General features: G+C 70.7%; 54 protein-coding genes and 2 tRNA genes (2 of these 56 only partly in view). 23 read left to right on the plus strand and 33 right to left on the minus strand.

Annotation, left to right across the window (positions count from 1 at the left end; all coding sequences use genetic code 11):
* Together ORV05_RS25400 and ORV05_RS25405 are read left to right on the plus strand one after the other, a co-directional pair.
* Positions 1–978, plus strand: partial view of an alcohol dehydrogenase catalytic domain-containing protein gene (locus tag ORV05_RS25400; RefSeq protein ID WP_268754516.1) — the 3' portion only. 102 nt of this gene lie to the left of the window's left edge; only the last 978 of its 1,080 coding nucleotides appear in the window; its start codon lies beyond the left edge, outside the window; it ends in the stop codon at positions 976–978.
* 125 nt (positions 979–1,103) lie between these two features.
* Complete coding sequence (locus ORV05_RS25405) at positions 1,104–1,730, plus strand: alpha-ketoglutarate-dependent dioxygenase AlkB (protein ID WP_268754517.1); 627 nt, start codon at positions 1,104–1,106, stop codon at positions 1,728–1,730.
* A gap of 3 nt (positions 1,731–1,733) precedes the next feature.
* Here the strand turns inward: ORV05_RS25405 and ORV05_RS25410 are convergent, their stop codons facing one another.
* Positions 1,734–2,348, minus strand: coding sequence for an Rv1733c family protein (locus tag ORV05_RS25410; protein WP_268754518.1), 615 nt, complete (start codon positions 2,346–2,348; stop codon positions 1,734–1,736).
* Between the two features lie 673 nt (positions 2,349–3,021).
* Here ORV05_RS25410 and ORV05_RS25415 point away from each other — a divergent pair.
* Both ORV05_RS25415 and ORV05_RS25420 read left to right on the plus strand, forming a co-directional pair.
* Complete coding sequence (locus ORV05_RS25415) at positions 3,022–3,633, plus strand: hypothetical protein (RefSeq protein WP_268754519.1); 612 nt, start codon at positions 3,022–3,024, stop codon at positions 3,631–3,633.
* 14 nt (positions 3,634–3,647) lie between these two features.
* Positions 3,648–4,235 (plus strand): class F sortase, encoded by a 588-nt coding sequence (locus tag ORV05_RS25420; protein ID WP_268754520.1) that lies wholly within the window; start codon positions 3,648–3,650, stop codon positions 4,233–4,235.
* Here the strand turns inward: ORV05_RS25420 and ORV05_RS25425 are convergent.
* The gene (locus tag ORV05_RS25425; protein WP_268754521.1) at positions 4,217–4,891 is read right to left on the minus strand and encodes a helix-turn-helix transcriptional regulator; all 675 of its coding nucleotides are present in this window, start codon (positions 4,889–4,891) and stop codon (positions 4,217–4,219) included. The genes ORV05_RS25420 and ORV05_RS25425 overlap by 19 nt on opposite strands.
* 65 nt (positions 4,892–4,956) lie before the next feature.
* Between ORV05_RS25425 and folE the strand changes: the two genes are divergently transcribed.
* Both folE and ORV05_RS25435 read left to right on the plus strand, forming a co-directional pair.
* Entirely contained in the window at positions 4,957–5,553 is a 597-nt protein-coding gene (folE, locus tag ORV05_RS25430; protein ID WP_268754522.1) for a GTP cyclohydrolase I FolE, read from the plus strand.
* Between the two features lie 15 nt (positions 5,554–5,568).
* Positions 5,569–6,408 carry a hypothetical protein gene (locus tag ORV05_RS25435; protein ID WP_268754523.1) on the plus strand — a complete coding sequence of 280 codons (840 nt, stop codon included), beginning with the start codon at positions 5,569–5,571 and terminating at the stop codon, positions 6,406–6,408.
* A 22-nt stretch (positions 6,409–6,430) separates the two neighbouring features.
* Here the strand turns inward: ORV05_RS25435 and ORV05_RS25440 are convergent, their stop codons facing one another.
* Positions 6,431–7,549, minus strand: coding sequence for an NAD(P)/FAD-dependent oxidoreductase (locus ORV05_RS25440; RefSeq protein WP_268754524.1), 1,119 nt, complete (start codon positions 7,547–7,549; stop codon positions 6,431–6,433).
* Between the two features lie 180 nt (positions 7,550–7,729).
* Between ORV05_RS25440 and ORV05_RS25445 the strand changes: the two genes are divergently transcribed.
* The 4 genes from ORV05_RS25445 (at position 7,730) to rraA (ending at position 10,825) form a co-directional block, all read left to right on the plus strand.
* The gene (locus tag ORV05_RS25445) at positions 7,730–8,245 is read left to right on the plus strand and encodes a lytic polysaccharide monooxygenase auxiliary activity family 9 protein (protein WP_268754525.1); all 516 of its coding nucleotides are present in this window, start codon (positions 7,730–7,732) and stop codon (positions 8,243–8,245) included.
* Positions 8,246–8,356: 111 nt separating this feature from the next.
* Positions 8,357–9,175 (plus strand): sigma 54 modulation/S30EA ribosomal C-terminal domain-containing protein, encoded by an 819-nt coding sequence (locus tag ORV05_RS25450; protein ID WP_326938085.1) that lies wholly within the window; start codon positions 8,357–8,359, stop codon positions 9,173–9,175.
* A 14-nt stretch (positions 9,176–9,189) separates the two neighbouring features.
* On the plus strand, positions 9,190–10,296 hold the full coding sequence (locus ORV05_RS25455) for a cysteine--tRNA ligase (RefSeq protein WP_268754526.1): 1,107 nt from the start codon (positions 9,190–9,192) through the stop codon (positions 10,294–10,296).
* A gap of 52 nt (positions 10,297–10,348) precedes the next feature.
* Positions 10,349–10,825, plus strand: coding sequence for a ribonuclease E activity regulator RraA (gene rraA, locus ORV05_RS25460; RefSeq protein ID WP_268754527.1), 477 nt, complete (start codon positions 10,349–10,351; stop codon positions 10,823–10,825).
* A gap of 169 nt (positions 10,826–10,994) precedes the next feature.
* Here rraA and ORV05_RS25465 read toward each other — a convergent pair whose 3' ends face one another.
* Positions 10,995–11,744, minus strand: a complete 750-nt coding sequence (locus ORV05_RS25465) for an SDR family oxidoreductase (protein ID WP_268754528.1) — start codon at positions 11,742–11,744, stop codon at positions 10,995–10,997.
* A gap of 170 nt (positions 11,745–11,914) precedes the next feature.
* Between ORV05_RS25465 and ORV05_RS25470 the strand changes: the two genes are divergently transcribed.
* Both ORV05_RS25470 and ORV05_RS25475 read left to right on the plus strand, forming a co-directional pair.
* On the plus strand, positions 11,915–12,421 hold the full coding sequence (locus ORV05_RS25470; RefSeq protein WP_268754529.1) for a MarR family winged helix-turn-helix transcriptional regulator: 507 nt from the start codon (positions 11,915–11,917) through the stop codon (positions 12,419–12,421).
* 99 nt (positions 12,422–12,520) lie between these two features.
* Complete coding sequence (locus ORV05_RS25475) at positions 12,521–15,154, plus strand: LuxR C-terminal-related transcriptional regulator (protein ID WP_268754530.1); 2,634 nt, start codon at positions 12,521–12,523, stop codon at positions 15,152–15,154.
* Here ORV05_RS25475 and ORV05_RS25480 read toward each other — a convergent pair.
* Complete coding sequence (locus ORV05_RS25480) at positions 15,132–17,561, minus strand: tetratricopeptide repeat protein (RefSeq protein WP_268754531.1); 2,430 nt, start codon at positions 17,559–17,561, stop codon at positions 15,132–15,134. The genes ORV05_RS25475 and ORV05_RS25480 overlap by 23 nt on opposite strands.
* 255 nt (positions 17,562–17,816) lie before the next feature.
* On the opposite strand from ORV05_RS25480, the gene ORV05_RS25485 reads away from it, so the two are divergent.
* The gene (locus ORV05_RS25485) at positions 17,817–18,671 is read left to right on the plus strand and encodes an SAM-dependent methyltransferase (protein ID WP_268759895.1); all 855 of its coding nucleotides are present in this window, start codon (positions 17,817–17,819) and stop codon (positions 18,669–18,671) included.
* 52 nt (positions 18,672–18,723) lie between these two features.
* Here ORV05_RS25485 and ORV05_RS25490 read toward each other — a convergent pair whose 3' ends face one another.
* The 4 genes from ORV05_RS25490 to ORV05_RS25505 all read right to left on the minus strand — a co-directional run bounded on the left by ORV05_RS25490 (position 18,724) and on the right by ORV05_RS25505 (position 22,673).
* The gene (locus tag ORV05_RS25490; protein ID WP_268754532.1) at positions 18,724–19,938 is read right to left on the minus strand and encodes an FAD-dependent oxidoreductase; all 1,215 of its coding nucleotides are present in this window, start codon (positions 19,936–19,938) and stop codon (positions 18,724–18,726) included.
* A 165-nt stretch (positions 19,939–20,103) separates the two neighbouring features.
* Complete coding sequence (locus tag ORV05_RS25495; RefSeq protein ID WP_268754533.1) at positions 20,104–20,748, minus strand: PadR family transcriptional regulator; 645 nt, start codon at positions 20,746–20,748, stop codon at positions 20,104–20,106.
* Positions 20,749–20,895: 147 nt separating this feature from the next.
* The gene (locus ORV05_RS25500) at positions 20,896–21,834 is read right to left on the minus strand and encodes an anti-sigma factor RsbA family regulatory protein (protein WP_268754534.1); all 939 of its coding nucleotides are present in this window, start codon (positions 21,832–21,834) and stop codon (positions 20,896–20,898) included.
* Positions 21,831–22,673, minus strand: a complete 843-nt coding sequence (locus ORV05_RS25505; RefSeq protein ID WP_268754535.1) for an MEDS domain-containing protein — start codon at positions 22,671–22,673, stop codon at positions 21,831–21,833. The genes ORV05_RS25500 and ORV05_RS25505 overlap by 4 nt, the downstream gene beginning before the upstream one ends.
* Positions 22,674–22,774: 101 nt before the next feature.
* Between ORV05_RS25505 and ORV05_RS25510 the strand changes: the two genes are divergently transcribed.
* Complete coding sequence (locus ORV05_RS25510; protein ID WP_268754536.1) at positions 22,775–23,206, plus strand: DUF6292 family protein; 432 nt, start codon at positions 22,775–22,777, stop codon at positions 23,204–23,206.
* A gap of 48 nt (positions 23,207–23,254) precedes the next feature.
* On the opposite strand, the gene paaE is transcribed toward ORV05_RS25510, so the two are convergent.
* The 6 genes from paaE to paaZ are packed head-to-tail and all read right to left on the minus strand — an operon-like array spanning position 23,255 to position 29,038.
* Positions 23,255–24,337: a 1,2-phenylacetyl-CoA epoxidase subunit PaaE gene (gene paaE / locus ORV05_RS25515; RefSeq protein ID WP_268754537.1), complete on the minus strand. Its 1,083-nt coding sequence runs from the start codon at positions 24,335–24,337 to the stop codon at positions 23,255–23,257.
* Positions 24,338–24,778, minus strand: coding sequence for a 1,2-phenylacetyl-CoA epoxidase subunit PaaD (gene paaD, locus ORV05_RS25520; protein WP_268759896.1), 441 nt, complete (start codon positions 24,776–24,778; stop codon positions 24,338–24,340).
* A 59-nt stretch (positions 24,779–24,837) separates the two neighbouring features.
* Positions 24,838–25,728, minus strand: coding sequence for a 1,2-phenylacetyl-CoA epoxidase subunit PaaC (gene paaC / locus ORV05_RS25525; protein ID WP_268754538.1), 891 nt, complete (start codon positions 25,726–25,728; stop codon positions 24,838–24,840).
* A gap of 9 nt (positions 25,729–25,737) precedes the next feature.
* Entirely contained in the window at positions 25,738–26,034 is a 297-nt protein-coding gene (gene paaB / locus ORV05_RS25530; protein ID WP_268754539.1) for a 1,2-phenylacetyl-CoA epoxidase subunit PaaB, read from the minus strand.
* Positions 26,031–26,999 carry a 1,2-phenylacetyl-CoA epoxidase subunit PaaA gene (paaA, locus tag ORV05_RS25535; RefSeq protein ID WP_268754540.1) on the minus strand — a complete coding sequence of 323 codons (969 nt, stop codon included), beginning with the start codon at positions 26,997–26,999 and terminating at the stop codon, positions 26,031–26,033. Before paaA ends, paaB begins: the two co-directional genes overlap by 4 nt.
* Positions 26,996–29,038 (minus strand): phenylacetic acid degradation bifunctional protein PaaZ, encoded by a 2,043-nt coding sequence (paaZ, locus tag ORV05_RS25540; RefSeq protein WP_268754542.1) that lies wholly within the window; start codon positions 29,036–29,038, stop codon positions 26,996–26,998. The genes paaA and paaZ overlap by 4 nt, the downstream gene beginning before the upstream one ends.
* 234 nt (positions 29,039–29,272) lie before the next feature.
* Between paaZ and paaI the strand changes: the two genes are divergently transcribed.
* From paaI to ORV05_RS25560, 4 genes are all read left to right on the plus strand, one after another.
* A complete protein-coding gene (gene paaI, locus ORV05_RS25545) occupies positions 29,273–29,671 on the plus strand; it encodes a hydroxyphenylacetyl-CoA thioesterase PaaI (RefSeq protein WP_144587787.1) in 399 nt (132 codons plus the stop codon).
* A gap of 72 nt (positions 29,672–29,743) precedes the next feature.
* Positions 29,744–31,090, plus strand: coding sequence for a phenylacetate--CoA ligase PaaK (gene paaK, locus ORV05_RS25550; RefSeq protein ID WP_268754543.1), 1,347 nt, complete (start codon positions 29,744–29,746; stop codon positions 31,088–31,090).
* Positions 31,091–31,113: 23 nt separating this feature from the next.
* A complete protein-coding gene (locus tag ORV05_RS25555; protein ID WP_268754544.1) occupies positions 31,114–31,728 on the plus strand; it encodes a TetR/AcrR family transcriptional regulator in 615 nt (204 codons plus the stop codon).
* An 88-nt stretch (positions 31,729–31,816) separates the two neighbouring features.
* Positions 31,817–32,461: a helix-turn-helix transcriptional regulator gene (locus tag ORV05_RS25560; RefSeq protein WP_268754545.1), complete on the plus strand. Its 645-nt coding sequence runs from the start codon at positions 31,817–31,819 to the stop codon at positions 32,459–32,461.
* Between the two features lie 59 nt (positions 32,462–32,520).
* Here the strand turns inward: ORV05_RS25560 and ORV05_RS25565 are convergent, their stop codons facing one another.
* The 4 genes from ORV05_RS25565 to ORV05_RS25580 all read right to left on the minus strand — a co-directional run bounded on the left by ORV05_RS25565 (position 32,521) and on the right by ORV05_RS25580 (position 37,913).
* Positions 32,521–33,552 (minus strand): DUF7064 domain-containing protein, encoded by a 1,032-nt coding sequence (locus ORV05_RS25565; RefSeq protein WP_268754546.1) that lies wholly within the window; start codon positions 33,550–33,552, stop codon positions 32,521–32,523.
* Positions 33,552–35,162, minus strand: coding sequence for a PEP-utilizing enzyme (locus tag ORV05_RS25570; protein ID WP_268754547.1), 1,611 nt, complete (start codon positions 35,160–35,162; stop codon positions 33,552–33,554). The genes ORV05_RS25565 and ORV05_RS25570 overlap by 1 nt, the downstream gene beginning before the upstream one ends.
* A gap of 157 nt (positions 35,163–35,319) precedes the next feature.
* Positions 35,320–36,018 (minus strand): TetR/AcrR family transcriptional regulator, encoded by a 699-nt coding sequence (locus ORV05_RS25575; RefSeq protein WP_268754548.1) that lies wholly within the window; start codon positions 36,016–36,018, stop codon positions 35,320–35,322.
* Positions 36,019–36,266: 248 nt separating this feature from the next.
* On the minus strand, positions 36,267–37,913 hold the full coding sequence (locus ORV05_RS25580; RefSeq protein WP_268754549.1) for a pyruvate, phosphate dikinase: 1,647 nt from the start codon (positions 37,911–37,913) through the stop codon (positions 36,267–36,269).
* A gap of 98 nt (positions 37,914–38,011) precedes the next feature.
* On the opposite strand from ORV05_RS25580, the gene ORV05_RS25585 reads away from it, so the two are divergent.
* Entirely contained in the window at positions 38,012–38,617 is a 606-nt protein-coding gene (locus tag ORV05_RS25585; protein ID WP_268754550.1) for a helix-turn-helix domain-containing protein, read from the plus strand.
* Positions 38,618–38,641: 24 nt separating this feature from the next.
* On the opposite strand, the gene ORV05_RS25590 is transcribed toward ORV05_RS25585, so the two are convergent.
* From ORV05_RS25590 to ORV05_RS25625, 8 genes are all read right to left on the minus strand, one after another.
* Positions 38,642–39,271, minus strand: coding sequence for a TetR/AcrR family transcriptional regulator (locus ORV05_RS25590; protein WP_268754551.1), 630 nt, complete (start codon positions 39,269–39,271; stop codon positions 38,642–38,644).
* 100 nt (positions 39,272–39,371) lie between these two features.
* Positions 39,372–39,983 carry a GTP-binding protein gene (locus ORV05_RS25595; protein ID WP_268754552.1) on the minus strand — a complete coding sequence of 204 codons (612 nt, stop codon included), beginning with the start codon at positions 39,981–39,983 and terminating at the stop codon, positions 39,372–39,374.
* Positions 39,964–40,338: a DUF742 domain-containing protein gene (locus ORV05_RS25600; protein WP_268754554.1), complete on the minus strand. Its 375-nt coding sequence runs from the start codon at positions 40,336–40,338 to the stop codon at positions 39,964–39,966. The genes ORV05_RS25595 and ORV05_RS25600 overlap by 20 nt, the downstream gene beginning before the upstream one ends.
* Positions 40,335–40,775, minus strand: a complete 441-nt coding sequence (locus ORV05_RS25605) for a roadblock/LC7 domain-containing protein (protein WP_268754555.1) — start codon at positions 40,773–40,775, stop codon at positions 40,335–40,337. Before ORV05_RS25605 ends, ORV05_RS25600 begins: the two co-directional genes overlap by 4 nt.
* Before the next feature lie 20 nt (positions 40,776–40,795).
* Positions 40,796–43,210, minus strand: coding sequence for a sensor histidine kinase (locus ORV05_RS25610; RefSeq protein ID WP_268754556.1), 2,415 nt, complete (start codon positions 43,208–43,210; stop codon positions 40,796–40,798).
* Between the two features lie 1,208 nt (positions 43,211–44,418).
* Positions 44,419–44,491: transfer RNA gene (locus tag ORV05_RS25615), tRNA-Glu, on the minus strand.
* A 73-nt stretch (positions 44,492–44,564) separates the two neighbouring features.
* Positions 44,565–44,636, minus strand: a tRNA-Gln gene (locus ORV05_RS25620).
* Between the two features lie 94 nt (positions 44,637–44,730).
* Positions 44,731–45,426: an HAD family hydrolase gene (locus ORV05_RS25625; protein ID WP_268759897.1), complete on the minus strand. Its 696-nt coding sequence runs from the start codon at positions 45,424–45,426 to the stop codon at positions 44,731–44,733.
* Positions 45,427–45,868: 442 nt separating this feature from the next.
* Here ORV05_RS25625 and ORV05_RS25630 point away from each other — a divergent pair, with 442 nt between their 5' ends.
* Complete coding sequence (locus ORV05_RS25630) at positions 45,869–47,110, plus strand: FAD-dependent oxidoreductase (protein ID WP_268754558.1); 1,242 nt, start codon at positions 45,869–45,871, stop codon at positions 47,108–47,110.
* Here ORV05_RS25630 and ORV05_RS25635 read toward each other — a convergent pair.
* From ORV05_RS25635 to ORV05_RS25660, 6 genes are all read right to left on the minus strand, one after another.
* Positions 47,098–47,868, minus strand: a complete 771-nt coding sequence (locus ORV05_RS25635; RefSeq protein WP_268754559.1) for a fumarylacetoacetate hydrolase family protein — start codon at positions 47,866–47,868, stop codon at positions 47,098–47,100. The genes ORV05_RS25630 and ORV05_RS25635 overlap by 13 nt on opposite strands.
* A gap of 169 nt (positions 47,869–48,037) precedes the next feature.
* On the minus strand, positions 48,038–49,660 hold the full coding sequence (gene cimA, locus ORV05_RS25640; RefSeq protein WP_268754561.1) for a citramalate synthase: 1,623 nt from the start codon (positions 49,658–49,660) through the stop codon (positions 48,038–48,040).
* A gap of 286 nt (positions 49,661–49,946) precedes the next feature.
* Complete coding sequence (locus ORV05_RS25645; protein WP_144589363.1) at positions 49,947–50,990, minus strand: 3-isopropylmalate dehydrogenase; 1,044 nt, start codon at positions 50,988–50,990, stop codon at positions 49,947–49,949.
* 205 nt (positions 50,991–51,195) lie between these two features.
* The gene (locus ORV05_RS25650; protein WP_268754563.1) at positions 51,196–51,612 is read right to left on the minus strand and encodes a hypothetical protein; all 417 of its coding nucleotides are present in this window, start codon (positions 51,610–51,612) and stop codon (positions 51,196–51,198) included.
* A 372-nt stretch (positions 51,613–51,984) separates the two neighbouring features.
* Entirely contained in the window at positions 51,985–53,583 is a 1,599-nt protein-coding gene (gene serA / locus ORV05_RS25655) for a phosphoglycerate dehydrogenase (protein WP_268754564.1), read from the minus strand.
* Between the two features lie 81 nt (positions 53,584–53,664).
* On the minus strand, positions 53,665–54,237 hold the full coding sequence (locus ORV05_RS25660; protein WP_268754565.1) for a TetR/AcrR family transcriptional regulator: 573 nt from the start codon (positions 54,235–54,237) through the stop codon (positions 53,665–53,667).
* A 90-nt stretch (positions 54,238–54,327) separates the two neighbouring features.
* On the opposite strand from ORV05_RS25660, the gene ORV05_RS25665 reads away from it, so the two are divergent.
* The 3 genes in view from ORV05_RS25665 to ORV05_RS25675 are tightly spaced (each overlapping or abutting the next) and all read left to right on the plus strand, a layout consistent with a single transcriptional unit that may run on beyond the window.
* Positions 54,328–55,230: a TIGR03620 family F420-dependent LLM class oxidoreductase gene (locus ORV05_RS25665; protein ID WP_268754566.1), complete on the plus strand. Its 903-nt coding sequence runs from the start codon at positions 54,328–54,330 to the stop codon at positions 55,228–55,230.
* Entirely contained in the window at positions 55,224–56,111 is an 888-nt protein-coding gene (locus tag ORV05_RS25670; RefSeq protein ID WP_268754567.1) for a TIGR03620 family F420-dependent LLM class oxidoreductase, read from the plus strand. The genes ORV05_RS25665 and ORV05_RS25670 overlap by 7 nt, the downstream gene beginning before the upstream one ends.
* A protein-coding gene (locus ORV05_RS25675; RefSeq protein WP_268754568.1) for a TIGR03620 family F420-dependent LLM class oxidoreductase crosses the window boundary here: on the plus strand, positions 56,108–56,412 show its 5' end (the start). Its footprint extends 541 nt past the window's final position; only the first 305 of its 846 coding nucleotides appear in the window; the start codon lies at positions 56,108–56,110; its stop codon lies off the right edge, out of view. The genes ORV05_RS25670 and ORV05_RS25675 overlap by 4 nt, the downstream gene beginning before the upstream one ends.

A 56,412-nucleotide genomic window follows, 5' to 3' on the forward strand; every position in this document is an offset into this window, starting at 1 on the left:
GCGAGCGTGCTGCCCTACCTCGGCGAGGTCTTCAGCGGGGAACGGCAGTACCTCCTCACGCCGCCGGTGGTCCCCGGGGCAGGCTCGGTGGGGCGCGTGCGGGCCGTCGGGCCCGACGCGACCCGGCTCGCCCCCGGCGACTGGGTGCTGTGCGATCCCACGATCCGTGCCCGTGACCACGCACTGACCCCCGACATTGCCTTGCAGGGCCTGACCGCCCGGGGTGAGGGCGGACTGCGCCTGCAGCGGCACTTCGGCTCGGGCTCGTTCGCCGAGCGGCTGCTCGTGCCCACCGAGAACGTCTTCCCGCTGGGCGAGATCGACCCGGCCGAAGCGGGGCGGTGGACCGCACTCGTCGTGTGTCTCGTGCCCTACGGCGGGCTGCTGGCGGGCGGACTGCAGCCCGGGGAGACGGTTCTGGTCAGCGGCGCGACCGGGAACTTCGGCAGCGCCGGGGTCGCGGTCGCCCTCGCGATGGGAGCGGCGCGGGTGATCGCGCCGGGCCGCAACGAAGCGATGCTCGCCGAACTGGAACGCCGCTTCGGTACCCGGCTGCGGACCGTGCGCCTGACCGGGAACGAGGACGAGGACCGGGAACGGATGAAGGAGGCGGCACCGGACGGGATCGATCTCGTGCTCGACCTCCTTCCGCCCGCGGCCCCCACGACGGCGGTGCGGGCCGCCGCGATGACCGTCCGCGAGTACGGCCGCGTCGTGCTGATGGGCGGCGTCGGCATGCTGGGCGGTGACCCGCTCGCGCTGCCCTACCCGTGGCTCATGCGCAACAACGTGACCGTGCGGGGGCAGTGGTTGTGCCCGCGGGAGGCGAGCCCGCGACTCATCGAACTGGTGAAGGCGGGATTGCTGGATCTGACCGGGTTCGCGATCACGGAGTTCGCTCTCGGCCAGGCGAACGAGGCGGTGGCTCACGCGGCCGCGACCGGCGGAAGGTTCGCCCTGACCGCACTGTGCCCCTGACCCCGCGGCCCCCTGGCAGGGGACCGTGAGGGCCGTGAAGGGTCCCTTCACGGCTCGCCCCAGTCCCTCCGGCCGGGTCGCGTGGTGATCAAACAGGTGTTCGAAGTTCTGGGTAGACTGCGTCCATGACGGGAGGACTGCAAGGATCGCTGTTCGGCGCGTCCACCGAGCTCGGAGTCGGGTCCCTGCAGGGGATCCGGCGCACGCCCCTGAGCCACGGAGCGTGGATCGACGTCCTGCCCGACTGGCTCCTCGGCGCCGACGCGCTCTTCGAAAAGCTCGTCCACGAGGTGCCCTGGCACGCCGAACGGCGCCGCATGTACGACCGGGTGGTCGACGTGCCGCGGCTGCTGTGCTTCTACGGCGAGGGCGACCAGCTTCCCGATCCGGTGCTCGACGAGGCCCGCTCGGCGCTGAGCCGCCACTACGCCGCCGAACTCGGCGAGGAGTTCCGCACCGCTGGGCTGTGTTTCTACCGCGACGGCCGGGACAGCGTCGCCTGGCACGGCGACACGATCGGCCGGGGCTCGACGGAGGACACGATGGTCGCGATCGTGTCGCTGGGCGCACCGCGTTCGTTGCTGCTGCGCCCGCGCGGTGGCGGCGCGACCGTCCGCCAGTTGCTGGGCCCCGGCGATCTGATCGTGATGGGCGGTTCCTGCCAGCGCACCTGGGAGCACGCCATCCCCAAGACCGGCAGGCCGGTCGGGCCCCGCATCAGCATCCAGTTCCGGCCGCGCGGGGTCCGGTGAGGATCAGGAGCGCGCCCAGCGGTCCCCGGCGTGCGCCCATTCGCGCTCCCAGCGGGCGGCGCGCCTGCGGTCGAGCACGAGCCGGACGATCCAGTACAGGCCGATGAGTCCGAGTGCGGCCACCATCCAGGTGAAGGCGGCGGCCAGCACCCCGGTGGTCACCGCGTCCGCGGCGCTCATCGGCGCGGGCACGGGTTTGCCGGAGTCCGACAGCCAGATCGGCACCTGCGTCCCCGCGGCGGTGCCCGGATCGGCGGCGATGCTGCCGGTCTGTTCGGTGCCGTCGGCGGCCCGCCAGCGCGCGGGAACGGCGGACGAACCCGAATTGCTGCTCAGGTAGGCGCCGTCGGTGGCCGGGACGGGCGTGGGCGCGTCCTGCAGCAGCGTGGCGGTGACCAGGTGACGGGAAGCCTGCTGCCCGGCGGCGACGGCCAGCTGCCCCCGATAGGTGTTCGAGCCCAGGAGCGCGGCGAACGGAAGTGCGATCAGCAGCCCCAGCGCGACTACGGCCAGGACCGCCGCCTCGACCCGGTCCGACCGCCGGGCCAGCGGGTTTCGCCCCGGGCGGATACGGCGCCGGAATCGGGCGAAACGCCCGAACGGTCCGCTCACGGTCACCAGTCCCCCTTTCTCAGTTTCCTGCGAACACAGACCTTCGTTACCCACTTTGCCGCGAGGTACCCGAATCGGCCCGTGAACGAGACCTAGACCGCTCTGAGCCACCGGTCACAGCACAGCGGGAGTGGCGCCGCACGGTTGCCGGTTCCATGCTGACACGGATGCGGGCGGTGACAACATCGACCGAAAGCATGATGGTGACAGTCCGAAAACGGCGCACAAATGGCTCTACAAAGCCGAAATCCCCGCACGCCGCTCGTAACGGATCGTAACCGCGATCTTCCGTCCACCCCCACCGCCACCGGACGACACGAACACAAAACTCCCTCACGCCCATTCCCCCAACAATCCTCGAAAGCGCTTTCGCACAATGGCCGCGAATTGCCGCGAAGGGTCTCTTCGCAGCCATTTCGACCGTGAAGGGACCCTTCACAGCACACCCCAGACCGGGAACTTCTCACCAGATGGGCAGTTGAGCGGGTATTTTCCACCCGAGGTGGGCCTGGCCCACCCCTTAGTCTTCCTGTTATCGTTCACCGACGGGTTTCGACGGGGTTCGCCATCGCATAAACGGGCTCCGCGTTACGCATTTCGGCGATGAAGTTTCTCACGCACTAATCGCTTTACGTTCCCTTTGCCCGTCCGGCAGGATCGCTCGCATTCACCCGAAAGGGTGGTAATCACTAGGGGATCGCGTCCGGGCCGTCGTCCGACCCGCCCGGGCGCCAACATTTTTTGGAGCGCGGCCGGCACCGCGACGTCGGATTCCGCGGCCCCGACGAGCAACCCCGGCCAGACCCCGACGTCCGGGTACAGCAGCAGCAGCAGCTCGCGCCCGGCGACGAGCACCACCACCGCCACCGAGAAGCCGACCTCCAGCACCTCGCAGGAACCGACCTACGAGGACGGCAAGGGCATCGACTTCGGCAACGGCTACGGCGTGCTGGTCATCGCCTGCGCCGCGGGCCAGCCCACCGGCGTCACCTCCCCGGACTTCGACATCGTCGACGGTCCGTACCAGGAGGAGCAGGACGGCCGCTACTGGGACTACCTGGTGCAGCTGCACGACGGCAAGCTGTTCGCCGACAAGAACATCTGGGCCGACTGGAAGTGCGGTGGCGAGCAGCCGGGCGGCAGCGCCAGCGGCGGCGGTGCCCCGGTCCCGCCGGTCGCGGGTTCCGCCGACGCCAAGAACTGGCAGAAGAGCAACGGTGGCAAGGCGCAGGTCGCCTACGCGCCCAAGTCCGGTGTCGAGACCGGCTTCGGCGGCACCGCGCAGGGCTGAGCGGATTCCGGCGGATGCACATCCTCTTCCGGCGGGGTGGCCGCGCGCTCGCGGCCACCCTGCTGCTCAGCCTCGCGCTCACCGGGTGCGCCTCCGACGCCAAGGACACCCCGGCGGCCCCGGCCACCTCGGTCTCGGTGACCAAGCCGTACGACAAGCTCCGCCCCACGCAGGTGAAGATCCCCAAGATCGGGGCCGACTCCTCGCTGATCACCGTGGCGGTGAACAAGGACGGCGAGATCGCGGTGCCTTCGGTCAAGGAACCGATGCAGGCCGCCTGGTACCGGCTGTCCCCGGTCCCCGGCGAGGTCGGGCCGTCGATCATCCTCGGGCACGTGGACGGCAACCACCAGCCGGGCGTCTTCTTCAAGCTGAAGGACCTGGCCCCCGGTGACGAGATCCTCGTGACCCGCAGCGACGGCAGGGACGTCCGCTTCGTCGTCGACCGCACGACCCAGGTGCCGAAGGACAAGTTCCCGTCCGACGCGGTCTACGGCAACACGGACAAGCCGGAACTGCGGCTGATCACCTGCGGTGGCGTGTTCGACCATGCCGAGCACAGCTACCAGGACAACATCGTGGTCTACGCCAAGCTGGCCTGAGACCGCAGTTCCACGCAACACTCGCCGGCGTGCGGGCCGAACACGGCCCGCACGCCGGTGGCGTCTCCGAATCCGGTCAGCAGGGCGTGGTTGAGCCCGCACACCAGTTCCGGTGCCCGCTCGGTCAGCGGGCGGAACGGGCAGTTGTGCAGGCGCAGGCAGCCCGGCTCCGGCCGGTAGGGCTCGAAACCGTGGTCCGCGAGCACCTTCTCCGCCGCCCCGAGGGGGTCCGCGGCCCCGGCACACCGGACGGCCAGCCGGGCGCCGTGGGCTCTGGCCGCCCGCAGCGCGGCGTCACGGGAACACTCCTCTTCCCGCGCGTCGAGCACCGCGTCCAGCAGGACCGCGGTCAGCAGATCGTGGCTGCGGACCGGGATCTCGACCCGCACGTGCAGGTCGGTGCACCGGTACACCTTGGGCCTGCGGCCCACCCGGCGCACGCCGCCGAGCTGCTCGTATCCGGCCCGCAACAGCCCGACGCCGACCAGTTTGTCGAGGTGGAAGGCGGCGAGCTTGCGGCTGATCCCGGCGAAGGCGGCGGCCTCGTCCCGGGTCACCGGACGGCGGGCCGCGCGGATGTAGCCGTACATCCTGGCGCGCAGCCCGTCTTCGAGCGCGGCGATCGCCTTGATCGACCGGCTCACATTCGCTGCCACCAGCCCAGAATAACGCCTATAGTCTTTGGTGAAATTGGCGGCTTTTCAGAGACGAGGTGCCCGCGGTGTCCCTCAACACGGCTTTGCCTGTGGTCCCGGCTCCGGCGGAGATCGATCTCACCGCCGCCGAAGAAGCGGCCGGTCATTTCCTGCGCGCGCTCGGCGTGGACACCGACGGCGAGAGCCTGCGCGACACCCCGCGCCGGATGGCCAAGGCCTACGCCGACCTGTTCACCCCGCGCCCCTTCGATCTCACCACCTTCCCCAACGACGAGGGCTACGACGAACTGGTGCTCGCCCGGTCGATCCCGCTGCGGTCGGTCTGCGAACACCACCTGCTGCCCTTCACCGGCATCGCCCACGTCGGCTACCTGCCCGGTGAACGCATCCTCGGCCTGTCGAAACTCGCGCGCGTCACCGAGCACTTCGCGCGCCGCCCGCAGGTGCAGGAGCGGCTGACCAAGCAGATCGCGGACTGGCTGGACCAGCGGCTGAGCCCCAAGGGCGTCGGGGTGGTCATCGAAGCCGAGCACACCTGCATGACGCTGCGGGGTGTGCAGGCGGCGGGCTCGACCACGGTCACCTCCACCCTGCTCGGAACCCTCCGCAGCGACGCCCGGTCCCGCCAGGAGTTCTTCGCCCTGACCGGTGTCCAGCGCTGACCCATAATCGGGGAGGTGGACTTCGAGTCGGTTTCGGACGAGCTGTACGCCGCCAGGCGCGAGGAGTTCACCGCACTCCGGGAAGAACGCGCCCGGCAGGCGCGTGGAGACCGGCAACTCGCGAAGCGCATCGCGGGCCTGCGCAAACCGACCGTCGCGGCCTGGCTGGTGAACCAGGTCGCCCGCTCCTGCCCCGAGGAGATCGACCGGCTCGCGAAGCTCGGTGAGGCACTGCGCGACGCGCACCAGCGGCTTGCGGGCGCCGAACTGCGCGCGCTGTCCCAGGAGCGGCACGAACTCGCCGGCCTGCTCGTGCAGCGGGCGCACTGGCTGGCACGCAAGGCGGGTTACGGGGTCGGTGACACGACCGAACGGCAACTCGGGGAAACCTTCGAAGCGGCGGTTTCGGATTCCCACGCGGCGGACGCGGTGCGCGCGGCCAGGCTGAGCACCTCCCTCATTCCGGGATCCGCCGAGGAGTGGTTCAGCGCGGCGGTCGTCTCCGCGAAGACCGGGCCGAAGCCTGTGTCCGGAAAGACCAGACCGCAGGCGAAGCCCCGTGAGGACGCCGAACGCAAGCAGCAACGGGCTGCGCGGGACAAGGCACGGGAAAAGGCGCGCACGGAGGCGAAAGAAGCCGAACAGACGCTGGCGCAAGCCGAACGGGCGCTGCGGGAGGCCGAGCGGGACTCGGAACGGGCCGCGCAACGGGTGGCGGAGCTGACCGAGCGCCTCGCCGACGCCAAGAAGACCGCGCAGGAGAAGCGGACGGCGGTGACCCTGGCACGGAAGACGGCAGCGGCGGCGCGGCGCACGGCCGCTGCCGCCGCGCGCCGCGCCGCCGATCTCGCCTGAACCAGCCGCGCCCGGCGCCACGTCAGCCGACGGGGATGCCGGGGTGGCGCTGGAACAGGAAGGCGCTGCGCACGATGGTTTCCTTGTAGTGCGCGGCAAGCCGCCCGGTGAGCACGGCCTCGACGGGACTGTCGTCGGCACGGACGAACTGGATGAGCCCGTCGCGGCGGCCGAGGCTGATGCACTGGTTCAAGTACCGGAACCGCAACGGCTTCGGCTCGCGCCCGGCGAGCCGGTCCGCCAGCGAGCGCACCGCCCGCTGGGCGGTCGGCATCCCGGTGGCACAGGCCATCCGCAGTTCCTGCCCGTCCGGGCGGTGCAGCGCGGCGGCGTCCCCGATCCCGAGGACCTCCGGGTGCGACACCGACCGCATCGTCGCGTCCACCACCAGCCTGCCGTTGGCGTCCACCGCGAATCCCGCCTCGCGGGCGATGCCCGGCACGGTGAACCCCGCGGTCCACACCACGGTGTCGGCGGCGACGTGCTCGCCCCCGTCCAGCACGAGCCCGTCGGCCCGCACCTCGGCGACCCGCGCGTTTTCCCGCACGTCGATCCCGAGGCGCCGCAGGGCCCGCGCGAGATAGCGCCGCCCCCGTTCGGACAACCCCGAGCCCAGCGTTCCGCCGGTCAGCAGCCGCACCTTGAGCTCCGGACGGGCCTCGGCCAGCTCCGCCGCCGCCTCGATCCCGGTGAGCCCGCCCCCGGCCACCGCGACGACCCGGCTCTCGCCCAGCCGCTCGGCCAGTTCCAGTGCCTGGTCGAGATCGGCGACCGTGAAGGCGTGCTCGGCGGCCCCGGGCACCGAGTCCAGGTCGGCCTGGCTGCCGAGGGCGTAGATGAGATGGTCGTAGGCGAGGTCGTGTCCTCCCTCGGTGCGCACCGTGCGCGCCCCGGCGTCGATCCGCGTGACCCGGTCGACGACCAGCCGGACACCGGTGCCTTCGAGCAGCCCGGTCAGCGGGCGGTCCCGCAGCGGCTGACCGGTGGCGAGCTGGTGCAGCCGGACGCGTTCGACGAACCGGTCGTACCGGTTGACCAGGGTCACTTCCGCGCCGGTCCAGCGTGCGGCGAGCTTCGCCGCGGCGAGCCCGGTGTATCCGGCGCCGAGGACCACGATCCGCTCTTGCGTTGTAGGGGCCATCTCCCCGTCCTTTCGTCTCGTTCCCCCGCAGGGGGCGCGGACAAGACGAGACAGCGGCGGAACTTGTGACAGTCCGGGCGTGCGACCCCGCTCACCTGGCCCCTTGACCCTCCCCTCACCCCGGGCGAATATGGTCTAGACCACTACCTCCGGTCTCCCGGTCGCGGGAAAGGAGCCGACATGGCCACCAAGCCCCGGATCCGCACCTTCGCCGCAGGCGCCGCCCTCGCTCCCCTGCTCGTCCTGGCCGCGCCGGGCGTCGCCAGCGCCCACGGCTACATCGACTCCCCGCCCAGTCGTCAGGCGCAGTGCGCGCAGGGCATCGTCGACTGCGGCGAAATCAAGTACGAGCCGCAGAGCGTCGAAGGCCCCAAGGGCCTGACCAGTTGCAGCGGCGGCAACGCGCGGTTCGCCGAACTCGACGACGACGCCAAGGGCTGGCGGGTCACCACCGTGGGCACCAGGGTCACCTTCACCTGGACCTTCACCGCCCGGCACCGCACCAGCAACTGGGAGTACTACGTGGGCGGCACTCGCGTCGCCGTCGTCGACGGCGGCGGTCAGCAGCCCGCCGAGACCGTCTCGCACACGGTCGACCTCGGCGGGTTTGTCGGGCAGCAGAAACTGCTGGCCGTGTGGAACATCGCCGACACGGCCAACGCGTTCTACTCCTGCGTCGACCTCGCGGTGGGCTGAAATCCGGCGCGGCAAGGGACTCCGGCCCCGGATGCCACCGGGACCGAGGGCGGGACAGGGAGGGCACTAAGGCCCTGTCCCTCCCTCGTACCACGGGCGTACCAAGAGGGGGTGAAGAAGACCTTGCCGCCCTTGAGCGAAACCCAGCAACCGGAAGTCCGGGTCAGCCTCCACGGTTACATGCCCGGTATCGACGACTACGTGCGGGACAAGATCGGGAGCCTGCTCCGGCTCGCGCACCGGCCCGTGCTCGCGGCCCGGGTGCGGCTGACCAGGCACGGCGACCCGGCGGTGGAACGGCCCGTGGTCGCGCAGGCCAACCTCGACGTGAGCGGCCGGATCGTGCGGGCACAGGCCGAGGCGGTCAACCCGCGGGAAGCGGTCGACCGTCTCGAGGAGCGGCTGCGCCGCCGCCTCGAGAAGATCGCGCAGCACTGGGAGGCCCGCCGCGGCCACGCCCCCTCGGCCGAGCCCCACGAATGGCGGCACGAATCCGAGCCGCGGGCCTGGCGCGCCTACTTCCCGCGCCCCGAGGACGAGCGGGAGATCGTCCGGCACAAGGTCTACGAGCCGACGAGCCTGACCGTGGACGAAGCCGCGCACGAGATGGGCCTGCTCGACTACGACTTCTTCCTGTTCACGGAGGCGGGCACGCGGCAGGACAGCGTGCTCTACCGTGCCGGCGAGACGGGCTACCGGCTCGCGCAGCTCACCCCGCCCCACGACCACGAACTCGCCCCGTTCACCCTGCCCCTGACGATCAGCAGGCAGCCCGCACCCCAGCTGTCCACGGCCGAGGGGGTGGACCGGCTCAACCTGCTCGGCCTGCCGTTCCTGTTCTTCCTCGACGTCGAACGACGCCGCGGTGCCCTGCTGTACCACCGCTATGACGGGCACTACGGCCTCATCGCCCCGTCGGAAGAGCAGTGACCGTGCCGCCATCGGTGCCTCTGCCGCTGACCCTGGCGGGGCGCCGGATCGCCCTGCTGGACCGTGCCCGGATCTACGCGTGCGGCATCACGCCGTACGACGTCACGCATCTCGGGCACGCGGCCACCTTCGTCTGGGTCGACACACTGGGCCGGGTGCTGCGCACCCTCGGCGTGGAGCCGATCGTGTGCCGCAACGTCACCGACGTCGACGACGTGCTGGTCGAGGCGGCCCGCCGCAGCGGGAGCCGGTACGACGATCTCGCCGCGTTCCAGGAATTCCAGTTCGAGGGCGACATGGCCGCGCTGAACGTGCGGGCCCCCGACTACCAACCCCGGGCGCACCGGTACGTCGAACCCGTGATCCGGCTGGCCCAGGCGCTGCTCGACGCCGATGCCGCCTACGAGCGCGGCGGAAGCGTGTACTTCCGCGGCGAGGGCGTGGCCCGTTCCGTCGGCCTGGACACGGAAACGGCGCTGCGCCTCGCCGCCGAATACGGGGGACGGCCCGACGATCCGGCCAAGGAGCATCCGCTCGACGTCGCGGTCTGGCAGGCCAGCGAGGAGGGCTACCCGGCGTGGGACTCCCCCTGGGCGCCCGGCCGTCCCGGCTGGCACGCGGAATGCGTCGCGATGGCGTTGTCGGTGTTCGGGATCGGGGTGGACTTCCACGCCGGCGGAGCCGACCTCCGCTATCCGCACCACGCCTACCACGCCGCGATGGCGGAGAAGTTCACCGGCACCGCGCCGTACGCCCGGGCCTGGTTCCAGATCGGGAAGGTGACCGTGGACGGGGCGAAAATGGCCAAGTCCGCAGGCAACCTGGTGATGCTGGAGCCGTTGCTGGCCGCCCACCCCGCGGCCGTGATCCGGCTGATGATCCTGGACCGGCCGTGGGCCCGCGACTGGGACTACACGCCGGACTTGCTGGCGCCCGCGGCGGAGCGACTGGACAAACTGCACACCGCCGCGGGACGGGGAATCCACACCCCGGACGAGGACCTGGCGCAGATCCGGCGCCTGCTCGCCGAAGACCTCGACGTACCCGCGGCGCTGGACGCCGGGATCGCGCTCGGCGGCGGGGCGGCGCGCCTGCTGGTCACCACGCTCGGCCTGGCCTGAGTGTGAGCGAGATCCGCCCGGGAAGGGCTTCGGCGTGGGGCATGATGGGGCCGTGACAGCGACCTTCAGCACCGCGGATCTGGTGGACGAGCACGGCGACCGGCTCCAGGTGTGCGACACGCAGTTCCGCCAGTTCGGCGGGCACCGCAGTTTCTCCGGGCCCATCCGGACGGTGAGCTGCCACGAGGACAACGGCCTGCTGCGCGAACTGCTGCGCACCCCGGGCGCGGGCGCGGTGCTGGTCGTCGACGGCGGCGGGTCGCTGCACACCGCGCTCACCGGGGACGTGATCGCCGCCGCGGCGGTGGAGCACGGCTGGGCCGGGCTGGTGATCAACGGAGCGGTGCGCGACAGCGCCCTGCTGGCCGGACTTCCGCTGGGGATCAAGGCGCTCGGCACCAACCCGCGCAAGAGCAGCAAGGCCGGGGCGGGCGCGGTGGACGTCGTGGTCGGCTTCGGTGGCGTCACCTTCCGCCCTGGCGACACGCTCTACGCCGACGACGACGGCGTGGCCGTTCTCCCCGCCTGAGGGCTCCCAAGCGTGCCGTGAGGAGCCCCCTCACGGCCGTTTCGTCCAAGGCCCCGGCAAAGTCCGGACGGCTCGGCAGTGCACGACCCGTCCGCCGGACTCGGCTGGAACGGGCCGACTTTGCCGGGGCCCTTACGGGAGCGCGAAGGTCGGGCCGATTGGCGTGGCGTCACACCTGGTTCGCGCCGCCATCGACGAACATTTCGATGCCCGTGACGAAGGTGCTCTGGCCGGAAGCGAGGAACAGGGCGACATCGGCGACCTCTTCGGGCCGCCCTATCCGTCCCAACGGGACGGTGCTGACGAACATCCGCTTGAGTTCGACGGCTTCCTCGTCGTCGGCAGCAAGGCCGGTGACACCCGGGGTGTCGATCGGCCCGGGGCTGACGGTGTTCACCCGGATCCCGCGGCCGCGCAACTCGTTGGCCCAGGTGCGGGCGAACGAGCGAATGGCCGCCTTCGACGCACCGTAGACGCCGAAGGCTTCGATGCCCACGGTCGCGGCCGTCGATCCGGTGAGGATCACCGACGCGCCGTCGTTGAGCAGCGGAAGTGCCTTCTGGACGGTGAACAGCGTGCCCCGCACGTTGGTGCCGAACGTGTCGTCGAAGTGCTGCTCGGTGACCTGCTCCAGGGTGGCGAAGGAGCCGCCGCCCGCATTGGCCCACAGCACGTCGATCCGCAGCCCCTGCTGCCTGATCGTGCCGTAGAGGCGGTCGAGGCCGGCGAGGTCGGCGCTGTCGACCTGGACACCGGTGACCGTGCCGTCGATCCCGGCGACCGCGTCGTCGAGCGCGTCCTTGCGGCGCCCGGTAATGAACACCCGTGCCCCCTCCGCCGCGAAGCGCCGCGCCCCGGCGAGCCCGATACCGCTGGTACCGCCGGTGATGACCGCGGTCTTGCCTTCCAGTGCTTTCATCGTTGCTTCCTGTCGGTCGATGGCGCGGGCAGGCCTGCTCGGGGGGAAGGCACTGGAGCCGCACGGTCAGTAGGGCGATCGGCGGGGCGGGGAGCGCGCCATTGCGCCGACCGGTACGGGAAGATTCCCGTACCGCGACACCGTTCAGCCACGACGACAGGTTACGAGACATGTCACGTAATGGCAAGGAGCCTTCGCCGCCCGCCGGCTGGCTCACCCCGGACCAGCAACGCGCCTGGCTTGCCTACATCCGGGTGCAGCTGCGGCTGCGCTACGAGATGAACCGGCAGCTCCAGTCCGACAGCGGCATCTCCCTCTCCGACTACGACGTCCTGACCGCGCTCAGCGTGGCGCCGGAAGGGCACCTGCAGATGACCGCGCTGGCCAACCAGATCGGCTGGGAGCGCACCCGCGCCTCCCACCACGCACGTCGGATGGAGGCCCGCGGGCTGCTCGTGCTGCGCCCTTCGAAGGCGGACCGCCGCGCGACCGAAGTCAGCCTGAGCGACGAGGGGCGAGACCTGCTCGCGCAGGCCGCTCCCGGACACGTCGGCCTGGTGCAGAACCTGTTCTTCGCCGGCCTGCCGGACGAACTCCTGCCGGCGCTGACCGAAGCAATGGAGACCATCTACGAGAACATTCTGGCCAACGGCACGCTGCCGCCCCCACCGCTGTAGCCGTTGTCCCGACCTCACGGAGCCGACGGCCCTCGCGACGCCCCGGCGACTGGGACGGACCGTGGCGGGTCGGGGACGGAGCGTGGCTATAGTTCCTGGGTGCGTAGCGATTCCGGCGGCAGGAGGCCCTACCGGCTCCGACGGGCCGGGCGGGCCGGAGCGGGCGAGTGGATCGCCGCCCTCGCCGCCCCGGCCGCGGGCCCGCGGCTGGTCGTGCTGACCGGGGCCGCCGGTCTGGGCCGCAGCACCGTGCTCGCCGACGCCGAAGCCCGTCTGGCGGAGCGGGGCGTTCCGACGGTTCGGGTGAGCATCACCCGCACCGACCGCCAGTACCCCGGTTCGGTGGCCTCACGGCTACGCGCCGCACTGGCCGAGCGGCGGCACGCGGTCGTGTTCCTCGACGACGTGCAGTGGATCGACGACGCATCGCTCGCGGAACTCGCCCAGGACCCGCCCACGACCGTCGTCTGCGCATGCCGGACTCCGCTGCCCGAAGCGGCGGAGGGCCTGCGCTCGGCGTTCGCCGCGCTGCGCGGGGAAAGAACGGTCGAGGTCCTCGCCCTGCGGCCCGCCGATCGCGCCGAGACGGCGGTGCTGCTCACCGGTCTGCTGCGGGCCCGGCCCGCCGGGGAACTGGCGGAGACACTGCGCCGCGCGACCCGGGGCGTTCCCGCTCTGCTGGAGGCCGCGATCGCCGGCTACCGCGAGGCCGGTTCGCTGCGGGTGGTCGACCGGCACGCCTACCTGCTCCCGCCCGAACAGCTTCCCCGCCTGCCCGCGGAACACGCCGCGCTCGCCGGGATCCGGACACTCGGCGACACCGTGTGGCCGGTGGCGAAGGCGATCGCCATCCTGGCGCCGCTGCTGTCCGGCGGGGGCGTCCCGCTCGTCGCCGAGGCGACCGGGCTGGCCGAAGACCAGGTGCGGGCGGCACTGCACGCACTGTGGTCCGAGGGACTGATCCACCGGGTGAGCCTGCGGTTCCGGTTACCGGTGCTCGCCTGGCTGCTGCAGTCTTCCGCCGACCCGTCCGAGCGACGGCGGATCGCCCAGGTCGCGATCGACGCGGTGTGGGAGGGCGGAATCGTCGGCAGCGATCCCCGATTCCTCCCCGAACAGCTGGTACAGGCCGGTCGTCCGGCCGATCCCGAGCGGGCGGGCGCGGAACTGCTGGCACGCGGCCGTGAAGCCATGCTCGGCGACGCCTACTACGCCGCGCGGTGGCTGCGGGCCGCCGCTGAACTGCTCACCGATCCCGGGCGGCAGGCCGAGGCGATGTTCCTGCACGCCGCCGCGTGCAACCTCGCCCTGCAGTCCGAACCGTCGGCCCGCGCGGCCGCCACGGCGCTGAGCGCCGCGGACCGGTTCACTCCCGAACTGCTGCTGGAACTGGAGGTCACCCGCCTGGCCGGGCTCCGCGGCATGGGTGACGTGCGCACCATGGACCGGATCGCGGGCGAGGACTGGCGGAGCGTGCCGGGCGGGCCCGCGAACCAGGTGGTGACCAGGGCAGCCGCGCTGGTCCTGACCGACCGCTGGCCGGAGGCGGCCGATTTCCTCGACGAGACAAGGGACATCTGGCTGGAGGGCAATGCCGCGTCCGTCGCGTTCGGACTCCTGTTCGGCCCGGCAGCCCGCGCGCTCCAGGGAGACCTTGCCGGCTGGGAACGCTCCCTGGCGCGGCCGGAACTGCGGCCCATGCTGGCCGGTGAGCGGAACCGGGTCCCCCATGTCCAGGCCCGGGCCCGGATCCTCCTGCTGTTCGGCGAACTGGGCCGCGCCGACGCCCTGCTGGCCGCGCACGGCCAGTCCGCGCGGGAACTGCCGCCCTCGGACCTCGCGCTGCACGCGGCGCTGTCCGGTGACTGGGATCGCGCGCTCGATCTGGCCCGCCTCACCCTGGCCACCGGTGCGGCACTGGCCTTCCCGCCCGCGCACACGGGAATCTGCCGGATGATGGCGCACCTGCTCACGGCCAGGGGACGGTTCACGCGGGCCCGGGAGATCCTCGCCAACGGGCGGCTGGATCAGCCGGTGCAGACCCAGTTGCTCGACATCGCCGAGGCGGCGGTGGAGTACCTGCTCGGCGCCGTGGGCCGGGCACGGCGGCTGCTGGTCGCCGGGCTCGCGCACGCCGCCGAACAGGATGTCGTGCTGGGCACCGAAGATCTGTGGCTGTGGCTGCTGGAATGGGAGCTGATCCATGGCTCGGCCGGGGAAGCGGCCCGGTGCACGGCCGAACTCGGCAGGCTCACGACCCAGCTGGACAACGGGCGGGCGCGGCACAACCACCTGCTCGCCCGTGCCGTCACCGAAGGCGACGCCTCGGCCGCGGCCGAGGCGGTGGGAGTGGCGCGGGACCGGGGCCAGCCCAGCGAAATCGCCGACACGCTGTTCATGCTCGCCCGCCACGGGCACGGCGACGCGAAGCAACTGGCCGAGGCCTACGACCTGTTCGGACAGCTGGACGCGCTGGTGCCCCGCGCACGGCTGCGCGTGATCATGCAGGCGCGCGGCGTTTCCGTTCCCGACGACCGGGTGACGGCGGCAGAGCAAGAGCGGCTGCTCGCGTCGCTGGTGAGCGAGGGGCTGACCAACCGGGAAGTGGCGACCGTGCTGCGGGTCTCGGAGAACGGCGTGGAAGGCAGGCTGAACCGGCTGTTCCAGCGCACGGGCTACCGCTCCCGGGTGGAACTCGCGACCGCCATCCTCACCGGCGACTATCCGGCCTGAGCCCGGGCGGATCCGTGGCACTCTCGAGTTCGGCGGCCAGCCGCCGCGCGGCCGGTGTGCCGAGCCGCCGGCACAGGTGAAGCGCGGTGCGCCGGTGCTCGGCGGCCGCCCCGGCCTGCCCGGTCAGCTCCAGGGTTTTCGCCAGCTCCACCAGTGTCCGCGCCCGGGACCACCGCGCGGCGGGTTCGGTGAACTCGGCCAGTGCCGAGCGCAGGCAGTCCGCGGCGGCCGCGTGGTCCCCGGCCTCACGCCAGGCGACGCCTTCCTGCACGGCCGCTTCCGCCTCCTCGACCGTGTTGCGGCCTTCGCGGAACAGCTCGCGCGCGGCCCGGTACCGGCGCGCCGCGCGCGGCCAGTCCGCCAGCTCCGCCAGGTCCGCGCCGATCATCTGCAGGGTCCGGGAACGGAAGAAACGGTAGGTGTCCGCGGTGGCGCCACCCCGGTAAAGCTCCATATAGGACAGTACGGAACGGTGGACGGACAACGCTTCCCGCGGTTTCCCGGCCGCCCGCAGGATCTCGCCGAGTGTGTTGAGCACGGTGCCCTGCCCGGTCCAGAACCCCAGCCGCCTGGCCCCGGCCACCGCGCGGCGCACGTGTGCCAGCGCCTCGTCGGTGCGGCCCATCCGCAGCAGGACCACCGCCAGATGCCGCAGCGCCTTGGCCCGTTCCTCGACCTCGCCCGCCTCCTCGGCCACCGCCAGCGCCCTCTGGTGTGTGGCGAGCGCAGCCGCGTCGTCGGCCAGGCAGTGGTAGCGCACCCAGCCGAGCAGGTTCAGCATCTTCGCCTCCCCGGCCCGGGCGGCGAGTTCCCGCGCGGCCTCGAGCCCCCGTTCGAAGACCTCTTCCCAGGGCAGTTGCCGGGACCGCACCTCCGCGTACCAGTACAGCGCGTCGGCCAGGGCGAGCACCTCCCGATGCCGTCCGGCGTGCGCGGCGAGACGGTGCGCGGCCGCCCAGCACGCGGTCTCCCGGTCCAGCCACCGTTCCGCCTCCTCCCGGGATGCGAACCGGCCGCCGGCCCCGGCCGCCTCCGGATGGAACCACCGGGCGGCTTCGGTCGCCCTGCCCAGCAGGTGATCCACCGCCGCGTCCACCACTGTGGACACTCCCGGCGCACCGGACGTCTCCTCCTCGAACCGTTCCCGGGCGAACAACCGCAGAAGGTCGTGGTAGGAGTACCGGCCGTCCTCCGGCGAGGCGAGGATCAGGTTCGCGTCGGCCAGTTCGTCGAGATGGACCCGCATCTGGGGGACGGGCAGTCCGGTGGCCACCGCGGCCACCTCCACCCCGAAATCCGGGCCGGGCAGGAAGGCGAGCCTGCCGAACACCTCGCGCGCCGGCCCGGACAGCCTGCGATAGGACATCTCGAACGCCGACCGCACCCGTAGGTCCCCGGCTGAAAGCGCCACCAGGCGCGTGTTTTCGTTGCGCAGCAACGAGACGAGATAGGACACCGACCACTGTGGACGGCTGGCCAGCCGGTTCCCCGCGATGCGCATCGCCAGCGGCAGGTTGCCGCACAGTTCCGCCAGCTCCGCCGCGGCCTCCGGTTCCGCGGCGATGCGTTCCTCGCCCGCGATCGAGGCGACGAGCGCGACCGCGTCGGCCGGGCTGAGCGGGTCGAGCCAGATCCACCGCCCCGACTCCAGCCCGGCCAGTGCACGGCGGCAGGTGATCAGGGTGAGGGTGCCGGGCACGCGCGCCAGCAGGGGCCGGACCTGGGTCTCGTCGGCCGCGTTGTCCAGGAGGAACAGCACGCGGCGGCCGGCCAGCAGTGACCGGAACTCCCGTTCCTGCTGCGGCACCGTGGCCGGGGCCTGCGGCGAGGGCACCCCCAGCGCACGAAGCAGCGCGTCCAGTGCGGCACGCGGGGTGACCGGCTCGTCGTCCATGCCCCGGAGGTCGAGGGCGAAGACCCCGTCGGGAAAGCTGGGGCGCAGCAGGTGCGCCGCCGCGGCCGCGAGCGCCGTCTTGCCCACGCCGGGGTGGCCGACGAGGGAGACGACCACCCCGCCCTCGGCCTCGCGGGCGGCGGCCGCCGCCTGCCGCAACTGGTTGAGCTCGGCGGACCGGCCCACCAGCCGGGACACCACCGGCGGCAGCGCGAGCGGCGCACCGGACGCCCGGACGGCGGTACCGGCCCGCTGCCGCCCCTGCCGCGCCGCTTCCAGGAAGAAGGCCCGGTCTTCACCGGTGAGGGCCAGCGCGTCGGCCAGCGCCCGGGCGGAGCGGCGCTGCGCGGCCCGGGACCGGCCGCGCTCCAGATCGCTCAGTGCCCGGATGCTCAGGCCCGCCGCCCCGGCCAGTGCGGCCTGGGTCAGCCCGGCGGCCCGCCGGTGCCGCAGCACGAGTTCGCCGAACGTGGAATTTCCCCCGGTTGCCGTCTCTGCCAGTGTCGCGTTCACCGTCCTCCATTAAACCGTCCGCGCCGCGGACCCCGTCCCGGGATACGGACGGTGAAACCCACTGCGCGGAAACCCCCGGCAGGTTCGATGTGGAACCCCACGGGACGCCGGTCCCGGGCGCACTCGGTGACCGACGGGCGGTCCTGGCCGCCGGGCTGGGCTGAACCGGTGTAGCCCCGCGTGTGGCGTTTACCACTGGAACGCGGGGCACTACTCTGAGTGGGTCAACCGCTCGACCACCCCCGCGAGGCAGCGATGTCCGGTGCGCCCGAACGCCGTCCCCCCAGCCGGTTCCCGGCGGTGCTGGACGCGTCGAGACCGAGCATCGCTCGCGTCTACGACGGTTTCCTCGGCGGCAAGGAGCACTACGAGGCCGACCGCGAGGTGATGCGCCACGTCCTCGGCGCGGTGCCCGACGCGGCCGAGCTGGTGTGCGCGAACCGCGCGTTCCTCACCCGCGCGTGCCGGTTCCTCGCCACCGAAACCAAGATCGAGCAGTACCTCGACTGCGGGGCCGGGCTGCCCACTGAGGAGAACACGCACCAGATCGTCCAGCGGGCCAATCCGGACGCCCGGGTGATCTACGTGGACGATGATCCGGTGGTGCTCGCCCAGGGACGGGCGCTGCTGGAAGAGAACGAGAACGTGCACGTGATCGAGGCGGACATCTTCACCCCGTCCGCCGTGCTGCGGCACGAAGTGGTGCTCCGGCACCTGGATTTCGGCGAACCCGTCGCGTTGCTGCACGTCGGCACCCTGCCCCAGCTCGCGGGCGACGGTGGCCCCGAGATCATGCGGGAGTACCTCGACGCGCTGGCACCGGGGTCCTATGTGGTGCTTTCGCACTTCTACGACCCGGAGGTCCCGGAGCTCACCGAGGTCGCGAGACGTTTCGAAAACGCGCTGGTCTCCGGACCGCTGGGGGCGGGCTGGTTCCGCACCCGCGACGAGATCACGGCACTGGTGCGGGGCCTGGAGATCGTCCGTCCCAACGCGACGAGCGAACCGGACCTGGTGCCCTGCGACGAGTGGTGGCCCGACGGGCCGCGGCTCGCCCCGCCGGGCAAGGCGGCCCGCTGCGTCGCCGGGCTCGTCGCCCGTAAGCCGTAGCGCCTGGCGGAATTCCTTTCCCGCCAGGCGCATCCCGCCCGTCGAACAGCCGCTAGGCGGCTGGTGTTGCCTCGACGGGGGCCTCCCAGTCGATGCGGTAGTCCACCTGCCAGGCCATCTTCTCCGGTTTGGACAGCAGTTTCATCGCGGGCGGCAGGAGGAGGTCGCGCACCACCCTGGCCACGGGACCGGCCGCCTTCTGCTGGTTGCCGCGCGCGGCCGCGGCGATGACGCGTTCCACCCGCTCGCGGCGCAACGCCTCGTACGCGGCGAACGCGGCCGGATGCCCTGGCGCGTCCCGCAGGCAGCGGGCGAGTTGCACCGCGCTTTCGACGGCGAGCGAAGCGCCCTGACCGGAGGTCGGGGATGCGGCGTGTGCGGCGTCCCCGACCAGCACCATGCGCCCGCGGCTCCACACGGGCACCCTCGGCAGGTCCTCCAGCGCTCCGGTGATCACCAGTTCGTCCGGCTCGCACTGCCGCAGCAACCGGACCGCCGGAACGCGGTCACCGGCGAACACCTCCTCCAGCAGCCGCAGCCACTCGCGCGCGCCGACCGCCTTCGCCTCGGCGGCGGTCATCGGAACCTGCCGCGGCAGGTTCACGAACCAGCCCGCGCGACCGTCCGGATCGACGAAGTACGCGAAGAACGCGCGCTTGCCGTAGACCATGTACATCGAACCGCCGGTGTCCGGAAGACCGGCGGGGCGGTCGGGGCGGGCGCCGAAGCCGAGGAGCCCGCTGTAGCGGGCCCCGGGCGCCGCCGGGTCGATCAGGGACCGGACGGTCGACCGGATCCCGTCGGCGCCGATGAGCAGATCGGCGCTTGCTCGCGTGCCGTCGGCGAACTCGGCGGTGACCCCGTCGCCGTGGTCCACCGCGTTCACCAGCCGCTTGCCGTGTTCGATGGCGATGCCGCGCGCCCTCGCCTCGTCGTAGAGCGCACGGTAGAGGTCCGCGCGCCAGATGGCGTGGAAAACGGGTACCCCGTCTCCGCCCCCGAATTCGGCGAGCCGTTTACCGGTCCAGCTCTGGATCATCATCGACGCCACGGGCTGACCGAGATCGCCGATCACGTGGCCGGCACCGACCAGATCGAGGGCGGCGAGACCGTTGGGTGCCAGGCCGAGCATGCCGCCGACACCGTCGGCGGCATGCTCGTAGGCTTCGTACACTGTCGCTTCGATACCGGCGCGGCGCAGGGCCAGTGCCATGACGGGACCGGCGATACCGCCGCCGATGACCAGTGCGGTGCGTGCTCTGTTCACAGATGTTCTCCCCACTATGGATGCGGTGCTGTGCCCGGACCTGCGTGGGAAGGGAAAACCCGGCTATTGTTGCGGTTGCCACCTCGTGGCCGGGGTCGCCCCTGTGCGGGTCCGGTGCGGGCGTGAGGACCTCGGCGTCGTGTTGCAGCACGCCGCCGGGGTCCGTTATCCGGGCTCGCTCCCCCTTTCCGCGATCTCGGCGAATTCGGGCGGGATGTCCCCGCTCCGGTGGAACGCGCGCCAGGCCGCAAGGTCCGGAAAGGACCCTTCGCTCAGTTCCTTGTGCAGCGCGCGGATCCAGGCCACCTCCGCTTCGCGGACGGCGAGGTCGTATTCGTCTTCGAGCAGGAAAAGCCGCGGCAGCTGGCCGCGGTGGTGCTCCAGTGCGGCGCGTTGTGCGTCGAGTTGCTCCGACAGACGGGACAGGCGCAGTTCCAGCAGCGCCGCCACCTCGTCCGGCGGCAACGCACCCAGCACGGAAAGCCCCGCCACGAACCGCGGATGCTCCCGCTCGGGACTGGACAGCAGTTCGCGCGTCCAGTCGAGGAGTTCTTCGCGGCCCGCACCGGTGATCCGGTACACCGTGCGTTCGGGCCTGCCCCCCTGCCGCCCGCTTTCCGCGGCCTCGATCATCCCGTGCTTTTCCAGGTTGCCCACGACGGTGTAGAGGGAGCCCCACTTGATCTTCATGTCCTGGTCCTTGCCCCGTTCCCGCAGCACGGACGCGATCTCGTAGGGATGCATGGGCCGTTGGACGACGGTGGCCAGCACGGCCAGCGCCAGCAGGTTGCCCACCTTGCGCCGTTTCACGGTGCACCTCCTCGTCCACGAATACTCGCAGACGAGCATACACGGCTTCGGCTCCCCAGGGCAGCACAAATTCACGGGTGCTGCCGTGAGTCGTGCACTTGTGTGGCCGTGAGGGGTCCCCTCACGGCCCTTGGGCTGGGAAGCCGCTCAGCATTCGAGGCGGACTGCGAAACCCTCGTCATCGGCATACAGGGCGACGTGGCGGCACACCTGGTGCGCGATCCACAGACCGAGACCCGCGGTCAGGCTTCCCTCGGTGGGCACCAGGCCCACGAAGGGGTCGGCCGGGCCGGTGCCGCCGTCGGTCACGGTGGCCACCAGCCGGTCGCCGTGGTTCCAGATGCGGAGGCGCACCGGCGGCCCGCCGTGCACCCCGCCGTTGGTGACGACCTCGCTCACCGCCATCAGGAAGTCCTCGCCGGGCTCACGCTCCACACGGGACTCAGCGAGCGCGAGGCGCACCGCCTGCCGGGCCTCCGCCGCGGTCGGGCCCAGGAGGTCCAGAAAGGGCGGGCCGCTTTCGGGCGCCGGGCGCGGCGCCTGCCGCCAGGTGGGCAGGAACTCGCCCGGCGACAGGTAGTCCCGGTTGTGGTGGTGGCCGCCCGGCTCCGCCAGGAACGGATGGGTGCGGCGCACGTCCGCGAGGACCTCGTCGGGGGTGATGCGCGCGTCGTAGGAACACAGGCCCCACAACGGAAATTCGTCGTAGAGCTCGTTGATCGCGGACTCGTACCGGGACCACCAGTCCCAGTGGTGCCCGGTACCGGGGTGGGGCACCTGCCCCGAGACCCGGATCTGCTCCGCGCCCTTGGCGGTCAGCTCCGCCAGCTTCTGCCGGTACTGGCGGATCGCCACGGCCGGCCTGCGGTACTGCTCCGACATCGGCACGACGGTCACCGTGGAGGTGTCCATCGCGCTGTGCAGCAGCCGGAGGCGCTCGGCGTCGAACGCGACGATGGTCGGCTCCCCCGCGTCGATCCCTTCCTCAAGGAACGGAACCGTCACGGCCAGGAACTCCTCGTCGGAGGAGTAGACCGATACTTCGTGAAAATAGCCGGTATGGCCGAGGGCCGCACCACTTCTCATGCCTTGCACTCCACGCTGATCCCCCGCACGTTCAACAGTTCGATCAGCCGGCCCACCGCCTGGTTGCCGGTGCGGACGAGTACGGTCACTTCCTTTCTCGCCGCCAGAGCGGCCAGGGTGGACAGGTTGCGGTGGTCGAGGAAGGTCAGTCCCCGGGCGTCGACCACGAGTTCACCGGACGGCACGGCCGTTTCGGCCCACCGTAACGCCAGCGCGAAGGCCACGGCGGCCTCGCCGTCGAGTTCGCCGCTGACGGCGAGGACTCCTTCTTCGTTGGTGTAGAAGTGGAACGGCGCCGCACCCGGGCTGGCCACCGGATGCAGGCTCGCGATCTGCTCGAGGGATTCCGGCGGGACCTCCGCGCGCCGGAGCCCGCAGAGCGCGGACAGCGGGTGGCTAGCCATGTAGCGGTCCACGCGATGTTCGTAGCGGGCCAAGGGCTCGATCTGCTCGGGAATCCGGCCGACGGCGGTGGCCTCGGCGATCACGCGGAGCCCGGCGAACCCCTCCGCCAGTGCCGCTTCGGTCGCGGCGATGTAGCGGCGCACCTGGTTCATCGGATCGGCACACCACCCCGCCGGGTACATCCGCGCGGCGGGCACCCAGTGGATCGCCGGGTCGTCCAGGGAACCGGAAAGCCCCGCGTCCGCCGCGAAGGCATCGCGAAGAGAAGCGCCGTCACCGTTGGTGACGACGCACACCCGAAGGCCTTGATCGAGTCCGCTGCGGCAGAACTCCGCAGCGCGCGCGTAAAACTCCGCTGTGTCGTCGTACGCGCAGCAGAGATGGTCATGGATACCGAAGTTCGCGGCGGTTTCGAACGCTCCCGACGTGCGCATAACGACCAGCGTACGGACTGCGTTCGAATCACGCTGCGTCCCGCGGGGAGGGTTGGTTCGCCGGAAGCGGGGGTACCCACAGGCGGCATGAGGAACGGAAAGTGAGTGTGATCGTGGACATCTATGGTTGGGACGCGGCCGAGTCGGCACTGCGCGCCTACGTCGGCGCGATCGCGGAGGCCGTGGGCGTGGCCGCAGAATCCACCTGCTGCACCGTGAGCCGGTCGGCCACCGCCTACATCGCCCTCGACGAGCACCTGCCCGGCTTCCCCGATCGGGATCTCGCACTGATCTGGGACGATTCCCACGGCTGGGCCGCGGCGATCGAGACCCACTGTGGCGAGGATCTCATCGTCGTGGCCTATCTCGGGGAGGATCTGGTTCCTCCTCCCCGAAAGGTTGTCGCGTTCCGCGACGGACTGGTCGCCGACCGCCAGCCGGGACAGCTCGAACCACCGGAGTTCGAGCCGCCCGAGGACCTGGCTGAACGGCTGGGCAGGCGGGTACACGTGCCGGCACAGAGAGTTCCCTGAGTCCACAACCGACTTGTCCGGCGGCCGCGGGGTTCTTCCCCGCGGCCGTCACTGGTCGTAGTCGACGGTGACCGACGAGGAGACCGGATAGGACTGGCAGGTCAGCACGAAACCGGCGTCGAGTTCGGACTCATCGAGCGCGAAGTTGCGGCGCAGGTCCACCTCGCCGTCGGTCACCTTGGCCCGGCAGGTCCCGCACACCCCGCCCTTGCACGCGAACGGCAGATCCGGGCGGACCCGCTGTGCCGCGTCCAGGACGGTGGTGTCCCGGGGCAGCGCGGCCGTGGTGGACCGCCCGTCGAGCACGATCGTCACCTCGCTGGTGCTGCCCGCCACCGCGGCTTCCTCGTGCCGGACCGGAGCGGGCGGCACATCGTCCACATAGAACAGTTCCTGGTGGACGATCCCGCCGGGCACCCCGGCGTCGAGGAGCAGTTTCCTGGCGTCGGTGACCATCCCGAACGGCCCGCACAGCCACCAGTGCGCCACCGAGGCCAGGTCCGGCACCAGGGCGAGCAGCCCTTCGATCTTGCCCGCGTCCAGGCGACCGGTGAACAGTTCCGCTTCACGGGGCTCGCGGGACAACACGTGCACCAGTTCGAGCCGATCCGGATAGCGGTCCTTGAGGTCGGCCAGTTCGTCGGCGAACATCACGGTGCCGGTACGGCGGTTGCCGTAGAAGACGGTGACCGTCGCGCCCGGCTCGCGCAGCACCGTCGCGGCGATCGACAGCACCGGCGTGATCCCCGAACCGGCCGCGATCAGCACATGGTGGCCGGGGGTGGCGGGATCGGGGGTGAAGGTGCCGGTGGGGGTGGCGACCTCGATCTCGTCCCCCGGCGCGACTTCGTGCACCAGCCAGGTGGAGAACAGCCCGTCCGGCACCTCCCGCACGCCGATGCGCGGCGCTTCGCCCTCCGGAGCGCAGATCGAGTAGGACCGCCGTTCCTCGCGGCCGTCCACGGTGCGCCGCAGTGTGAGCGACTGCCCCGCGCGGAACGCGTAGGCCTCGGCGAGCTCGGGCGGGACGGCGAAGGTGACGGCGACCGCGTCCTCGCAGAGCCGGGTCACCTCGGCCACGGTGAGCCGGTGGAACTCACCCCGCAACCGGGGTTTCGTGCTGGCGGTCACTCAGATCTCCTTGACGTGCTCGAACGGTTCGGCGCACGCGCGGCAACGGCGCAACGCCTTGCACGCGGTCGCCCCGAACTCCGAAACTCCTTCGGTGTCGGCCGAACCGCAGTGGGGGCAGGCCACCCGGCGCGCCGGGGGCCCGAGGGTCAGCGGTACCGGCCCGGTGGTGCGCCGCGGGGCGGGCCCGGGCGGGGCGATGCCCGCTTCGGCGAGCTTGCGGCGCCCCTCCTCGGTGATCCAGTCGCTGGACCAGCCGGGCCGCAGCACGGTGCGGACCTCCACCTCGGGGTAGCCGGCCCGGTGCAGCGCGTGCACCAGGTCGTCGCGCATGGTGTCCATCGCCGGGCAGCCGGTGTAGGTGGGGGTGATCGACACCACCACCTTGCCGTCCACTTCGGACACCTCGCGCAGCACGCCGAGATCGGCCAGGGTGAGCATCGGCAGTTCCGGGTCCGTCACCGTCGCGGCGACGGCCCGCGCGTCGAGTGCGGTGGTGGTCACCACGTCGCCTCCGGGTAGGTCCTTGCGACGCTCTGCAGTTCGGCGAGCAGGTAACCCATCGCCTCGGTGTGCCTGCCGTCCCGCCCGGCCCGGCCGCCGAGGGCGGCCTTCGGCGCCACCCCGGGCACGGTCAGCGTCGCCGCCGCCAGCACCTGCGCGAGCACGGTGTCGAACTCCTCCCGCACGGTCGACGGGTCGACGCCGATTCCCTGCGCCGCCATCGCCAGTTCGGTTTCGTGCGGGTCGAACAGCTCCGCCACGTAGGGCCAGACCGCGTCCAGCCCCGCCTGCATCCGCTCGTGCGAATACGCGGTGCCGTCCCCGAGCCGGACCGCCCATCCCGCCGCGTAGTCGCGGTGGTAGGTGACCTCCTTGACGCCCTTGGCCGCGATCGCCGCGAGCACCGGGTCGACCGAGGAACGCAGCTGGTTCAGCAGCGCGAGCCGGAACGTGGAGAACACCAGCAGGACCGCGACCAGCTGCCCGAAGTCGCCACGCTCCAGTTCCGCCAGCCGGACGTTGAGGAACTCGTGTTCCGGGCGGAAGTAGGCGTAGTGGTCCTCGCCGCGATCGCTGCCATCGGCCTTGCCCGCCCTGGTCAGCAGCAGCCGGGCCTGCCCGAGCAGGTCGAGGGCGATGTTGGCCAGCGCCATCTCGTCCTCCAGCTCGGGCGCGTTGGTGCACCACTGCTGCAGCCGGTGGGAGAACACGAGCGCGTCGTCGGCCAGCATCAGGCAGTAGCGGGCCAGCACGGCTCCGTCCACCCCGGACGGCACGGTGGTGTCCACTCCGGACAGCGGGTCGGCGAACCCGGTGCCGAAGGCCCACCGCGAGTCGTCGGTGCCTTCGGCCTCTGCGAAGGCGTCGAAGGCGGTGTCGTTGTTCATCGACGGTCCTTACATGTGGGGGACGGTGTCCGGGATGTCGTAGAAGGTCGGGTGCCGGTACACCTTGTCCGCGGAGGGAGCGAAGAACGGGTCCTTCTCGTCCGGGCTGGACGCGGTGATGTCCACCGAGCGGACCACCCAGATGCTCACTCCCTCGTTGCGCCGCGTGTACAGGTCGCGGGCGTTCCGCAGGGCCATGTCGGGGTCCGGTGCCCGCAGCGATCCGACGTGCACGTGGTTCAGACCGCGCTTGCCCCGGACGAACACCTCGAACAGCGGCCATCCGCTCCGTTGCGTGTCACTCATGCCGCCTCTGCTTCCTTCCTCTGCTTCGCGGCGTGTGCCGCGGCTGCCTCGCGCACCCAGGCGCCCTCGGAATGGGTCCGCGCGCGGTGCGCCACGCGTTCGGCGTTGCACGGACCGTCGCCGGAGACGACCCGTTTGAACTCCGCCCAGTCGATCTCGCCGAAGTCGTAGTGCCCGCGATCGGGATTCCACTTCAGCTCCGGATCGGGCAATTCGACGCCCAGCGCCTCCGCCTGCGGAACCGTCATGTCGACAAAGCGCTGCCGCAGCTCGTCGTTGGTGTGCCGCTTGATCTTCCAGGCCATCGACCGCGCGGTGTTGGGCGAATCCGCGTCCGGCGGGCCGAACATCATCAGCGACGGCCACCACCAGCGGTTCACCGCGTCCTGCACCAGCTCCCGCTGCTCGGCGGTGCCCTTCATCATGGTCATCAGCAGTTCGTAGCCCTGCCGCTGGTGGAAGGACTCCTCCTTGCAGATCCGGATCATCGCCCGTGCGTAGGGCCCGTAGGAGCTGCGGCACAGGGGAACCTGGTTGCAGATGGCCGCGCCGTCCACCAGCCACCCGATCACCCCGACATCGGCGAAGGACAGCGTCGGGTAGTTGAAGATCGACGAGTACTTCTGCCGTCCGGTGATCAGGCGCTCGGTGAGGTCGGTCCGGTCCGCGCCGAGGGTTTCCGCCGCCGAGTACAGGTACAGCCCGTGCCCCGCCTCGTCCTGCACCTTCGCCAGCAGGATCGCCTTGCGCCGCAACGAGGGCGCCCGCGTGATCCAGTTGCCCTCCGGCTGCATGCCGATGATCTCCGAATGCGCGTGCTGCGCGATCTGGCGGATCATCGTGTTGCGGTAGCCCTCGGGCATCCAGTCCCGCGGTTCGATCCGCTGGTCCCTGGCGATGACCTGCTCGAAATGCCGTTCCAGGTCCTCTTCGGACAACGCGTCCGCGATCTCTGCCGTAGTCATCGGTCCTCCTTGGCCACCAGGGTCAGCACGTCGTACTTGGCAACGGACTCACCGGCGGCATTGGTCACGTCGGCATCCCAGCGAACCTCGCCGTAGTCGGCGTTTTCGCGCGGCGTGATCTGCTTCGCGGTGAGCGTCACGGTGAGTTCGTCCCCCGGCTTGACGGGGGTGAGGAAGCGCAGGTTCTCCAGGCCGTAGTTGGCCAGCACCGGCCCGGGTTCGGGGGAGACGAACAGCCCGGCCGCGAACGACACCACCAGGTAGCCGTGCGCGACGATCCCGCCGAAGAGCGGGTTCGCCTCGGCGGCGGCCTGGTCGGTGTGGGCGTAGAAGGTGTCGCCGGTGAACTCGGCGAAGTGGTCGATGTCGGCCTGCGTGACGGGGCGCGGGCCCGCCACCACGGAGTCGCCGATCTTCAGCTCCGCCAGCGACTTCCGGAACGGGTGCACGCCCTGGGTGCGCGGTGCGCCCGGCACCCAGCGCCCGGTGATCTCGGCCAGCACCTTCGGGCTGCCCTGTACCGCGGTGCGCTGCAGGTGGTGCAGCACCCCGCGGATGCCGCCCATCTCCTCGCCGCCGCCCGCCCGGCCCGGGCCGCCGTGCACGAGCGCGGGCATCGGCGAACCGTGCCCGGTCGATTCCTTTGCGTCGTCGCGATCCAGCACGAGAAGCCTGCCGTGGAAGGGCGCCACCCCGAGCACGACCTCGCGGGCGAATCCGGCGTCCGCGGTCACGACGGAACCGGCGAGGCTGCCCTCACCGCGCGCGGCGAGGGCGATGACCTCTTCGGTGGAGGTGTAGGGCATCAGCGTGGACACCGGGCCGAACGCCTCCACCGCGTGCGGCTCGGCGCGCGTGGGGTCGTCGGCGCGCAACAGCACCGGGGACAGGAACGCGCCGCGCCCGGCGTCGGCGTCGAGCGCCTCGACCCGTTCCGGATCGCCGTACACGATGCCCGCCACGTCCAGCAGTGCCTTGAGCGAGCGCCGGACCTCCTCCCGCTGTTCGAGACTGGCGAGCGCGCCCATGCGCACGTCGGGGTTCGCCGGGTTGCCGACGGTGACCTTCGCCAGCCGCGCCGCGGCGGCCTCGGCCACCTCGCCGAGCCGGTCGGCGGGCACGAAGGCGCGCCGGATCGCGGTGCACTTCTGGCCCGCCTTGACCGTCATCTCGGTGACCAGCTGCTTCACGAACAGGTCGAACTCGGGGGTTCCGGACACCGCGTCGGGACCGAGGATCGAGCAGTTCAGCGAGTCGGCCTCGGCGTTGAACCGAACGGAGTGGCGCACGATCGCCGGGTGGGCCCGCAGCTTCTGCGCGGTGGAGGCGGATCCGGTGAAGGAAACCAGGTCCTGGCCGGTGAGGTGGTCGAGCAGATCGCCCGCGCTGCCGCAGACCAGCTGCAGCGAACCCTCCGGCAGCAGGCCCGAGCCGATCATCAGCTCGACCAGTTTCTCCGTCAGGTACGCGGTCTGGCTGGCCGGCTTGACCAGGCTCGGCACCCCGGCCAGGAACGCGGGGGCGAACTTCTCCAGCGGTCCCCACACCGGGAAGTTGAAGGCGTTGATCTGTACGGCCACGCCCCGCAGCGGGGTCGCGATGTGCTGGCCGAGGAAGGTGCCGCCCTTGCTGAGCGGCTCCACCGCGCCGTCGATGTAGACCGTGTCGTTGGGCAGTTCCCGCTTGCCCTTGCTCGCGTAGGTGAACAGCACCCCGATGCCGCCGTCGACGTCGAACTTCGAGTCGCCGAGCGTGGCCCCGGTCCGGGCCGACAGCGCGTACAGCTCGTCGCGGTGTTCGCGGAGGTGGGAGGCCAGTGCCTTGAGCAGCGCCGCGCGCTGGTGGAAGGTCAGCTCGCGCAGGGCGGGGCCACCGGTGCGGCGGCCGTGCTCCAGCGCGGCGGCCATGTCCACCCCGGCCGAGGAGATCCGTGCGACCTCCTCCCCGGTCACGGCATCGTGCAGCGGCGTGCCCTCGCCGTCACCGGCCTGCCACCGGCCGCCGACATAGCTGCGCAGTGCCGTCGAATGCTCCGCCATTGAGCCCGACCTCCCGATCCGTAATTACCAACCGAACGTTCAGGAAGTCATGGTAGCCGCAAGGCGGCGGACAGGGAAGCGTCGGCCCACGGTCGTCGTTGACTGGCCGCCGGGAGAAGCCGATCCTTGACAGGGAGCCGGAAACTGCCTTTACTCTGGGTTGCATTTTCAACCGTCCATTCGGTCAGTAAGCAAGGCGGTGAGCCCGTGTCGCAGTCCGCGGCAGCACAGGCGATGTTCGACGACGACGTCGCTTCCCGTTCCCTGGGCATAGAACTGCTCGAGGCGGGTGACGGCCGCGCGGCGGCCCGCATGGTGGTGACCCCGCAGATGGTCAACGGGCACGACATCGCCCACGGCGGCTACCTGTTCCTGCTCGCCGACACCACCTTCGCCTGCGCCTGCAACAGTCACGGCCCGGTCACGGTGGCCGCGGGCGCGGAGATCTCCTTCGTCGCCAGCGCCCGCCTCGGCGACCGGCTCGTGGCCACCGCCACGGAACGCACGCGCTACGGGCGCAACGGCATCTACGACGTCACCGTGCACCGGGAACGGGACGGGCAGGCCCCCGAGGTCATCGCCGAATTCCGCGGCCGCAGCCGCACCATCGAACGCCCGAAGAACCAAGGCTGATCTTGGCGGCGGAGCCGCTCGCACCACGCCGCCCACCGGCACCGGAACAGACCACAAAGGGAGTCCCCCGAGATGACCACCACGCACAGCGACGTGCCACTGGCGAAGCGAGTCGGCGACGCCCCCGCGCCCGGCGAACTGAGCGCGGCGGAACGGATGAGCATCGACGAGCTGCGGGCACGGCAGCTCGAGCGTCTGCAGTGGACGCTCCGCCACGCCTACACCAACGTCCCGTTCTACCGGCGCAAGTTCGACGAAGCCGGCGTGCATCCCGACGACTGCCGCGAACTGGCGGACCTGGCCAAGTTCCCCTGCACCACCAAGCACGACCTTCGGGACAACTACCCGTTCGGCATGTTCGCCGTGCCGCAGGACCAGGTGCGGCGCATCCACGCCTCCAGCGGCACCACCGGCAAGCCCACCGTCGTCGGCTACACCGCCGAGGACATCGACACCTGGGCGACCGTGATGGCGCGCTCGATCTTCGCCGCGGGCGGGCGGCCCGGCCACAAGGTGCACGTCGCCTACGGCTACGGCCTGTTCACCGGCGGGCTCGGCGCTCACTACGGGGTCGAAAAACTCGGCGCGACGGTGATCCCGGCCTCCGGGGGCATGACCGCGCGGCAGGTGCAGATCATCACCGACTTCCGGCCCGAGGTCATCATGGTCACGCCCACCTACATGCTCACGCTGCTCGACGAATTCGAGCGCCAGGGCATCGACCCGCGGAGCAGCTCGCTCCGGGTCGGCATCTTCGGGGCCGAGCCGTGGACCGAGCAGATGCGGGCCGAGCTGGAAGAGCGCATGGACCTGCACGCCGTGGACATCTACGGCCTGTCCGAGGTGATGGGGCCGGGGGTGGCGCAGGAATGCGTGGAAACCAAGGACGGGCTGCACATCTGGGAGGACCACTTCTACCCCGAGGTGATCGACCCGGTCGAGGGCACCGTCCTGCCCGACGGGGAGACCGGGGAGCTGCTGTTCACGTCGCTGACCAAGCAGGCCATGCCCGTCATCCGGTACCGCACCCGCGATCTGACCGCGCTGCGGCCCGGCACCGCGCGCCCGGCCTTCCGGCGGATGGACAAGGTCACCGGGCGCAGCGATGACATGATCATCCTGCGCGGGGTGAACGTGTTCCCGACCCAGATCGAGGAGATCGTGCTCGCCACCGAGGGACTCGCCCCGCACTTCCAGATCCGGCTGACCCGCAAGGAGCGGATGGACCACCTGACCGTGCTGTGCGAGGCCCGCCCCGAAACCCCGGACCACCGGCGCGGCCCGGCCGCCGCCGAGATCGCCCAGCGGGTCAAGGACGGCGTCGGCATCAGCGTCGGCGTGGAGATCCTCGACCCCGACAGCCTCGAGCGCTCCCTGGGCAAGCTGCGGCGTGTCCTCGACCAGCGGCCACCCGCCTGAAATCCACTTGGGATACTCGGAGTATGACGACGGCACCACCGGCGCGCCCCGCCCGGCGGGGCAGGCCAGGCTATGACCTGGAGTCCTTGCTGGCGGTCGCGGTCAAGCTGTTCAACGAGCGCGGGTACGACGGCACCAGCATGGAGGATCTCTCGCGGAAGCTGGGGATCACCAAGTCGGCCATCTACCACCACGTGCCCAGCAAGCAGGAACTGCTGCGGCTGGCGGTCAACCGCGCCCTCGACGGACTGTTCGCCGAGGTGGACAAGCTGGACGGGGCCGGGGGGCGGGCGGTGGACCGGCTCGAACAACTCGTGCGCGGCAGCGTGCGGGTGCTGGCCGAGCGGCTGCCGTTCGTCACGCTGCTGCTGCGCGTGCGCGGGAACACGAAAGTGGAACGGGACGCGCTGGCGCGGCGCCGGGAGTTCGACCACATCGTCACCGAACTGGTCACCGAGGCGGTGGCCGAGGGGGACCTGCGGCCCGACATCGATCCGGCGACCACGGCCCGGCTGCTCTTCGGCATGATCAACTCGCTGATCGAGTGGTATCGCCCGCGAGGCGGCACCGACGGCGGCGAACTCGCCGACTCGGTGGTCGCCGTGGCCTTCGACGGCCTGCGCGTGCGCCCCACCTGAGGCCCGCCTCGGCCGGGGCGTGCCGCGCGAGCCAGCCGAAGCCGGACAAAGTGTCCAGGGGTTGACTGGTTCGTCTACGCTACCGGGCGTGGAGACAGCGGACGCCATCCTCGACGCCCTCGAACAGATCATCCCCGGCCTTGCCGCCACCTTCGGCCGGTCCTGCGAAATCGTCCTGCACGACTACCGGCGGGGTGAACAATCCGTGGTGGCGGTGGCAGGACAGGTCACCGGGCGCCGGATCGGCGGCGTCACCAGCGAGATCGGGCTGCGGATGCTGGCGCAGGGCGACGACGCCCGCGACGACCTCAACTACGTGACGCGCACGAACTCGGGCCGCACCGTCAAGTCCTCCACGCTGCCGCTGCGCGACGCCGAGGGCCGCGTGTTCGGCGCCCTGTGCGTCAACGTGGACGTCACGGCGCTCCGGCAGGTCGCCGACCTGCTCGGCGACCTCGCCGGGGTGGCGCCGGCGGCGCCGCCCACCACGACGTTCACCGACGACTTCGACGAGGTGCTGGAGGCGGTGATCCGGGCCGAGGAACTGGCGCTCGCCAAGCCGGTGGACAGCCTGACCCGGCAGGAACGCCTGCCCCTGCTCAGGGCCTTGGACGAGCGCGGCCTGTTCACGGTGCGGGGCGCGGCTCCGCGGGTCGCCGCCCGCCTCGGCATCTCGCGCGCCTCGCTCTACACCGACCTCGCCGCCTGCCGCGCAGACGCCCTGAAGCCGTGAAGGGTCCCTTCACAGTCGTTTCGACTGTGAAGGGACCCTTCACGGCACAGCCGGGCGCCCTACTCCTCCAGGGCCGACAGGGCGTGGACGAAATCGGTCCAGGCTCCGATCTGCGAGTCGCCCCAGCCGGTCCGGCCCTCGTGGTCGTCCCAGCGGGCGAGGCTGATCCCGAAGAAGGCGTTGGACCACGCGCTCCAGTTGTTCGACGCGGTGATCTCCCCGCTCAGCCGGTACTCCCGCCCGGCGGAGTCGGTCATCCGCACCTCGTGCGCCAGGGGGTAGCCGGTCGAGACGTCCCAGCGCGTGCGGACGGAGGCCTTTTCGACACTCCGCAGTTCCCCGCCGACCCACACCCAGCCCCGGTTGGTGGCCTCGGCCATCGCGTCGTCCACCGGGTAGACGTCCCGCCAGACCGGGTCCGAGCTGGGGTGTTCGATGCCCATCATGTGGAAGGCGAAGTCGTCGCCGAACACCCCGGTGAGCCAGTGCACCGGCGGCGCCATGCGCGGTTCCTCGGTCCGGTTCTCACCCCACGAGCGGTCACGGACCGTGTACCCGTTCACGTCGTAGCTCTTGCCGCGCAACAACAGTTTGCCCTCGGCGCGCATGGCCTGGTCGAGGTGGCGGCCACTGGGCAGCACGGCCGGGGGCATGATCGCGGTCAGGGTGACGTCGAAGGCGTTGCCGCGGGCCGGATCGTCGTAGGTCATCCGGAACTTTTCCAGCGGCTTGAGGCATTCCACGCGGTACCCGCTGGGCAGCCGCAGATCGGTGAAATCCCCGTCCTCGAACGGCGTGAAGTCCATGTACTGCCGCATGTCGAACAACTCGCTCGCCAGCGCGGTGCGTTTGACGCCCTGCCACGCCCACACGCCGCCGGTGATGGTCCGCAGCGTCGGGTGCGCCCAGGCGTAGCACAGCGAATGGATCCGGGCCTCGGGCACGCTGAAGCCGAGGAACTGCGTCTCGGTGAGCGCGGGATCGGTCAGGGTGCGGTTCAGCTCGCGGTGCAGCTTCTCGTCCTCCTCGCCGCAGGTGCCGAACCCGGCGGCCTGCGCGTTCATGAAGAACGAAGTGTTCGTTTCGGTCATCAGGCGCTCTCCAGCACTTCGACGATGCCGCGGTCGCCGTCGACCCGGATGCGCTGCCCGTCCCGGATGCGGGCACTGCCCGTTTCGGTGCCGCAGACGCAGGGCAGGCCGAGTTCGCGCGCCACGATGGGACCGTGGCTGAGCATGCCGCCGTAGTCGGTGACGACCGCGGCGGCCACCAGGAACAGCGGCACCCAGCTGGGATCGGTGGTCTCGCAGACGAGGATGTCGCCGTCTTCGAGCTCCACGGTCGCGGGATCGCGCACCACGCGGGCCCGCCCCTCGGCCACCCCGCCGCTGGCGGCGACCCCGGTGACCTGGGTGCCCGCCGGGGCGTCGGTCTCCGCGTCGGCGGCGACCGGGATCAGTTCCGGAATGCCTTCCCACGCCTGGGGAAGCTGGTACCGGCACCGCTCTTCGTACTGGGCGAGGCGATGCTTGACCAGGGCGCGCCGATCACTGCTGACGCCGCCGGCGAGGTCGTCGTAGGTGAGGTGGAACACGTCCGAGGGCTCGTCCAGCACATCGCGGTCGACGAGGAGCGCGCCGAGCCGCCGGGCCGCGGCCTTGGCCACGTCGAAGGTCAAAAGGTAACCGGCCTTGCCCTGCTCCCGCAGGGCGAGGAACCGCGCGGCGAGGCCGGTCAGCTTGCCGATGGCCAGCCGCTTCAGCGGCGACACGGTGGCGGCCAGTTCGGCGGCGGCCTCCTGCCGGAGGCGGGCCTGTTCGGCGCTGCGGTTGGCGGGAGCGCGCGGGCTGTCGGCGGGGATGTCGCGGTAGTCGCCGAGGCGGGCGAGGATGGGTCCGGGATCCTCGCGCCAGGTGACGCTGTGCAGCTGCCCTTCGTTCGGCCCGTGGTAGCCGTGCCGGTCGAGGAAGGTGGCGAGGTCGATCTCCTGGCGGGCGAGCCGCCACAGGTCCAGCGCGACCTCGTTCTCGTCGGAGCCCACCCCGGACAGCAGGCGGGCTTCGAGGCCGGGCAGGTTCGCGTCGGTCACCATCGCCGACAGCTGGTCGGCCAGGCCGGAGCTGACGAAGGCCACGACCAGGTGCAGGACCATGATCTCGTGGAACCGGTCACGGGCGTCGGCGAGCACGGCGAGACAGCCCTGGGCGTCGAGCCCGCCGATCTTCGGCAGGGTCTCCAGCCGCCACCGCCGCAGTTCCGCGAACATCGCGTCGTGCCGTTTCGGGAGCCGGATCACCGTCTTCGGCGCCTTCACCATGATCACTGGGTAGCGGCGGGCCGAGTTGTCGTCCACGGTGCCGGGCCGGACGTAACCGAACAGCTGCTGCTCGATCGCGGTGGCCGAGGTTCCCGGGGTGACCCGGGCGACCTTGCGGAACATCGAGATGTTGGCCGCGGCGCGGCCGGCGAACGCCGTCCAGAACTGGTCCTCGATCCGCTCGGGAACCGGCAGGTCGGCCTTGGTGAACACGCCGAGGCTGAGGAACATGTGGCGGAACGCGCGTTCCATCGGCAGGTGGATGAAGGTGAACCCGAGAGCCGTGGACACTCCGGGGAACGCCTCGGCGACGTTTCCGGTGGTCCAAGCCACGTCCGGATCACAGACCTTGTTGTCCAGTGGATCCGGTTCTGCTTCGGTCATCAGCGGCTCCCGGTGAGAGGGCGGCAAGCGGCAGCGCGAGCCAATCATCGTTGCATTACAGGGAGCGTCAGCGTAGCGAACTCGTTCGGTTACCGGTAGCAGCCTCCCACTTTCAGCCAAACGATGTTTGGTTTACGGGCTCCTTCGGGGACCGCGCTCAGGACTTCCCGCTCGCCCGCCTGCCGCCGTGCCGCCGGGACGAGGTGTCGCGCGAGGATTTCCGCGGCGGCATCCAGCGCTCCTGACGCTGTTTCACCGCTTCGTCGATCCCTTCCACGATGCTGGCGGTGACCAGGTCGAAGACCTCGTCGGCGGACAGTCCCCGCTCGGCCATGGCCTTGGCCAGCGCCGGGTACCGCTCGTCGGCCACCTCCGCGGGTTCCCCGGCGCCGTCACGCTGGATCTCGTGCAGCGCACTGCCGATGGTGAACAGTTCGAGGCCGTCCAGCAGTGGCATCACCGCGGCACTCGGCACTCCCTCGTCCATCAGGCGGGCCGCCGCCTCGTCGAGCGCCCGCACACCGGCGCCGAGCGCGGGCCGCCCGGCGACCACCGGCAGCAGCGCCGGATGGGCCAGCAGCGCCCGGCGCAGGGCACGGGCGTTTTTCGGCAGCCAGTGCCGCCAGTCACCGCCGTCCGGTTCTCCTATCCGCACCTCGGCGAGTGCGAGTTCCGCGACTCCGGTGAGAATCTCGTCCTTGTTCCGAAAATGGTGGTACAGGGAAGCGCCGTTCACCCCGAGCGCTTCGGCGAGCCGCCGGATACTCAACCCTTCCAGACCGTGTTCGTCGATGATCCGCAGCGCGGTTTCCAGCGCTTTTCGGCGGGAAATCAGCGGGACCTTGGGCCTTGCCACCTAGGACCGCCTCCCCGTCGCGAATCCCGCCACACCGTCGAACACGTTTGACAGCATAGCGAATAATGAAGCTCGCCAGCCGCCGAACACGCGCCCGGACCGAACTCCGGAAGGCTTTTCAATTTACCTTTGTGTCAATTATTTGGGCCGGAATCCCCCATTGAGCCCGCATTTCCCGTACGCGCGGCAAGGCCGTCGTCATGGTGGCGCACCGCGACGACGGCCTTCAGGATACGGAGAGAGCTAACCTATTGCCGTTTGGCTGACCCGCGCGGGTGAGCGAGCGCGGCCAGCAGCACCGGCAGCGGATGCTCGGTGACGACGGCGGTCACGCCGTCGGCCAACGCCGCGGCGACCCCCTGATCGGTGGAGAGATCGAGGTCGGGCCGGGGCAGCACCCCGGCCGGGGCCTCCTCCGGGCGCCAGGCGGCGAGCGGCGAGAACCGCCGCGCCCAGCCGGTGAGCGCGCGCAGGTCCGGGTCGCTGCCCTCGGACACCCGCGTCAGCACCAACGCCCCCTTCAGGACCTCGCCGGTGTCGCCGCACACCGTGACCGTCTCCCCGGCATGGCCGAGCAGCGCGCCCTCACCGCACCCGACCACACACGGCACGCCGAGCTCCCGGCCGACGACGGCGGCATGCGAGGTCGCACCGCCGATTTCGGTCACGATCGCGACCGCGGCCATCATGCCCGCCAGATCGTGGGGACTGGTGGTCCGGCGGGCCAGCACCACCGATTCCCCTTCCGCGGCCCGGGATTCGGCCTCCTCCGGATCGGTCACGACCACTCCGGAGGCCACCCCGGGACAGGCGGGCAGGCCCCGGGCGAGCAGGACGGCGGCCGCGCGCTGCTCCGGGTCGAGCCCGGGGCGCACCAGCGCCCGCACCTGCTCGGCCGTCACCATCCGCACCGCGGTCTCCTCGTCGACGAGACCCTCCCTCCCCAGAGCGGCGGCGAACCGGACCGCGGCACGGGGCGCACGTTTCGCCGAACGGGTCTGCAGCAGCCACAACCGGCCGCTTTCCACGGTGAACTCGATGTCCTGCACGTCGCGGTGGTGGCGTTCCAGGAACCGCGCGTGCTCGAGCAGGCGCGCGTGGACGTCCGGCATCAGCTCGGCCAGCGCGGAAAGCGGTTGCGGTTCCCGGGTTCCGGACACCACGTCCTCGCCCTGCGCCCGCGTCATCCACTCGCCGAACGGCTCCGGCGCACCGGTGGAGGGGTTGCGGGTGAACAGGACTCCGGTACCCGAACGCTCGTCGGCGTTGCCGAACACCATCGCCTGCACGGTGACCGCCGTGCCCGCCGTGTCGTCGAGCCCGTGCCGCTTGCGGTACACCACGGCGCGCGGCGAAAGCCAGGACCGGAAGACCGCCTCGACGGCGAGCCGCAGCTGCCGCCAGGGATCGTCCGGGATCGCCGCCTGGTCGTCCCGCAGCACCACGTCGCGGAACAGCTGGGCGAAGCGCTCCTGGGTGTCCCGGGCATACGTTTCACCCATCGAAATGGAGAGTGCATTCCTCACAGCGGTGGTCATGCCCAGGTTGAGCACGGTGTCCATCATTCCGGGCATGCTGGTCGGCGCCCCGCTGCGGACCGACACGAGCAGCGGCGCGGCCGGGTCCCCGAACCGCCTGCCGGTGGCCGACTCCAGATGGGCCATGCCCTGCCGCATTTCACCCCACAGTGCGTCGAGCACACCGCCGCCTTCGGTGAGGAACCGGCGGCAAACCCCCGTGGTGAGCACGAAGGCGGGGGGAACCGGCAGCCCGGCGGCCGTCATACCGGCGATCCCGGCCGCCTTTCCGCCGGCCAGTTCCGCCGGCGGCGTCACGCTGCCGTCCAGGATCAGCAAGTCGGCCGGGTCGGGCGCACCGACGGGAACTGCCGCCACTTTCGATCTCCTCGTCTGCCGGAGCACTGCTTTCCGCAGTGACCAATCAATGTTAGGTTAACCGCCATTCGCCCCTGCCCTTCAAGGAGGAACAACGCATGCCGGTCGGTACCGCCGAGGCCATCCTGCACATCCTGCGGATCAAGTCCCGGGCGACCGTGGACTATCTGGCCGGGGCTCTGGACCTTCCCCCGTCGGAGATCGCCACCGCGCTCACCGCGCTGGCCAGGCAAGGCCTGACCGCCGACAGCGGGAAACCGCGGTTCGGCTGGGGAATCACCCCGCCCGGCAAGGAAACCGCCGAGCTCCGCATCACCGCCACGAACGGGACCCGTGAACTGCTCGACCGGCACTACGCGACCTTCCGCGGCCTCAACGACGCGCTCAAGCAGCTGTGCGCCGACTGGCAGCAGCGCGACCAGGCGAACGAGGGAACGGCGCGCCTCGCGGTGCGGTTCGCGGCCAGGCTCGCGCCGATCGACGACGGAATCCAGGCGATCCTCGCCGCGATCGTGCCGTCGGCACCGGCCTTCGGCCTTTACGCGCCACGGCTGTCCCGGGCGAGGGCGAAGTTCGCCGCCGGCGACGACCGGTTCCTCACCGGAATTCTCGTGGACTCCTACCACAACGTCTGGTTCGAATGCCACGAATGCTTCTTCCTTGCCCTTGGCCGCTCCCGCCAGGAGGAGGAAGCCGCGCGGTGAAACGAGCGGCGTTTCCCGCCCCGCTCAGAACAGAGTGCCTTCCAAAAGCTGGGAAAACTGCGCCACGACGGACTCCAGCTGATCATGGGTGCCCACGAAGCCCGCGTAGAGTCCCATTCCCCACAGCACCGCGATGAGCATCTCCGTCACGGCCGGGATGTCGAGATCCGCGCGGATCTCCCCGGCCGCGACCGCGGCCCGCAGTGCCTCGTCGACGAACCGGCGCACATCGTCGAGCTGGCTCCGCGCACTGTCGCGCAGTTCGGGATGGCGGAATCCGTCGAGCACGGAGGAGGCCATGAACCGGGCGAACGAGCGGTCCTGCGAGTCGATCTGCGCGGCGGTGTGGAGGAAGGCCGAAATCCGCGCGGGCAGGGTTTCGGCCGACATCGCTTCGGCCGCCCCGGAACCGATCACCACGTTCCTGCTGGAATCGAAAAGCGCCCGGTAGAGCGATTCCTTGTTGTGGAAGTAGTGGTTCACCGCCGGCCGGGTCACCCCGGCCCGCTCGGCGATCTCCTTGAAGGTGGTCCGCGCGAAACCCCGTTCGCTGAACACCTCGCGAGCGGTCTGCAGGATCTGGTCCCGGGTACTGGGCCCCTCGGACAGCGGCGGCCTGCCCCGACGCCGCTTTTCCCCCGACCCGCCGCTCACGCCTCTCCCGCCTTCACTCTCGTCCGGTGATCCGGACGAGCCTAACAAGGCACGGTGCCGGGCCGCCGATTCCTCGGCGGCCCGGCAGGCGAAGCGGACGTCAGCGGGGGCCCGCGACGAACTCCGCGGTCGCCGTGGCCATGAGATGTTCCAGCAGGCCGATCAGCACCCGCTTGGCAGACTCGCGGTTGCGCACGTCGCACAACTGGATCGGCACGTGCGGGCCGATGTCGAGCGCCGAACGGACCTCCTCCGGGGTGTAGACGTCCGAACCCTCGAAGCAGTTCACCCCGACGATGAACGGGATGCCCCGCGATTCGAAGAAGTCGACCGCGCTGAAACACCCCTCGAGCCGCCGGGTGTCGGCGAGCACGACCGCGCCGAGCGTCCCGACGGACAGTTCCTTCCACATGAACCAGAACCGGTCCTGGCCCGGCGTGCCGAACAGGTACAACACCACTTCCGGGCTGATCGTGATGCGCCCGAAGTCCAGCGCGACCGTGGTGGTGGTCTTGCCCTCGACCCCGGACAGATCATCCACCCCGGCACCGATCTCGGACAGGCGTTCCTCGGTCCGCAGTGGCTTGATCTCACTGACCGAGCCCACCATGGTCGTCTTGCCGACCCCGAAACCACCCGCGATCAGGAGTTTGACCGCCTGTACTCCTTGCAGCTCAGAAGAGCCGCCACGATCAGAGCTTACGAACGCCATCGAGTACCGCCTGCAACAGTTTGATGTCCGGCCGTCCCGCGGGCGGCGGAGGTGAGCGGAAGATGAGATGCCCTGAGTCGATCAGGTCGCTGACCAGAACCTTCACCGCGGCCAGCAGTAGGTTCAACTCGGCCGCGATCTCGGCGATCGACAGCGGCCTCCGTTGACACATGCGCAATATTTCTCCGTATTCCCGGTCCAGCGCCGCGACCTCGGACTCGGGCCGGACCGCTACGACCAGTGTGATGATGTCGAGGTTGTGAAGGTCCTTCCCGGCCCGGCCACGGGTTACCGCGAACGGCCGAACCAGAGGCCCGGGGTCGTCGTCGAACCAGGAGTCGCCTTCGTAGTTCATGACGTGTGCGGAATCCTCAGATCGGTGTGCAGGGACCGGGGTGCGGCGGTGAGGTTGGCGCCCACCTGCTGCACGACCACGTTCATCTCGTAGGCCACCATGCCCAGATCCGCCCCGGCCCCGGCCAGCAGCGCGAGGCAGGCGCCCTCACCGGCTTCGGTCACCACGAGATAGCCGAGTTCGAGTTCGACCACCGTCTGCTGGACCTCACCCTTGTCGAAGGTGGTGCCCACCCCGCGGGCCAGGCTGCGGAACGCCGACGCCATGGCCGCCAGGTGCTCGCCGTCCTCCCGCTGCAGGCCGGCCGAGCGGCCCAGCAGCAGGCCGTCCGCGGACAACACCACCGCCTGCTCGGCCCCGGCCAGTCGTTTGACCAGGTCGTCGAGCAACCAGTCCAGCCCGCTTCCCTTGGCCTTGACTACCAGATCGTTGTTCATTCCCTGACCATCCGTGTTCATCACTTGTGCTGACCCGAGGCATCGTCACGTCCTTGACGTGTTCCTCGTTGGAAGGAAGCCAAGCTGCTGCGCGCCTGCTCGGGGCTCCGCAGCTGGCGTGAGGTCGACGTCCCGGGCGAGGTTGCCTGCCCTGACGGGGTGTCGACCTGCAGTTGCGGGGCGAGGTTCGCCTGCCGGACGCGACGCGGCAATGGCGCCCGCTTCCGTCCCGGCGAAGGCCTTGGCGGGGTTGCCGCCGACGGCGGTTCTCCGGCCGGGGACGCGTTTTCGGCACTGTGCCACGCCGGAGGCAAAGACATGCCGGCCACATCGGACATTTCCGGCGCCCGCGGGGCCGGTGTGAGCTCCACCGGCTCTTCCAGCGGCCACTGGTTCAACGACTCCAGCTGATCGAAGGGATCGAAGGGATCCTTCTTCTCCTCGCGGACCGGCATCCTGGGCACCGGGTCCCGCGCCGGCTCCGGCACGTAGCTCGGGCGCTTCGCCGGCGTACGGCGCGGCTTCGGCTCTTCCTCGGGCTCGTCGTCGCTCTTCTTCACCGTCTCCGCTTCGATCACCTTCGTCGGAATCAGCACGATCGCCTTGACACCGCCGTAGGCCGAGTCGAGCAGGCTGACCGCGATGCCGTGCCGCTTGGCCAGCTGCCCGATCACGAACAGGCCGAGCTGCCGCTGCCCCGCCAGCGCCATCTCCTGGAAGTCCGGCGGGTTCCGCAGCCTCTCGTTGTACCGCTCGCGTTCCTCGAACTCGATGCCGAGGCCCTGGTCCTCGACCTCCACGACCACGCCCTTGCCGACCAGGTTGCCGCGCACGGAGACGGGCGAGTCGGGCGGGGAGAAGGAGGTCGCGTTGTCGACCAGTTCGGCGAGCAGGTGGATGAGGTCGGCGACCACGCTGCCCAGCACCTTCACCTCGGGCAGCCGCACCGCGCTCACCCGCGCGAAGTCCTCGGTCTCGGAGATCGCGCTGCGCACGATCTCCTCCAGTGCCACGGGCCTGCGCCATTTGCGACCCGGCTGTCCCCCGCCGAGGATCAGCAGGTTCTCCGCGTTGCGGCGGGCGTGCGTGGCCAGGTGGTCGAGCTGGAACAGCAGTTCCAGGTGTTCCGGATCGCCCTGCTTCGCCTCCGCGATGTCGAGCACCTCGAGCTGGCGGTGCACCACGACCTGGCTGCGGTGCGCGATGTCGAGGAAGACCCGGCTGATCCCGCCACGGGTCTTCGCCTCGGCGACCGCGGCCTCGATGGCCGTGCGCTGCGCGGTGTTGAACGCCTCGGCCACCTGGCCGATCTCGTCGCCGCTGCCCGTCTCCAGCGCGCCGACTTCGGCTTCGAGGTCGACCGCTTCGCCGTCGTGCAGCCGCTGCACGATCGAGGGCAGCTTGACGTCGGCCAGGTCCAGGGTGCGGCTCCGCAGGTTCCGCAGCCGCCGGACGAGCGCGTTGGCCAGGCGGACCGCCACCAGGAACGCGGTGACGGTCACGACGAGCACCGCCGAGGCGGCGATGATCGCCTGCGTCAGCGACGTTCCCGCGCTGTCCTTGGCGAGGGATTCGGAGTAACGGAAGTGGTCGCCCCACAGTCCGCGCAACTCGTCGGTCACCTTCGCGGTGGCGCCGAGCCAGTCGGCGATGCCGACCTGGAGTGTGCCGCGCTGGACGACGGAGTCCTCGCCCGCGGTCGCCACCCGCCACTCGTTGCTCGCCACCAGTGCGTCGTAGCGGGCGCGCTCGGCGGGGTTCAGCCGCGAGACCTGAGCGTCGAGCTGATGCCGGTAACCGCCCACCATCTGCCCGAAGACGGCCCGGTCGGCCTGGTTCATCGGCCCGCGCACCACCGCGCCCGCCGCCATACCGGTGGCCCGGGACTGCCAGTCGGCCACGTAGAACAGGTCGGTGGCGGTGATCTCCTCGGCGGCGGCATGCGGGTCGGGGGTGGTCTTGGAGACCCCCTGCAGGCCGACGATCACCACGGCACCGAGCTGGGTGTAGAAGGAGTCCACGTCGGCGGCGCTGGCCTGGCCGAGGTCCACGCCCTGCCGGATCACCGGCATCTGCGTCGACAGCTGGGCGAACTGGGCGTTCGACGCCGCCACCGCGTCCGGGTTGAGCTTGGCGACCACCTGGGCCAGCGAGGCGATCTGGGCCAGGGTGGTGTTGGTGGTGTTCCGCTGCGCCTGCATGTCGGCCTGCGCCTGCTTGTCACCGCCGACGGCGCGCAGGCTCAGCGTGCGCTCCTGCTGGACCACCGTCTCGAACTTGACCAGCGGGTCGACCGCGCTGCCGAGATAGTCGGAGAAGTCCCGCGCCGAAACGGCATCCGAGATCAGCAGGCCGCTCACGGTCGAGCCGGTCACCAGCAGTGCCGCACTCGGGATGAGCACGATGGCCAGCACCCGGGTTCTGATGCTCGGCATCGAGCGGCGTCTGAGCCGGCTCCACCACGAGCCGGGCCGGTGCTGCTCTGATCTTGATTCGCGCAAGTTACCGCCCTGTCCTGGCTTGGTCGGAAGGAGGCGGCGACGACGGGAAGACGACTTTCCCGGCCGGAGCCGCCGTCTGGCAGCCGCGGGGAGAACCGGCCCGGGACATGACCGCGCGCATGCCGTCCGGGCGGACTCTCCTGTCGCGTTTCACTGCTCTACTTCGCTACCGTTCAATGTTTGGTTACTGGGCGGGCTCAAGTGACCGTGGAAGACACCTGAACCGCCGGGAAAATCAGCCCGTTCGAGCGCCCTGAGCACGCCTGGCCTGGGTGCCACTTCGTGCGCGGCCTCGTCAGGCACCTCCAGAATCCGGCTTCGTGTTCCTGGGCCGGCCGCGGGTTCGCGGGCAGCGAGCCGAACTCGCGATGGCAGGCACCCACGCCGATGACCATCAGTCGGGTTCGGGCTTCGGGCCCCCACTCTATCCGTTGTGTCAAGAAGCGATCACGGGGGCTGGTTTGGCTTTCCCATAAGGGAAAACCGGCACCCAGTGGACCGGCGCGTGCAAGGTTGGCGAACCGTCGCCACGCAATGTCGATCTTCCACTGCAAGGGCGGCGACCTGCGCGCAGGGCGACCGGCCGCCACCACCGCGGCGGTCCGAGCGGATCGAGAAGGCGCTTTCCGCCGCTGCGGAGAACGTCATTCCCCCTCGGCGGATTCCATTCCGGAATCGGCGCGAAACAATTCCCCGCAGACTGCGGCGCGCCTTTCATCGGCCACTCACGCGGCGACGGCGAAGCTCCCGGAAAACCAACACTGTCCGGCGGGGAAAAACCAACATCGTCCGGTGCCCGGGAGGTTCCTGGCCTCGTCGCACCGGGTCCGGACGCGGCCCAACGCATCCGCAGGAGGGATCGGCAAGGGGGATCGGCGGGAGGCATCGAATGGCTTCACCGAAACCCGGGGAAGGTCCCTCGCCCTTTCCCGCGCCCCTTTCCGGGAATACCTCGCCGCCACTGCCCCTCACGACTCACGTGGCTCCCCGCGCCGTGAGGGGTCCCCTCACGGTCGTATCGACTGTGAGGGGACCCCTCACGGGAATAGACGGGACAGCGGGAGCGGGCGCAGCGAAGCGAGCAAGTGGGCGCAGAAAGCACGAGAGCCACCAACCGGATGGTTGGTGGCTCTCGTGGTACGTACCCCCGATGGGATTCGAACCCACGCTACCGGCGTGAGAGGCCGGCGTCCTAGGCCGCTAGACGACGGGGGCCTAGCTGTTTGGCTTGCCTTCCGGCTTGCCGTTGCGAGAGGAACCTTATCAGACCAAGATTTCCGCTTCGCAGCTGGGGTACCAGGACTCGAACCTAGACTAACTGAACCAGAATCAGTCGTGCTGCCGATTACACCATACCCCAACGGTTTGGCTGTTCCGTTCGCGATCCGGATCAGCACCGCCGAGGAGAAATAGTAGACCATCGTCCGGCAGGCCCCGAAACCGGGGGCCGGTGATCAGCGCTGCGCGGGCACGCCGATCCGGGCGAACTCGCTGACCAGCAGCTGAGGCAGCTCGTCGAGGCTGCCGATGACGTGCACCCCGGCCGGGACGGCCACCCCGGCGCTGTCGTGGCGGTCGAGCCACACACCGGCCAGCCCCGCGTCACGGGCGCCGACGGCGTCGGTGCTCAACTTGTCCCCGACGTGGGCGGCCTCGGCCGGATCGCAGCCGAGGGTGTCGCAGACCGAGTGGAACATCACAGGATCGGGCTTGGCCACGCCCACCTCCCCCGCGATCGCCACGTGGTCGAAGAACCGGGAGAGGCCGAGGTCGGCCAGTTTGGCGCGCTGGTGGGCACCGGAGGCGTTGGTGATCGCGGCGAGCAGCACATCGGCGGCCCGCAGCCAGTCGAGGCAAGGCAGCACGTCGTCGAAAAGCCGCCAGGAGCGGCGCAGGAGCTCTTTCCGCCGCGCCTCGAACCGTCTCGCGTCCTCGTCGTCGGCCACCATCCCCAGCTCCCTCAGGAAGCACTGACTGCGTTTCCAGTGCATCGAGGCGTAGTCGAGCTCGCCGGCGACCACGAGCGCGACATGGCGATCGGTGATCCGCTCCCAGAGCGGCCAGCGGTCGACGGGGCCGATCAGGGCGATCAGCGCCCGGCGGCCCGCGGCCGTGAAATCGATCAAAGTGTCGTCTATGTCCAGACACACCAGACGAAGGCTCCGCGGCGTCCAGGGGTCGACCGGAGCGCCCAGCGCGGCGTCGGGGGCAGTCGTACGGGTGCGCGCAAAATCCACCCAGCGAGGCTAGGGGACTCAGCGCCCGAGCGACTCGGCCGACAAGGTGATAAGCGGTCTCGTTTCCCACCGGACCGCCTCTACTGTGAGTTGCCCGACACCGCACTCCTGGGCCGTTCGATCGAAATCGTTGGCCCGACCAGTGCCCTCCGCCACGATCACACGCCCGCCTCACCCCTTACGCCGGCGACGGCGGGCGCTGAACTTCTCGTTCCATAGTTGACTGTCGGTCGTCCTACTGTCGCTTTTGGACACTTCGTCGCCTCACCCGTCCGGCCCAGCCGCTTGACGGGGCGGTCCGTGAGGGTTCATGCTGACATTATTCAACACACGATGAAAAATTTGGGGGTCACCGATGAACGAGCGGACCACCTGCCTGATCGCCGGGGGCGGCCCCGCCGGCATGATCCTGGGCCTGCTGCTGGCCAGGGCCGGCGTCGAGGTCACCGTGCTGGAGAAGCACGCGGACTTCCTGCGGGACTTCCGCGGCGACACGGTGCACCCGTCCACCCTGACACTGCTCGACGAACTCGGCCTTGGTGAGAAGTTCGCCGCGCTGCCGCACAACAAGCTGTCCCAGGTCGCGATTCCCGGGAGGGACGGGCAGAACCTGGTCTTCGCCGATCTGAGCACGCTCCGCGTGCCGCATCCCTATGTCGCGATGGTCCCGCAGTGGGACCTGCTCGACCTGCTCGCCGAGGCGGGCCGCGCCGAGCCCCGGTTCCACCTGAGGATGAACACCGAGGTCGTGGGCCTGCTCCGGGAACACGGCCGGGTCACCGGCGTGCGGTACCGCACCGTGGAGGGGCTCGGCGGCGAGATCCGCGCCACGCTCACCGTGGGCTGCGACGGACGGTGGTCGGTGGTCCGCCGGGAGGCCGGACTGCGGCCCCGGGAATTCCCCGTGCCGATCGACACGTGGTGGTTCCGGCTGCCCCGGGAAGGCGGGGAGCGCCCCACGCTCATCCCCGGCATGCGCCGCGGCCACTTCGCGGTCGTCATCCCGCGCGAGGAGTACTTCCAGATCGCCTATCTCGCGAAGAAGGGCCTCGACGCCCAGCTGCGCGCCGAGGGCCTGGACGCCTTCCGCGCGCGGATCGCCACGGTCCTGCCGGAGCTGTCCGGCCGGTTGGCCCGCCTCACGTCGATGGACGACGTCAAGCATCTGGACGTGCGGCTCGACCTGCTGCGCCGCTGGCACGTCGACGGGGCGCTGTGCATCGGCGACGCCGCGCACGCCATGTCACCGGTCGGCGGGGTGGGCATCAACCTCGCCGTCCAGGACGCGGTGGCCACCGCCCGGCTGCTGGCGGGCCCCCTGCTGACCGGACGCGTCGGCAGGCGCGAGCTGGCCCGGGTGCACCGGCGCCGCCTCCTGCCCACGGTGGTGGTGCAGCTGATCCAGCGGATCATGCACCGGACGGTGATCCGCCCGGTGATCGAGGGCCACCGTGAGGGGCCACCGAAGTCCGTTCTGCGGGTACTGAACCTGTTCCCGCCGCTGCGCCGCGTTCCGGCCCGCCTGATCGGGGTCGGCCTGCTGCCGGAGCACGCCCCGGCTTTCGCCCGCCGCCCCCCGGACCGTCAGGCCGCCTGAGCGGGGTTGGTGAGGGTGCCGATCCCTTCGATGGTGATGGAGACCTGCTGCCCGGCCGTCATCGGGCCCACGCCCTCCGGCGTGCCGGTGAGGATGACGTCCCCGGGCAGCAGGGTCATCACGCCGGAGACGAATTCGACCAGCTCGGGGATCTTGTGGACCAGCAGTGAGGTGCGGGAATCCTGCTTCACCACGCCGTCCAGCTCGGTGCGCAGCGCGAGATCCGACGGGTCGATCGCGGTCTCGATCCACGGTCCCAGCGGGCAGAAGGTGTCGAAACCCTTCGCCCGGCCCCACTGCCCGTCGGACTTCTGCAGATCGCGGGCACTCACGTCGTTGGCGATCGTGTAGCCGAGGATCACGCTCGCCGCGCGTGAGGCGGGAACGTTCCTGACCGGCTGGCCGATCACCACGGCGAGTTCGCCCTCGAAGTCGACCCGCTGCGAGGCGGCGGGCAGCTTGATCGCCGCGTTGGGGCCGATCACGCTGGTCGAGGGTTTGATGAAGATCATCGGGTCGCTGGGCACCTCGTTGCCGAACTCCGCGGCGTGCGCCGCGTAGTTCCGCCCGACCGCGATCACCTTGCTCGGCAGGATCGGCGCGAGCAGGCGCACGTCGGCCAGCGGCCAGCGCTTACCCGTGAAATTGGGCTTGCCGAACGGGTGTTCGGCGATTTCGAGGACCTGGGCGTCGCCGCCCTCCCCTTCGATGGACGCGAACGCGACTCCGCCGGGATGAGCAATTCGAGCTAACCGCACGTCCGCCGAGTCTAGTCCCTCCCCGCTCCGCGCGTGATCGCGTACCGCCCCGGCGCCGTCCGGTGTGGACGCTCAGCCGCGGACAGGGCCGTGAGGGGCCCTCACGGTCGTATTTGCTGTGAGGGATCCCCTCACGGCAGCGCCCGGCGGGCTTTTCCGCCAGGCCCGGTCAGAGGAGGGTGCGCAGGTGCTTGTGCACGAGCGCGTCGCACAGGGCCAGCCAGCTCGCCTCGACGATGTTCGGGTGCACGCCGACGGTGGTCCACTCCTGCTCGCCGTCGCTGGACTGCACGAGCACCCGGGTGGTGGCGTCGGTGCCGGGGTGGCCGGCCAGGATGCGCACCTTGTAGTCGGCGAGCTCGACAGTGTCCAGCCACGGCAGATGGCCGACGAGGGCCTTGCGCAGCGCCGCGTCGAGGGCGTGCACCGGGCCGTTGCCCTCCGCGGTGGCGATCACCCGCTCGCCCTGGACGTGCACCTTGACGGTGGCCTCCGAGATCACCTCGCCGTCGTCGCGGTGGTCGAGCACCACCCGGTAGGACTCCAGCGTGAACGGCGGCTCGTCGAGCGGCTCGCCCTGCGGCCCGCCGACCTCCTTGCGCAGCAACAGTTCCAGCGAGGCGTCGGCCGCTTCGAAGGACCAGCCCTGTGCCTCCAGCCGCTTGACCTTGTTGACCGCGTTCGTCACCGCCTCGGGCCGGCCGGCCAGATCGACCCCGAGCTCACGTCCCTTGAGCTCGAGACTGGCCCGGCCTGCCATCTCGGTGACCAGAACCCGCATGTCATTGCCGACGAGAGAGGGATCGATGTGGTTGTACAGCAACGGATCCACCTTGATCGCGCTCGCGTGCAGCCCCGCCTTGTGGGCGAAGGCCGAGGCCCCGACGTAGGCCTGGTGGGCGTCGGGGGCGATGTTCGCGACTTCGGCAAGGGCATGGGAGACGCGGGTCAACTCGGCGGCCCCTCCGGTGGGGAGGACCTCCATGCCGAGCTTGGTCACCAGGTTTCCCGCCACCGCGAACAGATCGGCGTTGCCCGCCCGCTCGCCGTACCCGTTCGCGGTGCACTGCACGTGCGTCGCGCCGGCCTGGACCGCCGCGATGCTGTTGGCCACCGCGCAGGAGGTGTCGTCCTGGCAGTGGATGCCGAGCCGGAAACCCGTGCGCCCGGCGACCTCGCGCACGGTTTCGGCGAGTCCCAGCGGCAACTGGCCGCCGTTGGTGTCGCACAGCACGACCACGTCGGCACCGGCACCGGCGGCGGCGTCGAGGACGCGCAGCGCGGTGTCGGGGTCGTAGGCGTAGCCGTCGAAGAAGTGTTCGGCGTCGACGAAGACGCGGCGGCCCTCCCGTACCAGGAACGACACGGTGTCGGTGACCATCGCGCACGCTTCGGCGACGTCCACGCGCAGGGCGCGCTCGATGTGGCGGCGGTCGGACTTGGCGACCAGCGTCACCACCGGGGCCTGGGCGTCGAGCAGGGCCCGCACCTGCGCGTCCTTCTCCGCGGTGGTGCCCGCCTTGCGGGTGGAGCCGAAGGCCACCAGCACGGCGTGCTTGAGGATCAGTTCACCGGCCGCCGCCCGCGCGAAGAACTCGGTGTCCTTCGGCAGCGCGCCGGGCCAGCCGCCTTCGATGAACCCGACTCCCAGTTCGTCGAGCAGCCGTGCCACCGCCAGCTTGTCCGTGACCGAATACGCGATCCCCTCGCGCTGGGCCCCGTCGCGCAAAGTGGTGTCGTAGAGGTGGAAATCGTCACCGAACGGGGTTCCAGCGGGCTCCGTGCGGGTCACGGTCGTCTCCTTGCTGTGCGGTTCAGGGCTTGCGGGCAAAGAAAAAACCTCCCGCGGATGCGAGAGGTCTGCGCGCCGGTGTCCACATGGAACACTACCCGGCGCGCCTGCCGATAATGATGACGGCGGAAGAAGCCATAACCGCATCATGCCACAGCACCAGGACCCGGCCAAGGTGGCCGTTCCCACTCCGGCTCATGCCCCCACCGAAGCCGTGAAGGGTCCCTTCACAGTCGTTTCGACCGTGAAGGGACCCTTCACAGGAACTCCGTCCGGGGGTGGCCTGTCAGGCCACGGGGCGGGTGTTCGAGGACACGAGCGCGGCGAGGCGGTCGCCGATCGCGTGCGTCGAACCCGGGTTCGCCTGGTCCCGGGTGGCCAGGTCGAAGGCGACCGAGGCCTCGATCCGCCGGGCCGCTTCGCGCTGGCCGAGGTGGTCCAGCAGCAGCGAGACGGACAGCACGGCCGCGGTCGGGTCGGCCCGTCCCTGGCCCGCGATGTCCGGGGCGCTGCCGTGCACCGGCTCGAACATGCTCGGGTTGCGGCGGGTGATGTCGAGGTTCCCGCTGGCGGCCAGTCCGATGCCACCGGTCACGGCGGCGGCGAGGTCGGTGATGATGTCGCCGAAGAGGTTGTCGGTGACGATCACGTCGAACCGGCCGGGGTCGGTGACCAGGTGGATGGTCGCGGCGTCCACGTGCGAGTAGGCGACGGTGACGTCGGGGTGCTCGAGCGAGACCTCCTCGACGATGCGCGACCACAGCGAACCCGCGTGCAGCAGCACGTTCGTCTTGTGCACCAGGGTCAGGTGCTTGCGCGGGCGCTGCTCGGCGCGGTTGAACGCGTCGGCGACGACCCGGCGGATGCCGAAGGCGGTGTTGAGGCTCACCTCGGTGGCGATCTCGTGCTCGGTGTCCTTGCGCAGCAGACCGCCGTTGCCCGCGTACGGGCCCTCGGTGCCCTCGCGGACCACGATCATGTCGATTTCGGCGTTGGTGTCGGCGAGCGGACCGCGCACACCGGGGTAGAGCCGGGCGGGCCGCAGGTTGACGTGGTGGTCGAGTTCGAAACGCAGGCGCAGCAGCAGGCCGCGTTCCAGGATGCCGCTGGGCACGGTGGGGTCGCCGACGGCGCCGAGCAGGATCGCGTCGTGCTGCCGGAGCTCGCTGAGCACCGATTCCGGGAGGAGCTCCCCGGTCGCGTGCCAGCGGGCCGCGCCGAGGTCGTAGTGGGTGGTCTCCACCGAGGGCGCGACCTCGTTGAGGACCTTGAGCGCCTCGGTGATCACTTCGGGCCCAATCCCATCTCCTGGGATCACCGCGAGCCGCATCCAGACACCTCCGTCGACAGTGCAACCGGGCTCCGCTCGCCCGATCGCACGAAAGAACCAGCGACGGCAGGTTACCGGCTGTCGTCAACAACCCGAAGCAGCACCACCCTTATGACGGATTTTCCCACTGTTCGGGACATCCGTCCGGGTAGCACCCGAAGGAGTGAGGACCGGCCGCGCGGCGGTCCGCGCGGCCGGTCCCCGATCAGCTCGGACGCCCGCCGGAGTGGAGCCTGACCACCGTGTCCCGGGTGCCGGCACCGTTGTGCAGGTCGAGCACCAGCAGGCCCCCGACGGTGTCCTGCGCGGCCGAAGCGGCGTGGCGGGTGACGAGCAGGCCCGCCCCCGGTTGCGCCCGGTACAGCGGCCCTGAGCCCCCTCCAGCCCCCTGAACGGAGTAGCCGGGCGCCAGCGGGTCGAACGACAGCGGGGTGTCGATGCTGTCGATCAGTCCGGTGGAGCTGCCGGAGGCTCGGTCGGTCCGCCTGCCGTCTGTTCCGCCCCCGCGGTGCCGGGCAGGGCCACCGCGAGCGCCGCGGTGGTGGCGACGCCGGTGAGCATGGCGAAAGCGGCCGCACGGGACCGCCGGGCCCAGGTTCTCATCAAGTCCACTCCTGATCATGGTGAGGAGGCGAACCTGACGGAGAACAAGCGGGTCAGAATGGGCGAACCGGAGAATCCGACTTTCGTCGGGGCAGCGAAAAGGGCCGCGAGGCGATCCTCGCGGCCCTTTTCGGGGGGTGGTCTCCGGCTAAGGCGTGTATCGAAGTCGGCCGCACTGATTGACGCGAGTGAGGTTTCGCGTTTCGAAGCGGCGGAGCCGCTTGCGGTGGGCCGTCAGCTTGCACCGCCGCGGGTTCTCAGGCGGTTCCTGGCAGGAACAGCACTGCCAGCGCTTCGTGAATTGGCATTCATGAGGAGGAGATCCCACAGCCAGGGACCGCCTGAGGTTCCGCCACCCGCACCGCCACGCAAACTCTGACAGTAAGGCGGATCAGGCGAAGGTGACGGCGCGGATGGTGCGGGCGCCCACGGTCACCGCGATCGGCTCGAGCAGGTGGGAGTCGACCTCACGGTCCACGCGGAGCAGCATGATCGCGTCCGTCCCGTCGGTGGTCTGGCTGATCTGCGCCGACTCGATGTTGATCGAAGCCTCGCCGAGCAGGGTGCCGACCCGGCCCATGATGCCGGGGCGGTCCGGGTACTCCAGCAGCAGCAGGTGCCCTTCGGTGCGGAAGTCGAAGTGACGGCCGTTGACGGCGACCAGCTTCGGCACCTCGCCCTTGCCGGTGACCGAACCCGAGACGGTGCTGGCGGTGCCGTCGGCGTGCACCGCGCGGATGGTGACCAGGCTGCGCCAGTTCGGGCTCTCCGACTCCTTGACCAGCTCGACCTGCACGCCCAGTTCCTCGGCCAGCCGCGGCGCGTTGACGAAGGTCACCTGGTCCTCGACGACCCCGGAGAACACGCCGCGCAGCGCGGCCAGCTCCAGCACGCTGACGTCCTCATTGGACAGTTCACCGCTGACGGTGACGGTGATCGAGGCGGGCGCCTTCTGGCTCAGCGCCGACACCACGGTGCCGATCTTCTGGGTGAGCGCGAGGTAGGGGCGGACCTCCTCGCCGACCGGGCCGCCACCGGCCACGTTCACCGCGTCCGGGACGAAGTCGCCGCGCAGCGCCAGCAGCACCGAGCGGGCCACGTCGGTGCCCGCGCGGTCCTGCGCCTCGGCGGTCGAGGCGCCCAGGTGCGGGGTGACCACGACGTTGGGCAGCTCGAACAGCGGGCTGGAGGTGGTGGGCTCGGACACGAACACGTCGATACCGGCCCCGCCCACGTGACCGCTGCGCAGCGCGTCGGCGAGCGCGGCCTCGTCGATCAGGCCGCCGCGGGCGGCGTTGACGATGATGACACCGGGCTTGGTCTTCTTCAGGGCCTCGGCGTCGATGAGTCCCTTGGTCTCGGGCGTCTTGGGCAGGTGGATCGAGATCGCGTCGGCGCGGGCGAGCAGCTCGTCCAGGCTCAGCAGTTCGATGCCCAGCTGCGCGGCGCGGGCGCTGGAGACGTACGGGTCGTAGGCGACGATCGTGGTGCCGAAGGCGGCCATGCGCTGGGCGAACAGCTGCCCGATCTTGCCGAGGCCCACCACGCCGACGGTCTTGCCGTTGAGCTCGACCCCGGTGAAGGCGCTGCGCTTCCACTCGCCGCCCCGCAGGCTCTGGTCGGCGGCGGGAACGCGGCGGGCCACCGCGAGCAGCAGCGCGATGGCGTGCTCGGCGGCGGAGACGATGTTGGACGTGGGCGCGTTGACCACCAGGACACCGCGCGCCGTGGCCGCGGGCACCTCGACGTTGTCCAGGCCCACCCCGGCGCGGGCGACGACCTTGAGCCGGCTCGTGGCGGCCAGCACCTCGGCGTCGACCTTCGTGGCGGACCGCACCAGCAGGGCGTCCGCACCCTTCACCGCCTCCAGCAGGGCGGGGCGGTCGGTGCCGTCCACATGCTGGACTTCCACCTCGTCACCGAACACGCTCAGCACGGAGGGGGCGAGCTTTTCGGCGATGAGGACGACGGGCTTGCCGGGGTTGGTCACGATGAGGCTCCCAAGTAGAACGCTGAAAACGCAGCTCGCGGTCTGATGAGGACGAGTCTAGTCGTGCTGCCCCGCACTGCGTTAACGGGCGCGCAACCCCATGAAAACAAGATCGACAAGCCGGGCCAGCGAAGGAGTGCCGTCCGGCGCCCGTTCGGCGGCCCAGACCGAGGAATTGACCAGCAGCAGAACTTCGATCGCGGTGACGTCCGCCCGCAGTTGTCCCGCCTCGCGGGCGCGGGCGACCAGGCGGGACGCCGAGTCCCGCATCGCGTGGCACGAGCGGTACAGCTGCGAACTCTCGTCGGCGAGCGCCGCGGCCGTCGCCTCCACCAGCCCCCGGTAGCTCATGGACATTTCCGCGAGCCGGAGTGCCCACATTCTGAGACCGTCGATCGGCGAGGGGTGCGCCATGAGCTCGTCGGCGGCCGCCGCCTGCGCATCGAACCGCTCGCTCAACAGCGCTTCGAGGAGCGCTTCGCGGGTCGGGAAATGCCGGTAGAGCGTGCCGATGCCCACCCCGGCCCGGCGGGCGATCTCCTCCAGCGAAGCGTCGACCCCCTGCTCCGCGAACGCGCGCTTCGCCTCGCCGAGCAGCCGCTCGTAGTTGCGGCGGGCATCGGCGCGCATCGCGCGAGCAGGGACCTCGGTCATCGGGTCCACCCTAGCCCGCGACAGACGGAGGCAGCCTCCGCTATAGTCGGGGGAAGTTAACCGGAGGCTGCCTCACATTAAGGGGGAAGAGTGCTGGACCTGGGAACCGTGGGCGTCCGGCTGCTGGGCGACACGGGCGGGGGCCGACCCGGCGAACGGGACCTGCTCCGCGGCATCGAACGGTTGGGCTACGGCTCGGCGTGGTTTCCCGAGGGCATCGGCGGACACGACGTCTTCGCCCGGAGCGGGATCGCGCTGGCCGCCACCGAACGGCTCGCCGTGGGCACCGGGATCGCCAACCTCTGGGCGCGGCCCGCGCCCACGGCCCAGGCCGGCGGACGGGCGCTCGCCGAGGGCTACCCGCGCCGGTTCGTGCTCGGCATCGGCGTCGGGCACCCGTTCCAGGCCGCCCAGGTCGGCGAGAAGTTCACCACACCGTTGACCCGCCTGCGGAACTATCTGTCGCGAATGGACGAAGAAGCCGCCGTCAACCCGCCCGCAGCGCCGTTCCCCCGGGTGATCGCCGCGCTCGGCCCGAGAATGCTGGAACTGGCACGCGAGGCCGCCGACGGCGCACATACGTTCTTCGCTCCGCCGGAACACACCGCGTTCGCCCGCGAAATCCTCGGCCCGGACAAGCTCCTCGTCGTCCACCAGCCCGTGCTCCTCGATTCCGATCCCTCCGGCGCCCGTGCGACGGCCCGGGAAATGGTGGCGCTGGTACTCGGGAACGGCCCCTACGCACGGCCGTGGCGGGATTTCGGCCACGACCCCGGCCGCCTTGACGACCGGCTGGTCGACGCGGCCGTCGCCTGGGGGGACGAAGAAGCCATCGCCCGCCGCGTACGGCGGCAACTCGACGCGGGGGCGGACCACGTCCTGATCTCCCCGCTCACCCAGGAGCCCGCGCACGCCGCGCGGGATCTGGCACGACTCGCCCCGGCACTCACCGGTGGCGCACGGGAAACCCCAGTCAAGGAGAAGACATGCTGAATCTCGGACCGGTCGGAGTATGGCTGTTCGGCGGCACACCCGCCCCCGTGCCGGTGGAACGCGAACAGCTCCGCCGCATCGAACGGCTGGGTTACGGCTCGGTGTGGTCCGGCGAGACCGTCGGCAACCGTGACGCCTTCGCCCGGAGCGCGATCGCGCTGGCCGCCACCGAACGGCTCGCCGTGGGCACCGGGATCGCCAACCTCTGGGCGCGGCCCGCCCCGACCATGCAGGCCGGCGGACGGGCGCTGGCCGAGGGCTACCCGGATCGCTTCGTGCTCGGCATCGGCATCGGGCACCCGTTCCAGGCCGCCCAGGTCGGCGAGAAGTTCACCACACCACTGACCCGCATGCGGAACTATCTGTCGCGAATGGACGAAGAAGCCGCGGTCAACCCGCCCGCCGCCCCCTTCCCCCGGGTGCTGGCCGCGATCGGCCCGAAGATGCTGGAACTGGCCCGCGAGGCCGCCGACGGCGCGCACCCGTTCTTCATGCCCTTGGCCCACACCGCCTTCGCCCGGCAGATCCTCGGCCCCGGCAAGCTGCTCGTCCCTCACCAGCCCGTGCTGCTGGAACCGGACGCCGGCCGGGCAAGGGCCCACGCCCGGGAAACCGTCCGCATGGTCCTCACCCAGGGGGCGGCCGCCTACGGCCGCGCGTGGCGCGACTTCGGCTACGCCGATGATCTGGCCGGGGTCACCGACCGGCTCGTGGACGCGGCCGTGGCCTGGGGCGACGAGGAGGCGATCGCGCGGCGCGTGCGGGAACAGCTCGACGCGGGGGCCGACCACGTGCTCCTCACCCCCGTCGCGGACGATCTCGTGTCCGCGGTGGACCAGCTGGAGCGGATCGCCCCGGCGGTGCTGGGGGTGGCCGCGTGAGCGTCGGCATCTGGACCTTCGCCTTCGACGGCAAGCCGGTCGCGCTGGTCCGCGAGGCGGCCGCGGAGATCGAGGAACTCGGCTTCGACCACCTGTGGTTCGGCGAGTATCCGGGGCGGGAGGCGATGACCCAGGCGGCGCTGCTGCTGGCCGCGACGAGCCGGATCACCGTGGCCACCGGGATCGCGAGGTTCGACCGCCGGTCCCCGGTGGCCACCGCGGGGGCGCAGCGCGCGCTGTCGGAGGCCTACCCGGGGAGGTTCCTGCTCGGCCTCGGCGGGCATCTGCCCGGTAACCGGCC

The organism is Amycolatopsis cynarae (assembly GCF_026802195.1).
In the GTDB taxonomy this organism is placed as follows: Bacteria; Actinomycetota; Actinomycetes; order Mycobacteriales; family Pseudonocardiaceae; genus Amycolatopsis_E; species Amycolatopsis_E rhizosphaerae.

What these genes read in the sequence shown, in the direction of transcription:
- ORV05_RS25405 (WP_268754517.1), top strand. Translation starts at nt 1,104, where the DNA reads ATGACGGGAGGACTGCAAGGATCGCTGTTCGGCGCGTCCACCGAGCTC.
- ORV05_RS25420 (WP_268754520.1), top strand. Translation starts at nt 3,648, where the DNA reads ATGCACATCCTCTTCCGGCGGGGTGGCCGCGCGCTCGCGGCCACCCTG.
- ORV05_RS25440 (WP_268754524.1), bottom strand. Translation starts at nt 7,549, where the DNA reads ATGGCCCCTACAACGCAAGAGCGGATCGTGGTCCTCGGCGCCGGATAC.
- ORV05_RS25445 (WP_268754525.1), top strand. Translation starts at nt 7,730, where the DNA reads ATGGCCACCAAGCCCCGGATCCGCACCTTCGCCGCAGGCGCCGCCCTC.
- ORV05_RS25465 (WP_268754528.1), bottom strand. Translation starts at nt 11,744, where the DNA reads ATGAAAGCACTGGAAGGCAAGACCGCGGTCATCACCGGCGGTACCAGC.
- ORV05_RS25470 (WP_268754529.1), top strand. Translation starts at nt 11,915, where the DNA reads ATGTCACGTAATGGCAAGGAGCCTTCGCCGCCCGCCGGCTGGCTCACC.
- ORV05_RS25485 (WP_268759895.1), top strand. Translation starts at nt 17,817, where the DNA reads ATGTCCGGTGCGCCCGAACGCCGTCCCCCCAGCCGGTTCCCGGCGGTG.
- ORV05_RS25500 (WP_268754534.1), bottom strand. Translation starts at nt 21,834, where the DNA reads ATGAGAAGTGGTGCGGCCCTCGGCCATACCGGCTATTTTCACGAAGTA.
- ORV05_RS25505 (WP_268754535.1), bottom strand. Translation starts at nt 22,673, where the DNA reads ATGCGCACGTCGGGAGCGTTCGAAACCGCCGCGAACTTCGGTATCCAT.
- paaD (WP_268759896.1), bottom strand. Translation starts at nt 24,778, where the DNA reads ATGCTCACCCTGGCCGATCTCGGCGTGCTGCGCGAGGTGTCCGAAGTG.
- paaC (WP_268754538.1), bottom strand. Translation starts at nt 25,728, where the DNA reads ATGAACAACGACACCGCCTTCGACGCCTTCGCAGAGGCCGAAGGCACC.
- paaB (WP_268754539.1), bottom strand. Translation starts at nt 26,034, where the DNA reads ATGAGTGACACGCAACGGAGCGGATGGCCGCTGTTCGAGGTGTTCGTC.
- paaA (WP_268754540.1), bottom strand. Translation starts at nt 26,999, where the DNA reads ATGACTACGGCAGAGATCGCGGACGCGTTGTCCGAAGAGGACCTGGAA.
- paaZ (WP_268754542.1), bottom strand. Translation starts at nt 29,038, where the DNA reads ATGGCGGAGCATTCGACGGCACTGCGCAGCTATGTCGGCGGCCGGTGG.
- paaI (WP_144587787.1), top strand. Translation starts at nt 29,273, where the DNA reads ATGTTCGACGACGACGTCGCTTCCCGTTCCCTGGGCATAGAACTGCTC.
- paaK (WP_268754543.1), top strand. Translation starts at nt 29,744, where the DNA reads ATGACCACCACGCACAGCGACGTGCCACTGGCGAAGCGAGTCGGCGAC.
- ORV05_RS25555 (WP_268754544.1), top strand. Translation starts at nt 31,114, where the DNA reads ATGACGACGGCACCACCGGCGCGCCCCGCCCGGCGGGGCAGGCCAGGC.
- ORV05_RS25565 (WP_268754546.1), bottom strand. Translation starts at nt 33,552, where the DNA reads ATGACCGAAACGAACACTTCGTTCTTCATGAACGCGCAGGCCGCCGGG.
- ORV05_RS25570 (WP_268754547.1), bottom strand. Translation starts at nt 35,162, where the DNA reads ATGACCGAAGCAGAACCGGATCCACTGGACAACAAGGTCTGTGATCCG.
- ORV05_RS25585 (WP_268754550.1), top strand. Translation starts at nt 38,012, where the DNA reads ATGCCGGTCGGTACCGCCGAGGCCATCCTGCACATCCTGCGGATCAAG.
- ORV05_RS25595 (WP_268754552.1), bottom strand. Translation starts at nt 39,983, where the DNA reads ATGGCGTTCGTAAGCTCTGATCGTGGCGGCTCTTCTGAGCTGCAAGGA.
- ORV05_RS25600 (WP_268754554.1), bottom strand. Translation starts at nt 40,338, where the DNA reads ATGAACTACGAAGGCGACTCCTGGTTCGACGACGACCCCGGGCCTCTG.
- ORV05_RS25605 (WP_268754555.1), bottom strand. Translation starts at nt 40,775, where the DNA reads ATGAACAACGATCTGGTAGTCAAGGCCAAGGGAAGCGGGCTGGACTGG.
- ORV05_RS25610 (WP_268754556.1), bottom strand. Translation starts at nt 43,210, where the DNA reads ATGCCGAGCATCAGAACCCGGGTGCTGGCCATCGTGCTCATCCCGAGT.
- ORV05_RS25630 (WP_268754558.1), top strand. Translation starts at nt 45,869, where the DNA reads ATGAACGAGCGGACCACCTGCCTGATCGCCGGGGGCGGCCCCGCCGGC.
- ORV05_RS25645 (WP_144589363.1), bottom strand. Translation starts at nt 50,990, where the DNA reads ATGCGGCTCGCGGTGATCCCAGGAGATGGGATTGGGCCCGAAGTGATC.
- ORV05_RS25650 (WP_268754563.1), bottom strand. Translation starts at nt 51,612, where the DNA reads ATGATCAGGAGTGGACTTGATGAGAACCTGGGCCCGGCGGTCCCGTGC.
- ORV05_RS25660 (WP_268754565.1), bottom strand. Translation starts at nt 54,237, where the DNA reads ATGACCGAGGTCCCTGCTCGCGCGATGCGCGCCGATGCCCGCCGCAAC.
- ORV05_RS25670 (WP_268754567.1), top strand. Translation starts at nt 55,224, where the DNA reads ATGCTGAATCTCGGACCGGTCGGAGTATGGCTGTTCGGCGGCACACCC.